Source organism: Fundidesulfovibrio putealis DSM 16056 (assembly GCF_000429325.1).
In the GTDB taxonomy this organism is placed as follows: domain Bacteria; phylum Desulfobacterota; class Desulfovibrionia; order Desulfovibrionales; family Desulfovibrionaceae; genus Fundidesulfovibrio; species Fundidesulfovibrio putealis.
Genome location: NZ_AUBQ01000003.1, coordinates 569,034 through 625,536, shown reverse-complemented (window position 1 = coordinate 625,536; position 56,503 = coordinate 569,034). Strand labels below are relative to the sequence as shown.

Below are 56,503 nucleotides of genomic sequence, written 5' to 3'. Positions count from 1 at the left end.
ATGCGGGCTATTGCAGCGAAAACAACCTGGAATACATGGCCCGGCCCGGCGCTCCTGACCCCTATGTGGCCGTGAAGAAGGACCATAAACAGCGCGGGGACGACGAATCCGCGCCCAGAGGGCGGATGCCGAAGAACCTGACCCAGCGGCAACGGATGGAGCGCAAGCTCAGGACCAAGGCAGGGAAAGCCCTCTACAAACTGCGCGGTCAGATCGTGGAGGCGGTGTTCGGCCAGATCAAGGACTGCCGGAAGCTTACCCGCTTCCTGCTACGCGGCCTGGACAAGGTGAAAGGCGAGTTTGAACTCTGGAGTCTGACGCATAATCTGCTCAAACTCTACCGGCATGGTGCGACAAGTGGGTAAGATGGCCAACTGACAGGCATATCAGCGCAGTTTCAGGGCAATGAGTAGCTCAAATCGCCTCGACGGGCTGCGCAGAGACGTTTTGTGGCGATTTCGACGGGCGAAAAGCGGCAATCAAGGCCGTGCCGCCCCGCACGGGGAAAATGTTTGGGGGACAGGCTCGATAAGCACGCGCATGCCCATCTCCGGTTTTTGGCTGGCAATTTCAGGCGGATGCAGAACCCCTAGCGTCTGAGTCCCTGGCCTGTCAAGGCTTGGCGAACGGAACCATGTTCATGGCATTGCCCGCGCAGTGGCAATTCGAGTCGTAGCGCGCCACGTATTCCAGGCGCGAGCGCAGGCAGCTGGCCTGCCCGTCCTCGAAAACCACCCAGACCCGCCCGTACCCCAGGCACAGATAGCGCCCTGCCTGCACCGAGGCGGCGGCGCCGCGCGGCTCTCCCAGAAGTTCCTGGACCTCGGCCACGCCCATGCCGGGGCGGACGTAGCGGCGCGCTAACTCTTCGTCGTCCTTGAGCTTCGTCTCCAGTTCGCGGCCCTTCTCCTCGGCCTTGGCCTTGCGGTCGTTCAGGGAGGGAGGCTGCGGCGCGCCCGGCGTGGTGGGCCAGACATCGCCCGATGCTGGCGGAGCCTGTGGTTGCGTCTGGGGGAAACACGGCCCGGCAGCCGCGACAAGGGCCAGAACGGCGAGCAGTGTGATGCGGAACATGGTCACGCTCCTTGCAAGTGTGGCGTGCTCAAATCTCTACAGACCGTCAAGAACGCCGACTCTTGCAGCCTGTTCAAAAAACTCGCTGGCAAGGCGCAGGGAAAAGCCAAGCCCGATGCGTATTCGACATACGTGAGGGTTTGGCTTTCTCCATGCAACTTAAGCCAGCGGGGACTTTTCAACAGGCTGCTACGGATGCCGGAAATCGCTCACCAGCAGGGCCTCGGCCTCCTCGCTGGGCACGGGCCTGGAGAACAGGAAGCCCTGGCCGTACTGGCAGGCCAGCCCCCTCAGCTCGCTCAACTGCCCGGTCTCCTCCACGCCTTCGGCCACCACGTCCAAACCCAGGTTGCGGGCCAGGTTGACGATGGCCCCCACGATCTCGGAGTTTTCGTGGCCTTCGCCCATCTTGCCCACGAAGCTGCGGTCGATCTTCAGGGTGTCCAGGGGGAAGCTGTGCAGGTAGGCCAGGGAGGAATAGCCGGTGCCGAAATCGTCGATGCTGATCTTGACGCCCAGGTCCTTCAGGTGGGCCAGCATGCGCGAGGCGAACTCGGCGTTCTCCATGACCTTGCTCTCGGTGATCTCCAGCTTCAGCGATTCCGGAGAGATGCCGGTCTGCTCGATCACGCCCCGTATCTCGCCCACCAGATCCAGGTTCATGAACTGCTTGGCGGAGAGGTTCACGCTCATGGTCAGGGGCGGCCCCTCGGGGCGCAGTCTCTGCCATTTGGCCAGCTGTTCGCAGGCCTTTTTCAGCACCCAGCTGCCGATGGACAGGATGAGCCCGGTCTCCTCGGCCACGGGGATGAACTCGCCCGGCGCGATGAGTCCGCGCCTGGGGTGGTTCCAGCGGGCCAGGGCCTCGAACCCCCTGATCTCGCCGGTGGCGATGCTCACGATGGGCTGATAGTGCAGCGCCAGTTCGCCCCGCTCCACGGCCAGGCGCAGGTCGGTCTCCAGCTGGAGCAGCGAGGTGGCCGCCTGGTGCATGGAGGCGTCGAAGATCTCGTAGCGCGCCTTGCCCAGGGCCTTGGCCCGGTACATGGCGATGTCCGCGTCGCGCACCAGATGCTCGGGGCGCTCGTAGGTCCAGGTCTTGAGCACCACGCCGATGCTGGCCGAGGTGAACACCGGGCGTCCCTGGATGATGAAGGGCCGGGCCAGCTCGTCCTGCAGTCGGGCCAGCACGTGGGTGGCGTCCAGGGTGCCGGAGATGTCGTCCACCAGGATGGCGAACTCGTCGCCGCCGAAGCGGGCCACGGTGTCCATGGGCCGAAGCGCCCGCTGAAGCCGTGCGGAGGCCTCCACCAGCAGGGCGTCCCCTGCCTGATGGCCCAGGCTGTCGTTGACCACCTTGAAGCGGTCCAGGTCCAGGAAGAACACGGCGAAGCGGTAGCCGTGCTTGCGTTGGGAGCGGTGCAGCGCCCACTCCAGCCGGTCCATGAACAGGATGCGGTTAGGCAGGCCGGTGAGGGCGTCGTGGAAGGCCTGATGGCGCAGCTGCTCCTCGGCGTTCTTGCGCGCGGTGATGTCGCGCAGGAGCCCCTCGTAATACTGGATGGCCCCGTCCTCCCCGCGCACTTCCCAGGCGCTCTCGGAGAGCCACACGGTCAGGCCGTCCTGGCGGCGCACCTCGGACTCGAAGTCCATCACCTGGCCCTGCGCGGCCAGAGCGGACAGGAAATCCTCACGGCGCTTGCCGTCCAGGAAGAGGCGCGCGCCGAAATCCGTCAGGTCGGCCATGAGGAAGTCAGTCGAGTCGTACCCCAGGATGCGGGCCATGGCCGGGTTGGCCGCGATATAGCGCCCGTCCGGGGAGAGCTGGAAGATGCCGTCCAGGGAGTTCTCGAAGATGGAGCGGAATTTCTCCTCGGCGCGCCTGAGCTTCTCCTCGGCGCGCTTGCGCTTGCTGATCTCGATCATCGAGCCTTCGTAGAAGAGCAGCTGCCCGTCGTCCGAGTACACCGCCCTGGCGTGCTCGCTGATCCAGATGATCTTGCCGTCCTTGCGGTACACCTGGGACTCGAAGGCGGCGACGCTGCCGCCCCGCTGGATGGAAGTGCAGAACAGGTCGCGCCGGTCGGACTGCACGTAGAGCATGCCGCCGATGTCCAGGAGCTGCTCCATGAGCTCCTTGGGGGAGTCGTACCCGCAGATGCGGGCCAGGGCCGGGTTGGCGGAGATGAAGCGCCCTTCCGGCGTGGTCTGGTAGATGCCTTCCTGGGCGTGCTCGAAGATGGTGCGGTATTTTTCCTCGGCAAGGCGCAGGCGCTCCTCGGCCAGCTTGCGCGCGGTGACGTTCTCCACCGTGCCTTCCAGGAAGCGCTGGTCGCCTGCCGAGCCAGTTCCGGATGGCCCGCCCTGCACCAGCCTGGCGCTGAGCGCCAGCCAGATGGGCTGGCCGTCCAGGCGTTTTGTCAGCACCTCGAAGCCCGAGACCTCGCCGTTTTCCTCCAGCTGGCTCCACAGCTCCACGGACCGCTCGGGGTCGTTCAGGAACAGCTCGCACAGCTCCGGGCGCTCCAGCAACTCGCGCGTGGAGGAGCAGCCCAGGATGTTCGCCAGCGCCGGGTTGACCATGGTCAGGTTCAGGTCCAGCGAGGCCTGGAAGATGCCCATGACCGCGTTCTGGACCACGCTGCGGTACTGGCGCTCCGCCCGGCGCAGGGCCTCCTCGGCCTTTTTGCGGGCGCTTATGTCCGTGTAGATCCAGAACACGCCGACCCGCACCCCGCCCACCGTGATGGGGCAGGCCACCACAAGCGTGTGAACCGGAACGCCGTCTTTTCGCCTGCGCACGGTCTCGCGCTGGATGATGCCGGTCAGGGAGGCCCTGCGGCGCAGGTCCCTGGATTCCTCGGCCAGCTCCTCCGGCACAACCAGTTCAGGCAGGAAGCGCCCCTTGGCCTCGGAGGGCGTGTACCCGAAGAGCGATTCGAACCCCCTGTTGACCTCCACGACCTGGTCGCAGTCATCGACGATCACGATGGCCTGGGGGGAATTCTCGAAGAGCTGCTCGAAATAGGCCCGGTGCAACTGGAGCTGCTCGCCTTCGCAGTGGGCCGTGGCGATGTCCACCTGCGCGCGCACCAGCCCTCCGGCCAGCACCCGCAGCACCACGAGGCGCAGGCGGTCCGGGTCGGCCAGGGACACGGCGTTGATGCCCTGGCAGGAGCGCACGGCCTGCCCCTCGCCCGGACTCGCGCCTCCGTCCACCAGGAGCACGGGAGTGTCGGGGCGGCGCAGACGGATAAGCTGCAACGCCTCCGTGAGGGTCATGCCCGGCAGGCTGGAGGCCACCAGGATGAGGTTCCAGCCATAGGAGGAGAGGCGTGCGTCGAGCGCTGAAAGGGTATCGACGCGGACGTAGGCGGGGCTCAGCCCGGCCTTGCCCAGCTCAAGAATCAGCGTTTCCGAAGCATCCTCGCTGGGATGCACGATAAGGACCCGGAAGGCGTTGCTCACGGTATTCTCGATGCGAAAAGGGGCTGCATAAGCCCGTTGGAGGAACAGGGGACCCTGCCGGGAGGCCATGGCGAACGCCACAAGCCGGACGCGCTCACGCCGAGCCGCCGATGCGCGCGGCCTCGGTGCGCGCCTGGACGGTAAACCTCTCCAGAGCCTGGGAGAAGGCCTGCAGGGAAGCTTCGCGCCTGGAATCGTCCTCTTCGTGCAGGCACTCTTCCAGGCTCCGCGCAGCCTCGGCCAGCTGCTCGCCACCAAGGTTCGCCGCCAGCCCCTTCACGGAGTGGACGAGCATCACCGCGTCGCCGGTTCTGTGCTCGGCCAGGAGTCCTTCCAGGGTGGACGCGGTGTTCTCGTACTCGCGCACGAACCCGGCCAGCAGACGCGCGTAGAGCCCCTGGTTGCCCATGAGAAGCTCCAGCGCCTGGGCGGAGTCCAGCACGCGCAGGGAATCCGCGTCGCGGGAGGCGGCCCGGGGGCGGTGCTGCCGCAGGGCGGCAAACAGCGAGGAGGAGCCCAGGGGTTTGCCCAGGTGGTCGTGCATGCCCGCTTCCAGGGCGCGCAGGCGGTCCTCGCCGGTGGCGTGGCCGGTGAGGGCGATCACCGGCAGATCCCGGCAGGAGGGAATCTCGCGGATGGCCCTGAAGGTCGCGTAGCCGTCCATGCCGGGCATCTGGATATCCAGCAGCACCACGTCGAAGGGTTCTTCGGACAGCATGGCCAGCGCGGCTGGGCCGCTGGCGGCTCCGGCGGCGTCGATGCGCGCCTGGCGCAGCATCTCGAGCGCCGTGTGGCGGCCAAGCTCGTTGTCGTCCACCACCAGCACGCGCATGCCCTCGAGCCCCTTGGCCAGTTCGTCCATGTTTTCCAGGATGGCGCACCCGCCGTCCCGATCCGTCTCGTCGGCCAGGGGGAGGTCCACCGTAAAATGGAAGGAGCTGCCCCGTCCCGGCTCGCTCTCGGCCTCAAGCCTGCCCCCCATGGCCTCCACCAGCCGACGCGCGATGGACAGCCCCAGCCCGGTTCCGCCCACGGCCCGGCTCAGTTCCGCATCCGCCTGGGCGAACGGCTGGAACAGCTTCTCCAGGCTTTCGCGGGCCATGCCGATGCCAGTGTCCGTCACGCGCAACTCGTACGCGATCCGGTCGGCCTCGCCCGGCTGGCGGGCCTCCACCGAAAGCTCCACCTGCCCGGCGGAGGTGAAGGCCAGGGCGTTCTCCAGAAGGTTCCCCAGCACCTGCTCCAAGCGCAGCGCGTCGCCAGACACCAGGCAGGACATGTCGGCTCCGCCGCGAAACCTAAACGAAAGGCCCTTTTCGACCGCCCTGGGTTCGAAACGCTCCCGCAGGCGCTCCGTCAGGTCGCGCATGAGAAACGGCAGGGGCACCAGCTTCATGCGACCCGCATCAAGCCCGGCATAATCCAGTATGGACTCGATGACCTTGAGCAGCGCCCGGCTGGCGGTCAGGGCCTTTTCCAGGTTGTCGCGCTGGCGGGGCTCCAGGGGGGTGCGCAGGGTGAGCTCGGTAAGCCCCATGATGGCGTTCATGGGGGAGCGGATCTCGTGGCTGACGTTGGCCAGGAAGCGGCTCTTGGTCTTGTTGGCCTCTTCGGCGGCGCGCTTGGCCTCCAGGAGCTCGGTCACGTCGGTGATCACCGACACTGCGCCGGTCAGCTCCCCCTTGGCTCCGCGCAGAGGTCCCACACTGACGTTGGCCCAGAACGCCGACCCGTCCGAGCGCAGGTGCCGGGCCTGGATGCAGAACCGGCCCACCGAGGCCTCGGCCACTTTCCGGCTCAGCTTAGCGGCGGCCTCGTGCTCGTCCGGATGCAGGAAGTCGAGGTAGGGCTTGCCCAGGAAGTCCTCGGCGTTCAGGCCGAAGAGCGGCCCCATGGATTGGTTGACGAAGAGCACCCTGCCCTCGCCGTCCAGTTCCGCGATGCCCCAGTTGGCGCTGTTGACGATGGCCTCCAGGCGTTCCTGATTCCGGTGCAGCTCCCGGCGGGACTCCTCCCGCCCGGTCACGTCCTGGACTACCACCTGGAGCATCACCCTGCCGCCGTGGTGCACCGGCCCGGAATAGATCTCCACCTCGCGCACCTTGCCTGATGCCAGCCTGTGGACTGCGGCAATCGGCTGGGAGTCGCCCCCCATGGCCTGAGCCACCGTGGCGGCGATGCGTTCTCGCGGCGCTTCGTCGAAGCGCGCGAGGGGCATGCCCGTCATGTCCGCGCGCGGCCAGCCGTAAAAACGCGACGCGGCGGGGTTGGCGTCCACGAGACACAGGCTGTCCGGGTCCACCAGAAGTTTCACTGCGGAAGAGTTCTCGAACAGGCTGCGGCTGAGCTCCAGGGACGTCTCCAGATCCCAGGCGGCCTGCCTGCCCCGGCGGAGCTCACCGGCCAGACGCTTGTTGACCAGGCGCAGCTTGCCGGTGCGCTCGGCCACCAGCTGGCGCAGCCGCATCGGCGAGCGCAGGAACGCGTGCAACAGCCCCGAGGCCACCAGGGCCATGAGCAGGGACGCGCCGTATCCGGCCCAGTAGGTCTCCAGGGTCGGCCAGGGCTGCGTTGAGCCCACGTGCAGGAACAGCGTCACGCCAGGGACCTTCACGGGCAGGGACACCACCGGGGTGTCGTTCGAACCGAGCGGGGAGAGGTCGCGCCGGGCGGCGTCATCGTAGAGCGTCTGCCCGGCGGTCGAGTCCAGGCGGCACACCATCCCGAGGCGGCCCAGGTCCTCCAGGCCGCTTACGCGCAGCAGGCGCTCCAGGCTGGTCACGGCGGTGATGAACCCCCAGAAACGCTCTTCTCCCGCCTGCCCCAGGAATACAGGGATACGGCTCGCGAAGCCTTGGCGTCCGCTGGCCATGGTGAACGGCCCCGTGACGAACACGGTGCTGGCCGCCGAGCTGGTCGTGTCGGCAGCCCATTCTGACGCGTTCAGGAGGTCTTTGCCGATGACCGGTGAATGCCCGCGCTTGGGATACACGGAGGAGATGACCCCGTCCGGGGCCAGGCCCATCGCCTCCACCACGGGGAAGGCTTTCTCCACGGCGTCAGCGGTAGACTCGAAGCTCGAAGCGTCAAGCGCCTGGGACCGGACCAGGGCTGCCAGGATGCTCGGGGCGGTGCCGAGATGGGCCAGGGCGTCTTCCATGCTCCGCACGCGGTGCGCGCAAAGGCTCTCGAGCCCGGCCTGCATCGCCTGGCGTTTTTCCTTGAGATGTGCCGAGAAATGAACGTGCGCCAGCCCCAGGACCAGGGCTGCCAGGAATACCGGGGGGAGAAGGGAACGCAATGTCGTCATGGCCGCCTTCAACGGTTGCGGAAACGAAAACAACCAGCCACGCGGCAGCATCCTTACCGCGCGTGGCGGTGCTTGTAAATGCTTGCAAACAAAGAAGCCCCGCCCTTTCGGGCGGGGCTTCTGCCAAGTGCGTGCGGGTGTTCGGGGCCTAGTAGACGCCGAACAGGTTCAGGGCCAGCAGCAAAAGGGCCACCACGGCGATGCGCTTGACGCTCAGGGGGCTGATGCGCTTGGCGATCTGGGGAGCGATGAAGCCGCCCAGGATGGCCGCCGGGAACATGATGAGGAAGAAGGTCAGGTCGAAGTTGCCGAACTGATAGTGGCGCATGGAGCTCATGGCGGTGTTGAAGAAGATGGCCAGGAGCGAGCTGCCGACCACCAGGTACATGGGCAGGCCCAGCACCACGGACATGAGCGGCATCATGAAGGGGCCGCCGCCGAATCCCATCATGGAGGCCACGATGGCCAGCAGGAAGGAGCCGATCAGGCCGATGATCATGTTGACCTTGAAGGTCTGTCCCCAGAATTCAACTTCCATATACATATTCGTCTCTCCCTTGGGTGCTTGTTAGCTCTTGACCGTTTTTTCGGCGCGGGCCTTGAATTCCTTGAGGATGGCCTGTTCCTTCTTGTTCTTGGAGATGTAGCCGGGCGTGGTCTGCCAGAACAGGAGGGCGGCCAGGACCAGCAGGATCCAGCCGAAGACGAACTTGTACTGCTCGATGGAGATGAGCTCCGTCAGCTTGGGACCGATGAAGCCGCCGGCGGCCATGGCCAGGCCCAGGCTTACGCCCAGCTTCCAGCTGATGAACTTGATCTTGGAGTAGTTGTACACGCCCGAGCCCTGGGAGAAGAGCACGGTGGGGGTGACGGTGCCGGCCACGATGGTGTGGGGCAGGGTCGGGAACAGGGCCAGGAGCACCGGGTTCATGATGAAGCCGCCGCCCGCGCCGATGAGCACGCCGAACACGGCGATGACCAGGGTGAGCAGGAAGGGCCAGAACACGTTCAGGCTGGTTCCTGCGTTCTCCAGGTACATGACCGGGAAGGCGATCTTGTTCTCGATGGTTGCCGGGGCGGACTTGTCCTTACCGGCGTAGGCCACGATGGTGTACTTGCCGGGGGCCGATCCGGAGGGGATCTTCACCGTGGCGGTAAAGGCGCCGTCGGCGGCGGTTTCCACCGCGGGCACCAGCAGCTTGCCCTTGTTGCGGAAGCGGGCCTTGGTGAGCTGCATGGAGCGGCGCTTGTTTTCGGGGGCGTCCAGCTTGGGCATCAGGTCGCCGCGCGAACCGATGATGGAGGCCATGATCGAGGCCTTGAAGGCGTCGATTTCGATTTTGGCGGGAACGTTGTAGGCCACGTCCGCGCCAAGGTCCTTCAGCACCTGGGAATACTGGAACTTCGGGCCGGATCCGGGCACCTTGGACAGGGCCTCGGCCTTATCCTTGGGGATGCAGATCTGGTAGAAGGCGGGCATGTCGTGGGTGAGATACAGCTTGTAGGGCGGCGGAGTGTTCTCGTCGGGCTTGCGGTCGTCGAAGTAAACGGCGCGCACCTTGTTGTCGTTGTAGACTTCCAGGTACACCTGGGAGCCGGGGGCGGCCTTGCCGCTCACCTTGACGTCGCCACCGTTGTCCATGGCCTGCTTGTCCACGGTCAGGGTGATGGTTCCACCAGCCTGGGGGGCCGGGGCGGCAGCGGCGGGCGCACCAGGGGCGGCCGGAGCGGCCACTGCGGGGGCGGCCGGTTTGTCCTGTGCCGTCCCCATGGGCACGTAGTACGATGCCAGCACCAGGCAGAGCATCACCGTGGAAATGATCGCGCGTTTTCTCGACATGCCTACAACTCCTTTCTCGTATCGGATTGAAGAGCGACCTCCCCGTTGCCAGGGCGGTTAGAGTCCCGGTTCTTCCAACTGGTGCTTCAGAAGCTTTTCGCCCCAGGAGGCGCGGACGTTCCTGGAGGCGACGTTTGGCCGCACGAACTCCAGCGCGTGGGCGGTGCAGCCGGTGACGCAGGCGGGGTTCTTGCCGTCGTCGATGCGGTCGCGGCAGAAATCGCACTTGATGGCTTTTCCGGCGCTTTCATCCCACTGGGGCACGTTCCAGGGGCAGGCCACGATGCAGGCCTTGCAGCCGACGCACAGCTTGGCCTGCACGAACACGATGCCGTCCTTCTCGCGCCGCGTCATTGCTCCGGTGGGGCAGGCGGACACGCACCAGGGTTCCTCGCAATGGAAGCAGGGCATGAACAGGCTCATGATCTTGGGCTTGCCGCCCTTGTTCACCGGGCCGACGCTGACCAGCTGGCCGAGCCTCGCTCCCAAAGGCACCCTGTTCTTGGATTTGCAGTGGACCTCGCAGGCCTTGCAGCTGATGCAGCGTTTCGCGTCCGTCTTGATGTAGTAGAGGCTCATGCTTACCCCCGCGGCCCTTGCGGCCGCCTTGCTGGTTTTACGGCTTCACGCGTTGCCCGGGCCGACGCGCTTGTGTTCTATCAAAAAATCAAATCAAAGCGCTTGAGAAGTTCGCAAAAAAACGATAGGCCATTTTCATTACACGCTTGTAAGAAAATCCGCAAGCCGAAGTACCATCTGGGAGCGATACCGGCCCTCGTTCAGCGCCAGCCGGTTCCCCATGGGGCTCCACGGCGCGCCGTCCATCAAGCGCAGCAGGTAAGACCGGCGAGAACCCTCGTCGGACATGGCGCAACGGCCTGCAAGATGGTCGTACAGGTTGGCCTCGGCGTAACGCTGATGGTACTCAATGCTTAACGATTCCCTGAACATGCCCCCCGAGGCGTGTTCCAATTCGATGACGCGGGCGTGCGCGAGTTGCGCCATGCGCTTGAGCCGCTGTGCCGGTTCCAGGCGACTCCAATCCGAAGCGCCGTGGTAGGATATGGCTGTTGCCTGACTCATGCAGATTCCATAGGTGCAATCGAAAACAGTGGCAACCCTTGTTATTATTATCCCAATCTCCGCGCCGCCTTGTCATGAGTTTTCGGAACTGTTACGAGGGGCGGCAAAGAATCCAGGGTTGCGTCCGCGCGGGATGCGCCGTCCGTCCAGAGTCGATAGCTAAAGCCGTCAGGAGGCCAATATGTCCAAGAAGGAAGTCTTCAGCGTCTGCGGCATGTGCACCGTGCGCTGCCCGATCATGGTGGACGTGGAAGACGGGGAAATCCGTTTTATCCAGGGTAATCCTCATTCTCCGCTCAAAGGAGCCTTGTGCGCACGCGGCGCAGCCGGTCCGGCTCTGGAAGCCGACGCAGAGAGGCCCCAGTATCCCATGATACGCCAGGGAGCGCGCGGCGAGGGCAAATGGGCGCGCGTGAGCTGGGAGGAAGCCTTCGACTACGTGGGCGCGAAGCTTCAGGAGCTCATGGACAAGCACGGCCCCCGCACGGTGCTCTTCTCCGACCGGGGCGGTCCCTTCGTGGACCTGCACCAGGGCTTCATGCGCGCCCTGGGCTCGCCCAACTACTGCAACCACGACGTGTCCTGCGCGCGAAACGTCATGCACGGCTGCCGTTCCGTCACCGGGCGACCCCGCACGGAGTTCGTCTACGACTACGCCAACGCCAAGCACATCGTCCTGCAGACCCGCAACATCTTCGAGGCCATCAACGTGGCCGAGGTCAACGGCGTCCTGGACGGCATCGACAAGGGGTGCGAGCTGACCTGCATCGACATCCGCGCCAACGTGTCCGCCAGCAAGGCCGACAACTTCTTCATGATACGCCCCGGCACGGACTATGCCTTCAACCTCGCCGTGATCCACGAGCTGCTGCACAAGGGCCTCTACGACAAGGCCTACGCCGAAATGTGGATCAAGGACCTGGACCGCCTGCGCACCTTCGTGGAGCCCTACTCCCCGGAGTGGGCCGCCAAGGAGTGCGGCGTGGAGGCCAAGTCCATCTCCAAGCTGGCCAAGGACCTCTCCAAGGCCGCGCCCCACGTCATCTGGCACCCCGGCTGGATGGTGGCCCGCTACACCGACTCCTTCTACGTGTGCCGCAGCGCCTACATCATTAACGCCCTGCTGGGCTCCATCGGCGCCAAGGGCGGGCTGCCCATCGCCAGTACCCCCAAGGACGTCGGACGCCAGGGCATCAAGAAGCTGGTAGACCTCTTCCCCAAGCCGGAAGAAAAGCGCGCCGACGGCGTAGGCTGGAAGCTGACCGCACATGACGCAGGCCCCGGCCTTCTTCACAAGGCCTTCGAGGCCATAGACTCAGGCGACCCTTACGACGTGAAGGCCTACATCGCCTTCCGCCACGACCCCCTCATGGCCATGCCCGACCCCGACGCCATCCGCCGCATCTGGGACAAGCTGGACCTGCTGGTGAGCGTCACCTTCACCTGGTCCGACACGGCCTGGTACTCCGACGTGGTGCTGCCCCTGTCGCCCTACCTCTCGCGCGAGTCCATCGTGGCCCAGAAGGGCGGCCTGAAGCCGCAGCTCTTCTGCCGCCAGCGCGCCGTCACCCCCCGCTTCGAGACCAAGGCCGACTGGGAGATCCTGTGCGGACTGGCCGAGAAGATGGGCATCGAGAAATTCGCCTTCAAGTCCATCGAGGACATCTGGGCCTACCAGTTGGAAGGAACGGGCGTCACTCCCGGGGATCTGGCCAAGAAGGGCTTCGTCGGCCTGGCCAGCGAGCCCCGCTACCTGAAGGTGGACGAGCTCAAGTTCGCCACGCCCTCGGGCAAGCTTGAGATGGTCAGCGAGAAGTGGGAAAAGGCCGGATACGAATCCCTGGCCCCCTACAAGTCACCCGCCAGACCCGAAGGCGAAAACCAGTTCCGCATCGCCTTCGGCCGCGTTGGCACCCACACCCAAGGCCACACCGTCAACAACCCGCTCCTGAATGAGCAGTTCCCCGAGAACGTCCTGTGGCTGAACTCAGCGCGTGCGAAAGCCCTGGGCATAAAGGACGGCGATCTGGTCACGGTGTCCTCGGGCGGGTTCAGCGGAAGCCTCAAGGCTTTCGTCACCGAGTTCATCCACCCTGAGGCCGCCTTCATGGTGCACGGCTTCGGACACACCCTGCCCGTGGAGACCCGCGCCTTCGGCAAGGGCGTCTCCGACAACGAGCTCATGCGCGGCGGTCTGGCCCTGGAGTCCGCACCCGGCGGCGGACTGGCCATGCAGGAGTTCTTCGTGACCGTCGCCAAGGCGTAAGTGTCGGCGAAGAGAAGAACCTGATGTGAGAGGGCCGATGGGAGGATATCCCGTCGGCCCTTTTTCTGTTGGGAGGGGAGGCGGCGGTGGACATATTACGTGAGTTTTGGAGAGAAGACAGCCTCCGGCGGCCAAAGGGCTCCGCCCTCTGGACACCCTGATAAGCGGCCCAAAGGCAGGTGGACGCGCGGGCGCGTTCGCCTGGAGAAATTGCGTTCGACGGGGACTGCCCTGGAGCGCCATGCCGCGTCTCTTTCCCTTTGCCCACCAAGGCGAACCCGGCTAAACGGGATTCATGAAACGTTCGCTTGCCGCCTGCACATCCGGCCCCGGCTTCGCCTGCCTTCTGGCGATGTTCACCATGTTGGTTCTGTCGCCCGGAGGCGGTTTCGCCCAGTCGCAGAGCCAGAATTTGGGGCCGGTACAAGAGTATCCCCTGCCGCGCCCCCTGGCTGCGACCATCACGGACCTGCCCGGAAAACTGAAGACCCTGGCCGCGCGCCCACAGACGCCCCGCAGCGCCCTGGGCCAGGGCATCATGCAGGTCCACTCCAAGCAGTATCAGCAGGCTGCGGCCACGCTGGCTCCCGTAGCGGCGCAGCTTCCCGAAATGGCGGGCTGGGCGAGGTTCTACCTCGGCTTCGCGCGCTTCAGGCTGGGCGAATATCAGGCCGCCCTGGCCGAGTTGGACGCCACCCTGCCCTCGGACCCGGTGCTGGGAGCCGAGGCGCTTCTTCTGTCCGCCTATTGTCTTGAGGGACTTGGTACGGCGCAGCCTCAGGCCCTGGAACGCTATCGGCGTTTCCTGGAGCTGGACGGCCAGCCGCTTCGCCCCGTGGCCCTGTGGCGCGCCGCCGCGCTGGCCGCAGCCGGGGGAGACTATCCCGCAGCCGAGGGTTACCTGCGCGAGCTTATCCTGGCCTCGCCCTGGACGTCCTCCGCCGACAAGGCCGAGCCCCTGGCCCTGGAGCTGTCGCGCGCCGGGCGCATCGCCTTCGCGCCGGACTCCGCCGACTCCCTGCGCAGACGCATCGAGGTCCTGCTGGACAAATCCATGACCGCCAAGGCCGCGCCGCTGATCGACCAGATGGGGCGCGCCCCCGGCGCGGACCCGGCCCGCGTGCTGTACCTGAAGGCCAAGGCCCTCTACGCCAAGCGCGACACACAGACAGCGGTGCAATACTTCGAGGACGCCGCGCGCATGGCCACGGACCCGGTACTGGCGGCCTGGGCCGTCTACCATCAGGGGCGCTGCTACTGGCGCTTCTCCGGGCCGGAGGACGCCATCCGCATGGACGAACTCCTGAGGGACGCCCTGCGCCGCGCCGGGACGCTCCCCGACGGGGCGGAACTGGCCGAAGCCTGCCGTCGCCTGCTCCTGCTTTCGCGCATGGAGCGCGGGCGCTTCCTGGAAGCGCTGCCCATGGCCGTGGAGCTTTCGCAGTCCGGCCCCGAGGCCACCGAATCGCGCGAGCAGGCCGCGTGGCTGGCCGGGCTCCTGCGCTTCGCGCTGGGTGACTACGCCGGAGCCGAGGCCGCGCTGGCCGCCTTCGCACAGAAGTATCCCAATTCCGAGTACGCCCCCGCGATGCACTACTGGACCGCCCGCGCCAAGGAGGCCGCCGGTGATCTCGCGTCCGCCAGGACGAGCCTGGGGCGGGTGCTCGCGCGCTGGCCCAACGGGTATTACGGTATGCTGGCAGCCCGGAAGCTGGCCGCATTGGGAGCCGGGCCGATGGAAAGCGTGGACGCGCGGGAGGTCCTGGCTCCGCCCGCCTGCCCTCCTGCCGCAGGGCTGCCGCCTTCACCGGAAGCCTCACAGGGCGTCGCGCGCGCGGAGCTGTTGCAGGATTTGCTGCTGCCGGAGCTGGCCGAGCGCGAGCTGGCCGCCCTGGCCGCGCAGCATCCCAGGGATGCGAGCGTGGCCCTTCGCCAGGCCCGCCTGGCCACGGACATGGGCAACCATCTGGCGGCGGTGCGCGCCGTATCGCGCGCGTACTGGCCCTGCCTGACGCGCGGTTCGCGCCAGGACCTGCAACCCCTGCGCGACATCGTGTACCCCAACCGCTTCGAGGAGCTGGTCACGCGAAATCTGGTGGGAACCGACGTGGACCCCAACGTCATCCGGGGCCTGATCCGCCAGGAGAGCTTCTTCGAGCCCGACGCCGTGAGCGGGGCCGGAGCCGTGGGGCTGATGCAGGTGATGCCCGCCACGGCCCGCACCTTGCTGGAAAAGCTTGGTGAGAAAGGCTTCCGGCCGGAGAGCCTCAAAGACCCGGCCGTGAACGTGCGCATCGGTGTGCGCTTCTTCCTGGAGCGCTACGAGGAGTACGGCGGCAACTTGGCGCTGACCCTGGCCAGCTACAACGCCGGGCAGGTGAAAGTGAGGGTCTGGAAGGAGTTCCTGGGAGGAATCGACCCGGAACTGTTCGTGGAGTTCATCCCGTATACGGAGACGCGCGACTACGTGAAGCGGATTCTGGGGAATCAGGCCATGTATGCGATACTGTACGGGCGTTGATTTCAGGACCCGCCGTCGAACAGCCGCCCGCGTTTCAGGGCCGCTTTGCCGTGCTTGCCCCGGATGGCGTCCAGGGCTTTGTCCAGCTTGCTCAGGCGCTCTTTCTCCGGGTCCGGCAGCAGGCTCTCCTGGCGCATGCCTTTGGCGAAATTGGACACCCCCACACCGATAAGCCGCACCTTCTGGCTTAAGGTCACCTCGTCCAGCAGGGCGCAGGCCGTCTGGAAAATGATCCCGTCGGAGTCCGTGGGCTCCTTGAGCGTCAGGCTCCGGGTTATCTGCTTGAAATCCGAGAACTTCAGCTTGAGCGTCACGGTGCGGCCCTGCCAGCCGTGCCTGCGCAGGTCGTGCCCTACCCGCTCAGACTGGCGCAGCAACCAGCGGCGCAGCTCCTCCACGTCGGACAAGTCCTTCTCGAAGGTGTTCTCCGCGCTTGAGGATTTGGCCTCGCCGTGGGTGACGATCTCCGTGGAGCCGCGCCCCATGGCGCGCGCGTGCAGCACCCTCCCCCACTCGCCCAGGTGGCGCTCCCAGAACTCGCCCGAGTAGCGCAGCACGTCGCCGCAGGTCTTCACCCCCAGGCCCGCAAGCTTGGGCAGGGTCTTGCCGCCAACGCCGGGAATCTTGCCCACAGGCAGGTCCTTGAGGAACGCTTCAACGTCCTCCGGCTCCACGATGGTCACGCCGCCGGGTTTGCGGAAATCAGAGGCTATCTTGGCCAGGAACTTCACCGGGGCCACCCCCACCGAGCAGGACAACCCCGTGACCTCTTTGACTCTGGCCTGGAGCGAGCGGGCAAGCTCGCTTGGCGGACCGAACAGGTTCCGGGTGCCGGTGATGTCCATGTAGGCCTCGTCCACCGAGGCCTGCTCCACCAGGGGCGAGAAGTCCCCCAGCACGGCCATCACCTGGCGCGACACCTCGGCGTAGCGGCTCATGCGCCCGCCCACGAACACCCCCTGCGGGCACAGCTTGCGGGCCTGCACCACCGGCATGGCCGAGCGCACGCCGTACACGCGCGCCTCGTAGGAGGCCGCCGACACCACGCCCCGGTCGCCCTTGCCCACGATCACGGGCCTTCCGCGCAGCGACGGGTCGTCCAGTTGCTCCACCGACGCGAAGAAGGCGTCCATGTCCAGGTGCAGAATGCGGATTGCGTGGTCCATGAACCTTGACATCCAGGCCGTATTGGTATGCCTACGGCTTATGTGGTGTATCCAGTCTCCACTTCCAGCCCGGGGGGAAATCGCATGAAACCCAGGATCGGATTCGCCGGAATGGGCATCATGGGCAAGCCCATGGCCCAGAACATCGTCAAGGCAGGCTTCGACGTGGCCGTCTACAACCGCACCCGCCCGCAGCCCGGCGACGTGCCCGGCGCAGCAGTGGCCCTGACGCCTGCTGATCTGGCCAGGGAGCGCGACGTGCTGATCGTCATGGTGACCGGCCCCGAGGCCGTCGACGCCATCCTCTGGGGAGAGGACGGCATGGCTCCCCATCTAGGACAAGGCAAGACAGTGGTCAACATGAGCACCGTCTCGCCGCAGTACTCCCTGCAACTGGCGCAAAAAGTCGAGGCCACCGGAGCCGACTTCGTGGACGCGCCGGTCTCCGGCTCCAAGGTCCCGGCCCAGCAGGGCGCGCTGGTCATCCTGGCTGGCGGCTCCGAGTCGGTCGTCGCCTCACTGGAGCCGGTCTTTTCGGCCATGGGCAAGAAGACCGTGCACTGCGGCCCAGCCCCGCAGGGCACCATGATGAAGATGGCCGTCAATCTGCTGCTGGCCAACATGATGTCCGGCCTCTCCGAGATGCTCACCTTCGGCAAGGCCGGGGGCCTCTCGGACAAGACCATGCTGGACGTGGTGCTGGGCGGCCCCATGGGGTGCGACCTGTTCCGCGTCAAGGAGCCGCTCATCCGGCAGCGGACCTTCCTGGCCCAGTTCCCGCTCAAGCACATGGCCAAGGACCTCAAATTCGTCACGGACACGGCCTGCACCCTGCGCTGCCCGGCCCCAAGCGCCTTCCAGAACCTGCAACTCTACAACCAGGGCATGTCCAAGGGTATGGGGGAGCTGGACTTCAGCGCCGTGATGCAGGTGCTCGAGGGCATGATCTGACGCAGCCGCGTGATAGGAGCTTACATTTCCGACCGTTTCTGGACGCGACGCCCGGCACGGCGTATCAGGTCCTATCCGACGTCATTCAGGAGTTTCCCGTGGACGCACTCGACTGCCTCATGACCCGCCGTTCCATCAGAAAATACACGGACCAGCCCGTGGACGCCGCGCTTGTCGACGCGGCGCTCCAGGCTGCAATGTCCGCACCCAGCGCAGGCAACTCCCAGCCCTGGCATTTCGTGCTCGTAACCGACCGCGAAACGCTCGACGCCATCCCCGGCTTCCACCCCTACTCGGCCATGTGCCGCCAGGCCCAGGCGGGCATCCTGGTCTGCGCCGAACCCGCCCTGGAAAAGTATCCGGATTTCTGGCCCATCGACTGCTCCGCAGCCGTGCAGAACATCCTCCTGGCGCTGCACGCCCAGAACCTTGGCGCGGTGTGGGTGAGCGTCTACCCCATCCAGGACCGCGTGGAGAATTTCCGCAAGCTCCTGGGCATCCCCGAATCGGTCATCCCCCACAGCTTCATCCCCATCGGCCACCCGGACCAGCCTTCCGGCCGGGCCGACCGGTTCAAACCCGAACGCATCCACCGCAACCGCTGGTAGAGCACCCAAAGGATCAATCCATGAAGACATCGCTCGGCGCAAAGACCCTGGCCTCCCCCACGCCCACCTGGATCGTGGGCGCATACGACCCCACCGGGAAAGCCACCGGCGCGACCATCGCCTGGGGCGGCATCTGCTCCTCCAAGCCGCCCAGCATCGCCATCTCGCTGCGCTCGGCCACCTACACCCACGGCTGCGTCAAGGCCACCAAGGCCTTCAGCGTGAACATCCCCGCACAGAACCAGGCCGCCCTGGCCGACTACTTCGGCATCGCCTCCGGGCGCGACGTGGATAAGTTCGCCGCCGCAGGCCTGACCGCCGAGAAATGCGAACTGGTCAACGCGCCCTCCATCAAGGAATTTCCGCTGGTGATCGAATGCGAGCTGATTCACGTGATCGAACTGGGGCTGCACACCCAGTTCGTCGGCGAGATCAAAGACGTGAAGGCCGCTCCGGGCATCCTGGATGCGGAAGGAAAGATCGACATCGAAAAGATGGGGACAGTGATCTACGCGCCCGGCACGCGCCAGTACTACGGGCTGGGACCGTCGCTGGGAGCGGGATTTTCGATCGGCAACGCGTACGTGAAGAAGTAAGAGAAGAGAAAGGCGAAGATGCCTCCGGCGGCCAGAGAGGAAACTTTTTGGAAAAAAGTTGGACGAGGGTCATCCTGGCCCTCGCCCTTCGGGCGCTGCTTCGCAGCGTCCAATCCTTCTGTCCTGAAGGATTGTCCTCTCTGGACTCTCCTTCAAAAACTTCTAGTGGGCTTCGCATTCCAGCGCGATAGAACGTCGTTTGGTGACGGCGGGTGCTGGGTGCTGTCACGGTCGGGTTCTGGCGGGCGGGCGACGAATCGTCTTCAAATCGGTTCGAGCCCGCCCGCCAGGGCACGAACGGGACAGCACTCAGCAACCGCCCCGAGCAAAAGCCCCCGCACAAGACGCGAAGCGGAGAGGGTGTGCAGAGGGCGGAGCCCTTTGCCCGCCGGAGGCATATTATTCTTCATCCTCCCACCCCCGCACTAACAACACGTCGACCCGCCATCGCCGCCGCAGTCGCAGGACGGCGGCCCACCCGTGAGCCAGCCGTGGATGATGGCGCGGGCGCACCCCACTCCCTGGCTGACGGTGATGGCCCCCTCGCGGCAGTTCAGCGCGCAGGCCCCGCACTCCATGCAGGCGTCCAGATCCTCGATGGCGGCGATGCCCGTGCCGTGCCCGAACACGCCGTGCGGGCAGACCTCGCGGCAGGTCCCGCAGCCTGTGCAGGCGTCGCGGTCCAGCTCAAGCGTGGCAACGCCGTCGATATAGCGCATCTCTTTCATCACATGCCTCCAATGCCCAAACGCCAGAGCACCACGGAGAGAATAAGTCCGGCCACCTGGAACGGAATGGCCCGGCGCATCTCTTTCTCAACGCCCGACGGCGAGGTGTAGGTGGACGACCCGGTAAAGTTCATGCCGTACCAAGACGCGCTCACCACCGCGCCGATCCACAGGCCGGTTGAGGCCAGTGCGGGCAGCCCGAAGGCGAACGCGCCAAGCCCGGCGACAATGCCCGTCTCGGCTCCCTTGCGGGCGAAGGAACGGCCCGGCAGCCAGGGCAGCGCCAGGGGCGTGAGGATATTGCCCGCGAAGAAGCCCAGGAAGTAGGCCGCCATGCCGGACCACAGCCCGGTCCAGGCGCGCGTGAGCGAGAACACGTCCAGCCCCAGCCCGGCCAGCAGGAACAGCGCGCAGGCCAGTTGCGCCATGAGCTTCAAGTCGTTGGCGAATTCAACCAGCCCCACCACCACGCGCTCGCGCGCCGTGAAGCTTACGCGGCGCATGGCGGGATCGGCCTTCATCCCGGCGTTCAGGTAAGCGGTGACGTCCGAGGCGCGCACCGGCCCGAAAACCACACGGAAGCCGCACAGGGTTTTGACCTCGTGCCCGGCCACGCCCGGCGCGCCAAGCTGCGGCACGATCACCTTGCGGTGGCTGACCACCTTGTCCAGATTGGTCGAGCGGATGCGCCCGGCCAGCTCCTGCGTGCCGAAGGTCTTTTTTCCGGCGGCGCACCAGACGTTCACGCCCTTGGTGTCCAGCACGAGTATCCAGAGATGCAGCCCCGCGAGCTCCTTGCGCAGCGCGTCGAAGGTGAGCTTGTAGTTGGCCGTCACCAGCACCGGGCTCTCGGGCGTGGGGCTGCCCACGGCGTAGAGCCCCGGCGCGACGCGGTAGCGCCCGCGCCCGATGCCCAGGCGCACCAGGGCCGCGCCGACATGATCCGGGCGCTCAAGAGTAGTCTTCACCTGGGGCACGCGTCCGGCAGGGGTGTCGATGAAGCCTTCCACGAAGTGCCAGCGCCTGAAGCCGGGCAGCTCCAGGGCGGCGGGCGCGGAACCGGAGCAGCACGAAGACGCCGGAACGGAGGGCGGAGCACAACAGGAGTCCGTGGAAATCGGGGAAGCCGGGGGCGTCAGCGCGGCAAGAGGCTCCAGCGGCGGCGCGCAGCAGGAGGGCTGGGCGTTCAAGGGCTCCGGGCCATCCGAAGGACGGCAGTTCGAGACCGGCTGGACCGCCGGTTTCCTGGGCGGTCAGCAAGCCTGTTTGGCGGTGGGGATGCGGCGTTTCATGCAATGGGGCTTGCCTGTGTTCCCGGCATTTTGCAAGATAGGGCATGTCCGAAACAAGCCCCGTCCAGACGTCCTTGGATCTCGTCACCATTCCCCCCGCCGGGTACGCCGCCTACTGGCTGTCCGTGAAGCGGCTCATGGACAAGAAGCGCGGCCCGGAGGCCCTGGCCGACGAGCTTCAGTTCGCCACCGAACCCTACACCAAGCTCTTGCTCCAGGCGGCTTCTTCCACGCTTGAAGAGGACACCGTACGGCGCATGGCCCGCAACAAGGCCCTCACCCTTTCGCGCGATTTCCGGCGCAAGTTCCGCCTGATACGCCAGACCGCCTGCGCCATGGCCATCGGGGAGAATCCTGCCAAGACGCTCATCACTCTGTCCGGGGCCTTCGGCATGCCCGTGCTGGACGAAGCCAGGACCATGGAGCAGGCCCAGGGCCTCATCGAGACCATGCGCGCCGGTGACCTGGACCCGGCGGTGTTCCCGGACATCTCCCACCTGACGCGCCCCGAGGAGCTTATCCTGAAGCTCCTCTTCTTCGTGCTCTGGGCGCGACGCCAGGGAAAGACGGGCTTGCAGGCCTTCCTGCCCGGAGTCTCCTTCCCGTACCTGGGCGACGCCCTGCGCCTGTGCATCGACGGTCTGGAAGAGCCGTTCATCCGCCGCCGCCTGGACGCCCAGGCCAGCGAGCTGCTCGTCGAGGCCAGCCACAAGATGCGCATGGGCCTGGAGCTGGCCATGGCCGTCAAGAACCGCAAGCCCTACGACGACCTGCTGGCCATGGCCCGCTCCTTCCTGCTGGACATGTAGCGCCGGGCCTGGGCTGCCTGCGACGGCAGCCGAGCTTTGCGTTGACAAATCGCGCCCCAGACAGGATGAACTCGTACGGGAGCCTTTGCAAAGGCAGGGGTTCACCCGCTGGCAGGGGAATCTGCGCCGTTTTTCTCAGAACCGCCACGCCAGGACGCCGATCCGGCATTGGACCACCCCAGACATGAAATCCATTCACATGACGTTGCACGGCACGAAATCTCCTGTGCGCCTGGCGTTCGTACTCTGTGTGTCGGCCCTTGCCGCCTTTTTCGTATCGGCAGGCGTCTCCAGGGCGCAAAGCACGAAGTGGGACTCCCTGCTGTCGAACACAAGCTGGTACGTCCCTGTTCCCGGTCTGGTGGCGCAGGTTGCCGTCAATTCCAACAGCTTCACCACCCCTCCCCCGGTCACGGCTGGCGACCAGACGCTCTGGTCCCTGGGACCGGTCGTCAACGGCACGCTCTCCGGCACGAGCACGGCGGCCCTGTTCATCGATCCGCAACACGTCACCAAGGCCCCTTCTGCGGTGATTGCCAGCAGGACGCTGATGTCTGGCGCCGTGGCGGACGACGGCACCGTCAGGATCGTCTTCACGGATCCCTCCGGCGGGGGGACGACGCTTGGCGTGGGGAACATGCGCTTCATAAACGGCGTGCCCCTGATGGAAATGCAGATGATCACGGGAACGGGCCTGCTGCTGACCCACTGGGCCTACATGACGCCCTACAACCCCGCGACCTTTACCCCGCCCCCCCCGTCGCAGGTCTCCACCGCCGTGAACACATCCCCCCAGTGGGCCTGGACCGCAGGCACCCCGTGGCGGATTTCCAGCGCGTCGCTGTTTGGTTCCAACAGGCCAGGCAACATCATCATCACCAGATACGGCAACGGGTATTTCCTGGGCCAGGGCGTCGGGCCAGCCGGAAGCCCCGGACAATACTTCACGATCCTGGGTTCCATCACTCCGCAGGGGGCGGTCCTGTTCAACACCATCAACACCGGGACGCTGAATTCCCTGCTGGGGCAGATTACCGGGAACCCCTTCGGCGCTTCCATGACCCTGGCGGGCTACGGCTTCTCCGGGAACGATTTCTCCAACGCCGCCACGCTGAGCCTCGTCGCCCCGTACCGCAACGCGCTGCTGGCCAGCGGCAATCCGGCGGCGCTGAGCGCTGCCGCCAGCCTCTACGCCCTGGCCGGGACCGAGGCGGGACTGCTTGGGCCGATGGCCCCTGTCGTCAGCGCCCTGAACGGCCTTGAAGGAGCGGCCCTCTCCAGCGCCGTCAGCCAGACCCTGCCGGTGCTAAGCGGCGCGGCGTCCCAGGCCACCGCCACCACCCAACGCCATTTCCACCAGATGGTGCGGGGGCGCCAGAACGTGCTGGCAGGCCTTGGCGGCGGAGAAGAAATCGTCGGGAACAAGAGCGTCTGGGGAACGGCTTTCGGCAGGTGGTCCACCCAAGGCAATGTGGACAACGTGGCGGGATACAACGCGAACACCTACGGCATCGCCGGTGGCGCGGATTACGCCGTGTCGGGCCGCTCGACCCTTGGGGCGGCGTTCGCTGTGGGCAACAGCCTGATCACCGGCACGGACTCCGCGGCCCCCAGCAACCTGAACATCACCAGCTATCAATTGGGAGCTTACGGCGAAAACGCCGTCACGGACAGCTTCAGCCTGAATTTCCAGGGCGACCTGGGGCTCAACGCCAACACGGGGTCTCGCTCAATCAACTTCATGGGGACCACCGCCAAGTCGAACTACTACAGTTTCTCCTGGCATGCGGGCACGGGCCTGAAGCGCGGCTGCTCCCTGGACGACAAGACTCTGTTCACGCCCTCGGTCCGCCTGGACTATCTGGGCGTTCAGTCTCCGTCATACCAGGAGACGGGCGCGGGGGTCCTGAACCTCAAGGTCAACGACCAGAACTACCAGGAGCTTTTCGCGTCACTGGACCTGCGGTTGGACCGGGAGATCACCCCGGCCATGAAGGTATCGGCCAATGCCGGAGCCGGGTACAACATGATCCCCAACCAGGCCAAGATCACCGCATCGTATGCTGGCGGGGGCGATGCGTTCGTCACCAACGGACTCACGGTTTCCCCGTGGCTGTATCATGCAGGCCTGGGAGTATCCGGGATGCTGCGCAAGGACCTGGAGCTGCTGGTGCGGTACGACCTCCAGGCAAGCCCCACCAGCTATTTCAGCCAGTCCGCCAGCGCCAGGCTGAAGTTCACTTTCTGAGGGAGCGCCCGGCGAGGCCGGGAGTTCTCTTGTCCGGCACACCTATGCCCATTGACAACACCCTCACGGAGTAAGATACTTTTGTCGATGCGGGCGTTCAAAAACAAATGGTTCAACAAATGGGCCCGGGATGAAGATATCCGGGACGACACACTCTGGAAGGCAGCAGAGGAAATCGTTGCCGGAAGGGTTGAAGCCGACTTGGGAAAATGCCTCTACAAGAAACGGGGCGCCAGGAAAGGACAGGGAAAGAGCGGCGGCTACAGGCTGATTGTCGCGTACAAGAGGCCTAACTTAGACAGATTGTTCTTCATCAGCGCCTTCGGAAAAACGAAAAGCCGAGCCTGAAGCCCGTTGAGCAGGAAGCCCTCGGAATTGTGGCGTCCAAGTACATCGAGGCCACGGACACAACGATTGAGACGCTTAAAAGCATCAATGAATTATTCGAGCTGGAGAAACATCACCATGAGCAAGCACCTTGATATCGCCTATGACATGGCGAAAGCCCTGGAGAAAGCGGGCGGGATGGACCCCATAACCATGCGCGAAATCAAGGCTCTTTGCCTGCCGCCCAAAAGAACCTTCACAGCTGAGCAGATCAGGAAAATCCGAGAGGCCACACACTCCAGCCGGGCCGTTTTCGCGGCCTGCCTGAACGTTGGTCTCTCCACCGTAGAGCAGTGGGAAATGGGGCTGAAAAAACCAAGCGGCCCGGCTGCGAAGCTGCTCGATGTCGTCGACCGCAAGGGCCTTGACGCCCTGTGCTAGGCTTGCGTCACCTGCCCGTGCCTTGAGCGCCCCTGAATAGCTGAAGGTGATTTTCAAAGCCCCTTCAGCTTTGCATCCTCGGTCACAGACTCCGAGGTTGCACCGCTACACGTCCCCCAGCAGCGCGGCCCGCTCGGCCATGCCGGTCAGTTCCACGGCGACTTCGCGCATATTGTAGTAATAGCTGAAGAAACGCATCACCACTTCCAGATCCTGTCCGGGCAGCACGTGCTGTCGCCTGATTCGCGTCAGGGCCTCCTCGGCCGTGTGGACCGCGCGGCCCAGGTCGTCCATGGGGCCGGGGTCGCGCTCGTTCCCGATTGCCAGCGACAGCCGGATCATGGCGGTGATGGTTGTCTGGGCCAGGAGGTCCATCTCCTTGGAGACCATGCCGTGCAACGACTCCAGGTCGTCGTGGTGCACGGCGTGCTCCATGGACAGGAGGTGCTCCGCGATACGCTCGGTGAAGTTGAACAGCGACACGATGATGTGCTCCGAGCGCGTAAGCCCCGAGGGCTCGCGCTTGGCCTCCTCCAGCAGGGCGTGGTTCTTCTCGCGCGTGGCCTCGAGCTGGCCGCGCGTCACGGATTCGTCGTGCATGTCGCAGTCCGGGGAGATGCGGCAGGACAGCAGCACCGAGTAGTAGGCCGCCTCGTCGTTCAGGGCGCGCACCACGCCGTCCTTCAGGAAGCGCCCCGCGCGCGACGGCCAGATGAGCGCCGAGAAAGCCAGGGCCACGGCCACGCCCAGGCCGATCTCCAGAAACCGGAACAGCACGAAGTGCATGTACGAATCCGACTGGTTGCCCAGCATGATGATGATCGTGGCGGTCATCCCGGCCATGCGGAAGGACTCGTGCATGTGCACGAAGTAGGCGCAGACCACGATGGTAAGCCCCACGCCAAGCCCCAGGGCCACGGCCCCGGAGCCCAGAAAGGTCAGGCAGAGCGCGCCGAGCACGGCTCCGACGGCGGTGCCTATGATGCGGTTCACGCCCGCCTGGAACGAACCGCCCAGGTTGGTCTGCATCACCAGCACAACGCTGATGACCGCCCAGTAGCCCTGCGGCAGATCCAGGATGAGGGTCAGGATGTAGGCGGTCATGGCCGCGAGCGCGGTCTTGACCGCGTGTTTCACGTGCAAGGGGGAAAGATGTGGAAGAGTCATGATGTGCCTGGAGTTTCACCGCGTCAGCCGCAATGCGGGGGCGCGGGCGTAGAGGTAGAGTGAATGCGAAACACACGCCGAGCGACTCTATCAGTCGCAAGGCGGGCGCGCGGGCGTGTAGGTAGGCCAAACTGTCGGAGAACGCCACCCCTTCCAGGCGGCTGCGCCGCTAAAATGCAGCGACATCCGGGCTCATACAACAAGAGCTTATGCGTCTACTCGCCGGGAATTTCTTGAAATTTGACTATAACAGTTGTCGCTCCAGGCTCCGAGCAATCCAGAATGATATCACCCTTCTGAGCTTTGGCCATGAGCATTGCTGAGTATGTCCCTATCCCAGTCCCTCTTTTTTTCCCATGCGAAACGAATTTATTAAAAAATACGTCTCTTATGTGTTCAGGAACTTCCCCGGAATTGCGTATTCTTATTGCATAGTGTTCTTTTTTCTCAAAAGAAACTGTAACATCGGAATCGATGTCAGAAGCCTCAACTGCATTTACTATCAAATTGTTTAATATATTGAAAGTAAGAAGATCATTTCCATACACAAAAAATGCAGAATCTCCATTCTCAAGGTCACTTACCACAGGTACAAATGTAATATTCTTGCGGTTTATTAGCCTTTTGTTCTGCATTATGATTTTCTTGACGACCTCAAGAGCATCAATGGCTACAGGCTCAAGCTCAAACTCTCCATTTTCAATTTTATAAAGCGACAAGTTAAAATCGACCAGGCTGATCATCCTGGCTCCGGACATTTTGCCCTCTTCAAGCAATTCCCTGCTCTTTGGCGACAAGTCACCGTCATCAAGCAGTAAATCCGCTACATACACCCAATCAACCAGTGCGCTCCTGATATCGTGATGTATTATATGATCCACTTCCTCTTTGGTGTTCAATTTTTCCTGAATCAGGGAGAGTTCGCTTGACAGTCTGTCAACCTCCCTAATCAGATCCGCCTCACGATCTCGGTATGTAGCAATATCAGACTCAGTTTTATGCAAAGTAAAATCTTTTACAGTGGATTCGAATGCCAGCTTTTTGAAACCTGCCTCATGCACAGCACTCTTTGTAAGTGCAGCGTGCAACTCTTCTTTCAGAGATGCAATTCGCTGCTTGGACAGATCCAATTCCGAATGGAGCTCCTTGACAATATGTTCCTTAAAGTCGCCTGTATTTATAATCATATACTACCTTCCATAAATAGTTGAACTCCACAGACACGCGATCGACCATCGTCCCTCAATGCTGAACGTTGTCTTCCCGTTCGTACATTATAAGCCGATGCGACGTGGTGTTGAGAGTGAATATCGCCAAGACATCGAGAGCACACTTCGTCCAGGGGACGAATGCCGCCCGTGGCATGAGGCGCGAACGCTGACGCTGGCCGGACAGTGTCCTGGCGCTGACCGGGATGTCGCGGCGCGCGTTCACCCGTTGAAACACGGAAAATCAACCATACCAAATCCACGTCTCCGTGCAATAGTTATCGCTCTGGCCTGACGGACAATGACCATGCAGGCGAGGCATACTATAAGCCAGTTGAGCTCCCAGGCCGGCATCGGAAACAAGGGCCACCCTCCATGGCGCCCCAGTCCGCCGCCAGAAGATCGTGAACCGCCCCTCCCCACTTAGCCTTCAAGAGACGCCCCGGCCTGACCACCCGTTGAGCGGTCAGTCCATGAACAATCGGCCGGATGGAGCAGGAGCCCTGGCCCTCCCGGTTTTCTGCTTGCGCTTTTTATTGCTGCACAACTATGGTTTCCCATGAAAATGTGTGACAGCATTCCCTACCACCTGCCTCAGGAAAACCTGTAGGGTTTCCACTTCACCTCTCCTGGACAAAACAGAAGGATTGCCCATGGAACGCAACAGCGCCGCAGCGCGTTTTCCTATCGTCTGCGTAGGCGGTTCAGCCGGAGGCCTCGACGCCTATACCCGGCTCCTGCGCCATTTGCCGGCTGACTTGGGTGTGGCAATCGTCATTGTCAACCACCTGAGAACCGTGGCCACCTACCTCCACGAGATTCTCCCCAACGTCACAGACATGCCGGTCGAACTCATTACGGACAAGCTCGACATCCAGCCAAACCACGTCTTCATCATCCCGCCAAAGCGGGACTTGCACGTGTTTGAGGGGGAATTCCTCCTCAAGCCGATCTCAAAGCCCAGGGGATGGCCGGACGTGATTACCGTCTTTCTGCGCTCCCTGACCGCGAACTGGGATGGCAAACTCATCGCCATCATTGTCTCCGGCTACGACGGAGACGGAGCGGAAGCGCTGTGCGGAATAAGAGAGGCGGGAGGCATCACCATCGCGCAGAAGCTCGAAACAGCCCAGCATCCGGATATGCCCGAAAGCGCAATAGCAAGCGGATGCATTGATTACATACTCTCACCTGAGGATATCGCCAAGAAAATCGTCCAAATCATGCATGAGCTGCCAAACCAAGAATCAAGGGGAATTCCGCCATCTGACAGCGGCATGGCATAAGGGATGAATCCGGACGCCGGAGGAATATCAGTGCCTGAACGGGGGGTTGGGTTCCTTCACTCCTATTTTCATACCATTTTAGTATGAATTCGAGACACAGGTCACATTTTCGACACATTCTTGCCCGCCCCCGGTCGCAACCCTTGACCTATCCCCTTGCAGCCAGTACCGTATCTCCGGAAATGACGTTTTGGTTATTTCTTCCTCCGCCCCCACCCGCAACGCTTTTAAGGAGCTGATTCCATGGCTTGGCGTATCCTTGCGGCCTTGATGCTCGTGGTGTCTTCGGTTTCCCCCGGCCTGGCGGCTGACACCGTCAAAATCGGCGCGGTACTCTCCGTAACCGGCCCCGCCTCCTTCCTGGGCGAGCCGGAAAAGAACACGCTCCTCCTGCTTCAGGACCAGCTGAACGCCCAGGGCGGCATCGGCGGCAAGAAGGTCGAGGTCATCATCTACGATGACGAGACCGACGTGAACAAGGCCGTGCTGGCCACCGAGAAGCTCCTCAAGAAGGACCAGGTGGCCGCCGTGGTCGGCCCCACCACCTCCGGCAACACCCTGGCCATCATGGGCAAGGTGGCCGACGCCAAGGCTCCGCTGGTGTCCATGTCCGCCGCCGAGAAGATAGTGAACCCGGTCAACCCCTGGGTCTTCAAGACTCCCCAGTCCGACCGCCTGGCCGTGGGCAAGATACTCTCCCACGCCAAGGCCCAGGGTTACAAGAAGATCGCCATCCTCACCGTGTCCGACGGCTTCGGCCAGGCCGGACGCGAGGTGCTCAAGGAAATGATCCCCACGGCGGGCATGGAACTCTCCGCCGACGAGGTCTTCGGCCCCAAGGACACCGACATGACCGCCCAGCTGACCAAGATCGCGGGCAGCGGCCCCCAGGCGGTCATCTGCTGGGGCACCAACCCCGGCCCGGCCGTGGTTGCCATGAACCGCATGCAGCTCGGCATGAGGACCCCCCTGTACATGAGCCACGGCGTGGCCTCCGACAAGTTCATCGACCTGGCCAAGCAGGCCGCCGAAGGCATCATCCTGCCCGCCAGCTGGCTCATCGTGGCCGACCAGATGCCCGACGGCCCCTTCAAGAATCTGCTTACCACCTACCGGGCGGAATACACCAAGAAGTTCGGCACGCCCCCCTCGGCTTTCGGCGGCTACGCCTGGGACGCCCTGATGCTTTTGAACGAAGCTGCGAAAATATCGGGGAATTCCACCCCTCAGGGCTTGCGCGACGGCCTGGAGAAGGTCAAAGGTTTCCAGAGCGCCACCGGTGTGTTCACCTTCACCGAGAAGGACCACAACGGCCTGGACGAATCCAGCTTCGCCATGGTCAAGATCGAGGGCGGCAAATTCGTCCTGATGAAATAGCCTGCAAAGAAGGGGTAAGCTCATGATGCTTCGTCTGCTGAGCGTCTTCGCCGCGTTGGTCCTGTGGGCCGGACAGTCCCTGGCCGCCGAGCCGGTCAAGATCGGCGCGGTGGTGTCCGTCACCGGTCCCGCCTCCTTTCTGGGCGAGCCTGAAAAGAACACCCTGGAGATGATCCGGGATGAACTGAACGCCAAGGGCGGCCTGTTGGGACGCCCCGTGGAACTCGTCATCTACGACGACGAGTCCGACGTGAACAAGGCCGTGTTGGCCGCCGAGAAGCTCCTCAAGAAGGACCAGGTCGCCGCCGTCATCGGCGCAACCACCTCCGGCTCCACCCTGGCCATCATGAACAAGTTCCCGGCGGCCCAGGTGCCGCTGGTGTCCATGTCCGCCGCCGAGAAGATCGTGAACCCGGTGAACCCCTGGGTCTTCAAGGTGGCCCCCTCCGACCGCCACGCCGTGGGCCGCATCCTGAAGCACGCCCAGGCCAAGGGCTACAAGAAGATCGCCATCCTCACCGTGTCCGACGGCTTCGGCCAGGCCGGACGCGAGGTGCTGAAAGAACTGGTCCCGGCCATGGGCTTCACCCTGACCGCCGACGAGGTCTACGGTCCCAAGGACACGGACATGACCGCCCAGCTCACCAAGCTGAAAGACGCCGCGCCCGACGCCATCATCTGCTGGGGCACCAACCCCGGCCCCGCCGTGGTGGCCCGCAACCGCGCGCAGCTTGGCATGAAGACGCCCCTGTACATGAGCCACGGCGTGGCCTCGCGCAAGTTCATCGAGCTGGCCGGCGAGTCCGCAGAGGGCCTGATGCTGCCCGCCGGGCACCTGATCGTGGCCTCGCAGCTGCCTGACTCCCAGCCCCAGAAGGCCTTGCTCCTGGCCTACACCAGCCAGTACAAGGACAAGTTCAAGGGCGACGTGTCGCCGTTCGGCGGCCACGGCTGGGACGGCCTGAAGCTGGTGGCCAAGGCCGTGGAGACCGCCGGTTCCGACAAGCCCGCCGCCATCCGCGACGCGCTGGAGAAGATCACCGCGTTCCCCGGTATCGGCGGCGTGTTCTCCTTCACCGAGAAGGACCACAACGGTCTGGACGCAAACGCCTTCGAGATGGTCGTCATTCAGGGCGGAGACTGGAAAATACTGAAGTAATGGGAGGCCGGGGCCAACCCCCCGGCCATTTTTTTATGTTCGCAGGCGCGCCTCAATACCTCATCTCCGGCCTCACGGTGGGAGCCACCTACGGCCTTACGGCCCTCGGCTTCACCATGATCTTCAACACCACCGGCATCATCAACTTCGCCCAGGGCGAGTTCGTGATGCTCGGCGGCATGCTCGCCGTGGTCCTGCAGAAGGCCGGAGCGCCGCTGCCCGTGGCCATCATGCTGGCCGTGGCCGTCACCGCCCTGGTGGGCTGCCTCATCGAGCGCGGCGTGATCCGCCCGGTGGGCCGCACCGCCCCGGTGAACCTGGTCATCATCACCATCGGCATCTCCATCCTGCTGCGCGGCGCGGTGATGCTCATCTGGGGCAAGGACACCTTCGCCCTGCCGCCCTTCTCGGGCTCGGCCCCGCTGGCCATCCTGGGCGCGGCAGTGCAGCCCCAAAGCCTGTGGGTGCTTTTCATCACCCTGCTGCTCCTGGCGGCGCTCAAGCTCTTCTTCAGCCGGACCATCCACGGCAAGGCCATGCTGGCCTGCGCCTGCGAGCAGAAGGCCGCCGCCCTCATGGGCATCTCGGTGGACCGCATGGCCATGCTGTCGTTTGGCCTGTCGGGCTTCCTGGGCGCGGTCGGCGGCGCGATCCTCACGCCCATCACCCTGACCTCCTACGACGTGGGCGTGATGCTCGGCCTGAAGGGCTTCGCGGCCTGCATCCTGGGCGGGCTGGGCAACCCCTTCGGCGCGGCTGCCGGGGGCTTGATCCTGGGCGTGCTGGAGTCCTTCGGCGCGGGGTTCGTCTCGTCGGCCTACAAGGACGCCTTCGCCTTCATCGTGCTGCTGGCGCTGCTGTTCGTCAAACCCACCGGCCTGTTCGGCGGCCCCAAGTCCGACCGGGTGTAGCCGTGGGCTTCGTCAAAAAGAATTTCGGCCTGCTGGCCTTTGCCGCCGCCCTTGGGCTGGCCCCTCTGGCGCTGCCCAACGACTATTACATCAACGTGCTCATCCTGTGCTGTTTCAACGCCCTGATCGTCATGGGGCTGAACCTGCTGATGGGCTATGCCGGGCAGGTGTCGCTCGGACACGCGGCCTTCTTCGGGCTGGCCGCCTACACCACGGCGATAAGCACCGCGACGCTCGGCCTGCCCATCCCCGTGGGCATGCTGGCGGGCGTGGCCGTGTCGGCGGCCATCGCCTGGCTGCTGGCCGTGCCCACGCTGAAGCTCCACGGCCACTATCTGGCCATGGCGACGCTTGGTTTCGGCATCATCGTGTCCATCGTGTTCAACGAGGCCGTGGGGCTTACCGGCGGCCCCTCCGGGTTCGTGGGCATCCCGCGCCTGAAGATAGCGGGGTTCACGTTCACCTCGGACAAGGCCTACTATTTCCTGTCCGCCGCCGTACTTTGGGTGGCCACGCTGGTGTCGCACAGGGTGATCGGCTCGCGCACGGGCCGGGCGCTGCGCGCCATCCACGTCAGCGAGTCCGCGGCCCAGGCCATGGGCATCGACATCGCCCGGCACAAGCGCTTCGTGTTCGTGCTCTCCGCCGTGTACGCGGGCGTGGCCGGGACGCTCTACGCCCACCACCTGACCTTCGTGGCCCCCTCCTCCTTCGGCTTCCACTTCTCGGTGCAGCTTCTGACCATGGTGGTGCTTGGCGGCATGGCCAGCATCTGGGGCGCGGTGGCCGGGGCCTTCTTTCTGACCTCGCTGCCGGAGTTTCTGCGCATGTTCGAGGAAGTGGACATCCTGATCTACGGCGGCCTCCTGATCGCCTGCATGATGTTCATGCCGAGCGGCCTGGCTGGCGGCGCGCGCGCACTGGCGCGAAAACTCAAGGCGGGCGTTCGTCGTGGCTGATCTTCTGGAAGTCCGTGGTGTGTCCGTGCGTTTCGGCGGCGTGCAGGCTTTGTCCGAGGCTGCGCTCACCGTGCGCCAGGGAGACATCACCTCGCTCATCGGCCCCAACGGCGCGGGCAAGACCACGCTGCTGGGCGTGGTCAGCGGTGCGGTGACGCCCACGGGCGGCACGGTGCGTCTGGCAGGGCAGGACCTTTCGGGCATGCCCATCCACCTGCGGGCGCAGGCCGGTGTGGTGCGCACCTTCCAGAACCTGGAAATCTTCTCCAACATGACTGCCCTGGAAAACGTCATGACCGGCGCGCACCTGAAGGCCGGATACTCCATGCTGGACAGCCTGCTGCACACCCCGCGCTTTGCGCGCGAGGAAAAGCGCCTGCGCGATCTGGCCATGGAGAAGCTCGAGTTCGTGGGGCTGGCCGAGCGCCGCGACGCCTTGGCCTCCGATCTGCCCTACGGCGAGCAGCGCCTGCTGGAACTGGCCCGGGCCATGGCCTCCGGCCCCAAACTTCTGCTCCTTGACGAGCCCGCCGCAGGCATGAACAACAAGGAGACCGCCGGGCTCGGGACCATCATCCGCCGCATCCGCGACGAACTGCACATCGGGGTGGCCCTGGTGGAGCACGACATGGAACTGGTCATGGACATCTCCGACCGCATCACCGTGCTGCACTTCGGCAGCGTCCTGGCCGAGGGGACGCCCAAAGAGATCCAGGACAACTCCGACGTGGTGGCGGCCTACCTGGGCGAGGACTGATCCCCGCGCGCACCCTCGACACCTCCCGGCGTATGCGGTAGCTGGAACCGGGAAACACGAATCCGATGCTCACGCTCACCAATCTGGACATATCCTACGGCAAGATTCAGGCCGTGCGCCGCGCCTCGCTCCATGTGGACGCGGGCGAGATCGTCGCCCTCATCGGGGCCAACGGCGCAGGCAAGACCACGTTGCTCACCGCCATCTCCGGCCTGCTGCGCCCAAGCGGCGGCACAGTCTCGTTCGACGGGCAGGACATCACCAAGGCCGCGCCGGACAAGATCGTGCGCCTCGGCCTGTCGCACGTCCCCGAACGCAGGCTGGTTTTCAAGCCCCTGAGCGTAACCGACAACCTGCTCCTGGGGTCTTACACCCGCAGGGGTCGGGTTCCGCGAGCCGAGCTGGACCGCGACCTGGAGTCGGTCTACGCCATGTTCCCGGTGCTCAAGGAGCGCTCCGGCCAGCCAGCCGGAACGCTCTCCGGCGGCGAACAGCAGATGCTGGCCATCGGGCGCGCCCTCATGGCCGGACCCAAGATGCTGCTCCTGGACGAGCCGGGCATGGGTCTGGCCCCCACTGTCTGCCGCGACATCTTCAAGCGCGTGACCGAACTGCGCGACGAGCGCGGCCTGACCGTGCTGCTGGTTGAGCAGAACGCCAAGAGCGCCCTGGCCGTGGCCGACCGTGGCTACGTGCTGGAAACCGGGCGGGTCATCCTGCAGGGCCAGTCCTCGGAGCTCCTGGCCAACCGCGACGTGCAACGGGCCTATCTGGGCCGCGACAAATCCCAAGAGGAATCCTGATCATGAAACGCATCATATTGTGCCTTGCCCTCTTCATCCTGGCCGCGCCCTCGCTGGCCCTGGCCCAGGGCAAGTTCATCGCCGACTACAAGGGAATGGTCTTCGGCAAGGACCTCTCCGACTTCCAGCACATGAAGCAGGTCCGCAAGCAGGGCGAGCTGGAGTTCTACAATCGCTACGGTGACGACCGCACCTTCCAGGGAGTGCCCCTCAAAGAGCAGCTTTACGGGTTCTACAAGGGCAAGCTGTGCCTCGTCATGTTCATGGCGTCCGGTCCCACCGCCTACAACACCCTCAAGGCCTACTTCGACGCCAACTACGGCCCCGCCAGCCAGCCCAAGGTGAACATCAAGCAGTTCACCTACACCGCAGGCGAGGTGACCATCGAGATGGAATACGACGATGCCAACAAGGTCATGTCCGTGAGCTACGTGTTCAAGCCGATCATGCGGATGATGATGCCCGCAGGCAAATAGCAACGCACAACGCATACGGGGAGCACGCGCATTGCAAGTCCGCGCGCTCCCCTCTCTCAAGAAGCCGAAGCCGGAGGCCGCGCCATGATGTGGGAACCCAAGTACGAATCCATGGACCGCGCCCAGCTGGCGCAGTTGCAGCTTGAGCGCCTTCAATCCACGCTGACCCGCGTGGCCCGCAACGTCCCCTACTACCGCAAGACCTTCGGCCAATTGGGCATCGACCCGGACGATTTCCGCTCCCTTGACGATCTGGCCCGCCTGCCCTTCACCACCAAGTCCGTGCTGCGCGACGCCTACCCCTACGGCTTCTTCGCCGTGCCGCTGCGCGAGGTGGTGCGCCTGCACGCCTCCTCCGGCACCACGGGCAAGGCCACGGTGGTGGGCTACACGGCGGGCGACCTCAAGAAATGGGGGGCGCTCACGGCGCGCGTGCTCACGGCGGGCGGCGTCACCCGCGAGGACGTGGTGCAGATCGCCTTCAACTTCGGCCTGTTCACCGGCGGCTTCGGCTTCCTGCAAGGGGCCGAGGCCCTGGGCGCGGCCCTGGTCCCGGCCTCCAGCGGCAACACCCGCCGCCAGGTGGCCATCATGCAGGACTTCAAGACCTCCGTGCTGGTCTGCACCCCCAGCTACGCCCTGTACCTGGCCCAGACCATGGAAGAGATGGACGTGAACGCCAACGCGCTCAGCCTGCGCCACGGGCTGTTCGGCGCCGAGTGCTGGTCAGAGACGGCCAGGGCGCAGATCGAGGACCGCCTGAAGCTGACAGCCACGGACAATTACGGCATCAGCGAAGTGATGGGGCCGGGCGTGGCGGGCGAATGCCTGGAGAAGAATGGCCTGCATCTGAACGAGGACCACTTCCTGGCCGAGGTGATCGACCCGGCCACCGGCGAGCCCGTGCCCGACGGCGAGGTGGGCGAGCTGGTCATCACCACCCTGACCAAGGAAGCCTTCCCGCTGATCCGCTTCCGCACCGGCGACCTGACCCGGATTCTGCCCGGACCCTGCCCCTGCGGCCGGACGCTCAAGCGCATGGAGCGTGTGCGCGGCCGCGTGGACGACATGCTCATCATCCGGGGCGTGAACGTGTTCCCCAGCCAGATCGAGGCCGTGCTGCTGGCCATCGAGGGCACCACCCCCCAGTGGCGCGTGGTGCTGGAGCGCGAGCGCGGCCTGGACAAAGCCACTGTGGAGTTGGAAGTGGCCGAGAAGTTCGTGTTCGACCGCATCGCGGACCAGCAGAAGTTCCTGGAAAGCGCCAGAAAGCGCCTGGCAAGCGAGCTCGGCGTGGGCTTCGAGGTGCGCATGACCGAACCGGGCGCGCTTGCTCCCAGTGAGGACGGCAAGACCAAGCGCGTGCTGGACAAGCGCGGAGAGACTTAGGCCCTCCTGCGCCGGAAGGCGGGTCAGGACGTTTGGACATGTCTGGACGCCGCACATGCCTTGTGTTTTCGCAATCAAGCCCGGCCCGCTCGCAGAGAGGGCCGGGCTTTCAAATGTCGCGCGATATGCGCGAAAGAGAAAGAGATGACACTCCGCTTGGCTTTAATCTTGTCCGCAGTGGCCGTATTACTGCTTCAGAGCGTCTGTGATGCTGCGACGCATCCTGATGCGTCATCCCTCTTCGGTTCCAGGCAGGTCCTTCTGGTCACGTCTGAGTCCTGGGATGCGACAACGGGACAGTTGCAGCTGTTCGAGCGGGAGTCCCTGTCCTCAGCCTGGATCCCTGTCGGCAAATCAATCCCGGTAAGCCTGGGGCGCACAGGCATGGCCTGGGGGATCGGCCTGCATGCCGTCCCGCGCAACGCAACCCTGGAAAAGCGCGAAGGAGACGGCAAGGCGCCCGCTGGCATCTTCAGCATCTCCACTGCCTTCGGCTACGCGGACAACGACTCCATTCGGGCATTCCCGTACCTCAAGATCGCATCCGGTCTTGAATGCGTGGATGACCCGCTATCCAGCAGCTACAACAGAATCCTGGACGCTTCTGCCCACCCCAAGGACTGGAACAGCTCCGAAACCATGCTCAGGCCGGACGGCCTCTACGCGGCGGGAGCCGTGGTGGAGCATAACAGTGATCCTGTATCGACTGAAAAGGGGTCGTGTATCTTCCTGCACATCTGGCGCGGCCCGGACAAGCCGACGGCAGGGTGTACGGCCATGGAGGAAGGCGCGTTGCGGTCGCTGCTCTCCAGGCTGGATGCTGGCCGCAAGCCGCTGTTGGTGCAGCTTCCCCGCGCAGAGTATCAGAAGCTGAAGAAGGAATGGGTGTTGCCGTGACGGGGGCGCTTTCGCGCTTCATCATTGACCACAGTTCGCACATGTTATATGCAATGCAAAGTGCCGACTGCAAGGACTTAATGTGAGCAGCGTACAAGGCGATATCTGGACAATCCTGGGATTGGTGCTCATCGGCACAGTGCCGCTGGCGTTGGTCCTGGGATATATGTTCCTGCGCCCCAAGCCCTTCAAACCGAATGTCGGGGAGCCGTCCGACGCCTACCAAGAGGCGCTGTACGACGAAGAGAAACATCCGACTCCGCCTATTCCCGACATATGCATTCCAGGGGACGGACCGTTGTCGTGGCCGCAAAGGATAGCGTACGAGATTGCCGGATTGGTGGGAGCAGCCCTGTTGTCTTTGATTCTTCTCCTTCTATTAAGGTTGAGCCTTTTTATTTTCCGTTAGAATATCACATTGCAAGCCAACCATACATCACGCGCGAGGACGACTTAGCATGTTTCACAGGCCCACAAGGAAGACATGGAGATTGACACTCCTGTGCGATATTTTTACTCGGTGTGCCCTTACTACAGGTATATTGATATATTATTCAGGGAAATTCATTCTTTGCTCAAATTAGGAGTTTCACCATGAACCAGAGTGACGCACGGGATCGACTCAAAAGCAAAGTATATGAGTGTGCAGGGGCGTGCATAGTTTTTCATCTAATTATGTTCTTCCTCCACATCGACTATTATATGACGATTTGCCAATAGGGTCGTTGCACCCTTTGAGGCTGCAACGACCCTATCGTATTAGTCGTATCTTCCGCTCGCTGCTCGGTCTAACTGTCCTGTCCAGACTGTTCCGGGATGCTCTTGAAGTGGCTGATTCATCCTATTCAGAGCAATGCCAGGAAGAGCCCCGATAACACCGCTATTGACAATGTTGCCCCATGTTGCAAGGCGAGAAGCTAGCCACGCGCCATCTTTGAGGAGCCCGGCTGCACCTCCCACAGGAAGACTAGCCCCTAAACCAAGCAATTGTTCCACCCCAGAATCAATCCTTTCTCTAAACTTCTCCTGCGCTTCCGGGGTAAGTGAATCCCATGCTTCTTTCGGTATCCCACTGATGTAGCTGGTCTCCGGGTCCACGATCTTACTTCTCACGAGCCAATCCCGTACGGGTTTCGCCCGTTGAGCAATTTCAGGATCATCCTGCCCATCATCCCGGTTCTCCCCGTGGAGAGGGGAATTTCCCGGCGAATACATCCCCCCGCTGGGCATCCTGAACCCTCTGTACTCCGGCACGCCAAACGCATTCTTGCGCAGGTCGTTATTCGGATCGAAGCTCGTCCCGAAGGTCATGTTCCGCTGCGTTCCATACGACTCGGGGGACTTCCCGAAACTGAGTGAATTTGCCTTATTGTCCGGCATGCTGAAGCCCCTGTAGTCCGGCACACCGAAGGCGTTCCTGGGAAGGTCTGCCGCCGGGCCGAAGCCCGTTGTAAACCCCATGTGTTCCTGCACGGTGCTGAATTGATGGCCTTCGTCCTCGCTGGCGCTCTCATGACCATATCCGTTCTGGTCTTCGTCATTGCCGGAGTTGGAGAATCCTGAATCGTCGTGTCCGTAGCCCGATTCCTGGCCGTTATCTCCACCCTGGTACCCGCCGTGCTCGCCGGTATCCCCGGTGTCGCCGCTGTCATGATTTACTTCGGTACTCATGTGTTTCCCCGTGAATTGTTGTTTTTGTGTTGAGTTATTCTCCCGGTGCCCGCTTCATGGCATACCGGACGATCTGTGCGCTAAGGGCCGGACGACATGCCCGGCCCGTACTTTCCGCTCCGGCTACAGACCGGACAGTTCCAGGTATTTGAGCAGGTCGCCCTCCCTGGCTCCGCCCGCCTTGACGCGCTTGACCAGGGCGGCGCGTTCGGCAGCGCGGGTCGCGCCGGGCGAACGCTCATCGATCATGCCCGCGCTCTCCAACTGGGGGGCTCCCTGACGGACAAGACGGCCTGGACCATGCCCATCACCTATCCTGCCGCCCGCCTGCTGGGACCGCCTGCCGCCGATGCGCATTGTCGCCGTCACCATGTCGCGCATCTCCTTGTAGAGGTCGATGTACGCTCCCGGAGTCTCGTCCACGGCGCGCAGGACAGGGCGTTGCAGCTTAAGGGGAAGGGCCTTCACGTAAGCCTCGACCTTTGCATGGACGACCCCGAACAGCGGATCGTGCGTCCGCAGATACGCCAGCAGCATCTCGTTGTTGACGGCCTTGCGCTGGGCGCGGCGCGCCTGTCGTGCCTGCTGATGGTTTTGCAGCATGGCCTGCCACTGCATGCGCCCCATGGGGTGGGCCATCATCTGGGGCGACGGCTGCGGGGGGATGTCCGGGATGCCGTCGCCGTCCAGGTCGATGCCTTCCAGGTGCTCGACCATGCCGGGTTGGGCCTTCAGGTGCGCCAGGAGCGTGTCGAAGGGAATGTCGTTGACGCCTCGTTGGGCGAACTGGGCGGACGGCTGTTGCCGGGAGAATCCGGCTGACACGCCGGACTGCTGCCGCGCGGCGCGGCGGGCCATGATCTGTTCGTCGCTGAGTTGGGACTCGCCGGGCTCGAATCCGGCGAAGCGGTCCAAGGCGTCTTCGTACAGTTGGCGCTTGCGAGCCTGTTCCTCGGCGAAACCTGTTTCTGTCGAACCTGCCTGAGTGGGATAAGGCATACGGGGGTACCTCCGTAAGGGTATTTACCCTGGCTTCCCTTGCCGGGGCCTCCGTATGACTAGTCAGATTCGAAAATATTTCACCCCACATAGCGCTATGTGGGAAAAAGATGAAAATACTTTTGAGACGATCACGCAGGAAAGCCGACGGGTTGCCCCGTCGGCTTGAAAGATCGTGGATACGCTCACCCGGCTCTGCGCGCCCGGCGCGAGCCTGCCGCCCGCTACACCGTCACGTTCATGGAGGCCTCGCGCCGCACGGACGCAGCGGTCCTTCTGTTGCGGCTGTATGTGGTCACCTGGCGGTCGCTGGCCTTGAGCGACGCGATCACCGTGGAGAACTCGCCCTTGGAGAGGGTGCCGTCTTCCATGGCCTTGTCCATGAGCGTGAGGCTCTTCTCCAGCACCGCGTCCAGCTTGGTCTTCTCGTCCTCGGTGATCTTGCCGGACTTCACCCCGGCCTCGATGGCCTTGCCGATGTTGGTGAAGTTCTTCTGGAGCATGGCCAGGGCCATGTCCTGGTCCTGCATGGGCGTGGCGTCGCCCATGGATTCCTTCTTCAGCGTCGCCTTGTCCTTGGACTTCATGAGCTTGTCCAGCACGGCGTTCTGAGTGTTGAGAGCCTTCGTGATGCGGTCGTACTCGTCGCGGGTGACCTTGCCGTCCTTCAGGGCGGCGGCGATCAGAGCGTCGTTCTTGGCGTCGGACTTGGCCAGCAGCTCCTTGTTCTTCGCGGATATGGCTCCGGAGGCCACGCCTTCTGCAGTGCGCTCGTCCTGGCGCTGCTGGCGGTCCTGGATGATGTCCTTGAAGTAGGAGGCCACGTTCAAACTGCTGCTGGTGGTGACGGTGCTCATTCTTCGCCCTTTGCCCGGAGGCTTTTCGAGAGTCGCTTCATCTGGGATGCGCCCGGCGTCCGTACCGGGCCGTCCGGTCTTTGCCGGAATGCTCGCGCCGTTTATACAGTGACGCTCAGAGGCTTGTAGTTGGCCGGAGGGGCCGACGCGGCCACCGTGGGAGCGGAGACCCCGGCCTGCCCGTAGCGCGAGGAGGCCACCTGCCTGCTGGCCACGTCCAGCGAGCCCATCACCTGACCGAACTCGCCACGGGTGAGCACGTTGTCGGCCATGACCTTGTCGATCAGGCTCTGGGCTTCGGCCTGGGCCTTTTCAACCGCCGACTTCTCGTCGGAGGTGATCTTGCCGGATTCGACGCCCTTCTGCAGGCGCGCGTCGATGCTCTCCTGGCGCTTCTGGAAGGCTTCCAGGGCCACTGTCTGCGCTTGCGCGTCCAGCGGCTTGGCGGCGTTGTCGGCGTCGCTCTTGAGCTTGGCGATGCGGGCGCTCTCGACGTTCTGGGCCTGCATGATGCGCGCAAATTCCCCGGCGTCCATGGTCCCGTCGGCCATGGCCTGGTTTATGCGCGCGTCGTTTCGGGAGTCGGCCCTGGCGAGCCTGGCCTGCTCGGCCGGCGACAGCTGCCCGGATTGCGTCCCCTGCGCCAGTCGCTCGTCCTGATTCTGCTGGCGGTGCTTGGTGATCCCCGAAAATACCGAAGAAGCCAGGGAGGTTCCGGCGGAGATGGCTGTGGAGAGTCCGATCATGATTCGCTCCTGGCCGATGCGTCTTTGCGGCAAGATTTTCCCGCTTTGTGTCGGCCCACCCGGGAAGTGCCAGGGATGTGCCAGCGGCAACATCTTCCCTGGCGCGAAAGACTCTGGTAGATTCCGGAATCGACAACGACAGGAGCTTTTCATGACGTGCGACTTCACTCTGGGCCAGGGCGTGGCCTTCCATAAGATGCAGGGCTGCGGAAACGATTTCGTGATCATCGACAACCGCGAGCTGGCGGTTCCCGTGGAACGCATGCCCGAATGGGCCAGGCTGGTCTGCCGCAAATGCTTCGGCGTGGGCGCGGACGGCCTGATCTTCCTGGAAACCGCGCCCCAGGGCTCGGGCCTTGATTTTCGCTGGCACTTCTACAACGCCGACGGCTCGCGCGCCGAGATGTGCGGCAATGGCGCGCGCTGCGCCAGCAAACTCGGTAATCTGCTGGGCTTCGCATCCAAAAAGCATGTTCTGGGCACCGACGCAGGCGGCGTCAGGTCCGAGGTGCTGGACAACGGGCAGGTGAAGGTGCGCCTGACGCCCCCCCAGGATCTGCGCCCCGGACAGGTGCTGGACGTGGACGGCGAAAAGCTCACGGTGCACTTCGTGAACACCGGCGTTCCCCATGCCGTGGTCTTCCTGGACGACGTGTCCCTGGCCGACGTCAAACGCCTGGGCAAGGCCATCCGGTTCCACGAGGCCTTCGCGCCCAAGGGCACCAACGCCAACTTCGTCACCGTGAAGGATTCCGGCAGCCTGCTGCTTCGCACCTACGAGCGCGGCGTGGAAGACGAGACCTACGCCTGCGGCACCGGCGCGTGCGCCTCCGCCGTGATCGCCCATTCGCTTGGGCTTTCCGGCCCCGAGGTGAACGTGACCACCACCGGCGGCGAAGTGCTCGGGGTGAGCCTGGAAGAGGGCCACGTGGTCCTGCGCGGTGCGGCCGAGGTGTGTTTCAGCGGCGTGCTTTATCCCAAGGCCCTCGGCCTGAGCCTGGGCTAGCCTCGGGGCTGGTCCAGAACGAGGAGGCCCCATGATCCGCTTCACCGGCATCAACCACCTGGCCATGGCCACGGGCGACATGGAAGCCACCATCCGCTTCTGGCGGGACCTGCTGGGCATGCGCCTGGTGGCGGGCATCGGCCATCCCGGATATCGCCACTACTTCCTGGAGATATCCGAGACGGACATGATCGCCTTCTTCGAATGGCCCAACGTCAAGCCGCTTGAGCCCAAGGACCACGGCGTTCCGGTGGAGGTCCCCTTCGCCTTCGACCATATCTCCTTCGGCGTGGCGGAGCGGGCCGACCTGTGGGAACTCAAAGCCAAGCTGGAAGCCGCCGGGTTCTGGGCCTCGGAGATCATAGACCACGGGTTCATCCTGTCGCTCTACAGCTTCGACCCCAACAACATCGCCATCGAGTTCAGCTGGAACCAGCCGGGCATGGACCTGCGCAAGCAGCCCCGACTGGTGGACAAGAACCCTCCTCAGGTGCGCCTGGAGGGCTCCGAACCGCAGCCCGGACACTGGCCCGCGCCCGTGCCCATCGCCCGGGAGGACATGAAGATCTATCCCGGCGAGGGGCGCGAGATACTCGGCAGAAGCTGACGCGCCCTGGCAAACTGACAATAACGCCCCCGGAAGGTCCATGGATCGTCCGGGGGCGTTTCTACTTCTTCACTCTGTCCTGTATGTGAGCGTCGCGGGACGTGGATAACCGCGCATGGGCCGGAGCGGGGCCGGGCGTGTTCAGGGAATGCGCATCTCCTGGTGGCTCACGCGGTTACGCCCTGCACGCTTGGAGGCGTAGAGGGCCGAATCCGCCGCGCGCAGGAACTCGTCGCAGCTGGGGGCGTCGCCGGAGTGATGCGCTTCCAGGCAGGCCAGACCGAAGCTGATGGTGATCGGGATGGGCTGGTCCCCGTGGATGCAGATGTTCTCGGCTATGGCCAGGCGCAGACGGTCGGCCATGCGGAAGGCTCCTGACCGCCCGGTCTCAGGGAGAAGCAGCGCGAACTCCTCGCCGCCCACCCGCGCGGCCATGTCGCTCGCCCGCAGGGTCTTGCGAATGAGCTGCGCCACATGGCGCAGCACGGCGTCCCCGGCCTGATGCCCGAACGTGTCGTTGACTTCCTTGAAATGGTCGATGTCGGCCAGCATGATGGACACAGGGCGAAGGTGGCGCGACGACAGCGCAAGGACCTGCTCCATGCCCGCAAAAAACGCCCGGCGGTTGGAGAGTCCGGTGAGCGAATCCGTGGAGGCCTGCTGCTGGAGTTGCCCCTGGAGCTGCTTCTGGTCGGTGATGTCCACCAGGGTGATGATGTTCATGCCGTGGTGGCAGGCGAGATGTGCGCGGATGCTGCAAACGCGGCCGTCCGCGCAAGTGACCATGGATTCCAGGGGTTCGACGTCGCATTGATGGTTCCAGGCGGAGTTCGCCCGTCTGCGCCACGCCTGCTCGATGCGCTCGCGGTAGCGGGCATCCGGATAGGCAAGCGGGAACCAGTCACGCTCGTTGGTTATCTGCGCTTCCGTATACCCGGACAGCTGGACGAATTTATGATTGAGCATCAGCACATCCCGAGAGCGGGCATCCACAACTGCCAACGCAATCGGCAAGTGATCCAGAATCGCGAAAGAGTCTACATGGCCGTCAAGACAAAGCATGAGCCATTTATAGAACAAAAAAAGGCCGCCCGGAAGGGCGGCCTAGTCTTTTTCCTGAAACCCGTAGTCGGATTACTTGCCGGGCTCGCCTTCCACTTCGGCCCGCACTTCCAGGGCGATCTTCCACAGGATGGTCAGCACGAAGCCGCCCACCGCGTAGATCATCAGAGCGATCATCAGTTCCGGCCCGGTGGGCAGGTACTCGGTGACCTTCTCGAAGGGGTTGGGGGTGAAGCCTGCGGCGATCAGGCCCATGCCCTTGTCGATCCAGGTGCCGATGACCAGCATGATCAGGGCGGGGACCAGGATGTCCCTGTTTTCACGCCACTTGGGCGGGATGAGCAGGAACAGGGAGGTCAGGCCAAGCGCGGCGGCGGTCCACATGAACGGGGTCATGTAGGTGTGGCCCTCGAAGCCGGAGAACAGGAACAGGATGGGGTCCATGTGTCCGGGCATGTTCGAGTAGAACGCGGTGAACACTTCCAGCAGGAAGAAGAACACGTTCACGCACATGGCATAGGTGATGGTGGTGGACAGGCTCTTGATGGCCTCGTTGCCCGGATCGAACTTGGTGAGCTTCTTGGCCAGAAGCATCAGCAGCAAGAGGATCGAGGGACCGGAGCAGAACGCCGAGGACAGGAAGCGGGCGGCCAGGATGGCGGTGAGCCAATAGTGGCGGCCGGGCAGGCCCGCGTACAGGAACGCCGTGACCGTGTGGATGGAGAAGGCCCAGATGATGGAGGTGTACACCAGGGGCTTGACCCACGTGGGCGGCGAAACGCGCTTCCAGTACGCCATGAGGCTGGTCCAGCCGATGACCGCGTTCAGGATCAGGTAGCCGTTCAGGACCACCATGTCCCAGAAGAGCACGGAACCGGGCGTGGAGTTGATCAGCACGTTCAGCATGCGCTGCGGCTGGCCGATGTCGATGACGATGAAGCCCAGACACATGATGACCGCCGCGATGGCGAGGAACTCGCCCATGATGATCATCTTGGAGTAGGCTTTGTAGTGGTGGAAGTAATAGGGCAGCACCAGCATGACGGCGGACGCGGCCACGCCGACCATGTAGGTGAACTGGGCGATGTAGAATCCCCAGGAGACGTCGCGGGACAAGCCCGTGATCATCAGGCCTTGGTTGAGCTGCACCAGGTAGAACCCGCCGCCGATGCCCATGATGGCCAGAAAGACCATCAGCGCTCCGAAGTAGCGAGGGCTTCCCTTGAGGGCTTTTTCGATCATGGCCTCACTCCTAGAGGATGTAGAAGACGCCGGGCTCGGTGCCGGCGCTGGGGTTGCGTCTGATGGCGAACTTCTCTTTCAGGATCTTGCGCACGGGCGAATTGGGATCCTGGAGGTCGCCGAATACCATGGCCCCGCCGGAAGCCTGCACGCAGTTGGGCATGAGCCCCTGGGCCAGCTTCTCCACGCAGAACGTGCACTTCTCCACCACGCCGCGCGTGCGGTGGGGATAGAGGAGGTTCATGTTCTTCACGAACTTCTCGGGGTCCTGGAAGTTGAAGCTACGCGCGCCGTAGGGGCAGCCTGCCATGCAGTAGCGGCAGCCGATGCAGCGGTGGTAGTCCATGATGACCAGGCCTTCCTTGTTCTTGAAGGTGGCCTTTGTGGGGCACACGCGAACACAGGGAGGATTCTCGCAGTGGTTGCACAAGAGCAGGTACTTGCGGTGCTCCTGGGCATCGGCGAGGTGCACGGGGCGCTCGGAGGTGAACGTTCCGTGGAACTCCTCGGTCCAGATCCACTTGATCTCCTGCTTGCCGGGGATGGTGGGGACGTTGTGCGCGGTGTGGCACGAGTCGATCACCTTGGCAATCAGGGCGTCATCGAACTTGGCGGTATCGATGACCATGGCCCAGCGCTTGGCGGTAATGGGTTTGGCGAAGTTCGTGGCATTGGGGAGGGCATCGGCGGCCTGAGCTCCTTCTCCGAGGAATCCCAGGGTCCCTGCCGAGAGCCCCAGGGCCGAGACGCCAGCCAGCTTCAAGAAGTCGCGTCTGGAGCTTTGCATGTTATTTCCCCCCCTCTTTCTTCACGGGCGAGATATTGTGGCAGGTCCAGCAGTAAGGATTCACGCCGACGGTGACGTGGCACTTGTCGCAGAACTTGTCCTTGTTCTCGTGGCAGCCCATGCAGGTGTTGGTCAGGCTCATGTTGAATTCCTTGCCGGCCTCGTTCTTCCACACCCGGTTGCCGTTGCGGATGACGTCGTCGCGCCATTCGTTCAGGAGCACCATGTGCACGTCACGCATCTTCTCGGTCTTCATGATGCATTCTTTGACGTCCTTGGGCTTCTCGGTCTCCACCTTGAGCTCGGGCTGTCCCACTCCCTTGATGAAGGGGAACAGCACCAGGGCCAGGAATATGATCAGGCCTGGGATGATGTATTTTGCGTTGTACATTATTCCTCCTCCTCAGACCCTTCGATGCCGGGCAGGTCTTCCTGGCGCAGGTTCATGGTGCGCGGCTCCTCGCCTTCGAAGACCAGGGCGTTGCCCACCAGCTCGTGCAGGCCGGTGACCTTCACGCCCGGGGCCCAGTAGTCGGCCAGGCCCGGCAGGGTGGCGCGGTCGATGGCGCAGATGCAGCTCATGGTGTTCACGTCGAACTTCTCCTGCACGTAGCGCAGGGCGTTGCCGCGGGGCAGGCCGCCGCGCAGGCGCATCTCGGTGAACTCGCCGTTGTTCAGGCCCGCGCCGCCGCCGCAGCAGTAGGTCTGCTCGCGGATGGTCTGTGCGGGCATGTCCACGAACTTCTCCACCACGTTTTCCAGTACGTAGCGGGGCTCTTCGAAGAAGCCCATGCCGCGCGAGGTGTTACAGGAGTCGTGCCAGGTGGCGGTGATGCCCGCGTTGCGGCTCTTGTCGAGGTTCAGCTTGCCGTTCTTGATGAGGTCGGCGGTGAACTCGACCAGGTGGATCATCTTGGTGGACTTGGCGTTGTCGAACACCGTGCCCGTGATGGGGCTCTTGGGGACTTCCAGGAAGTCGGCCGGGCCGTTCATGGTGTCCATGTACTGGTTCAGCACGCGCCACATGTGGCCGCACTCGCCGCCGATGATGTACTTGACGCCGAGGCGCTTGGCTTCGTGGTACATCTTGGCGTTCAGCTTCTTCATCCACTTGTCGTTCATGAACGAGCCGAAGTTGCCGCCTTCCGACGCGTAGGTGGACCAGGTGACGTCCAGGTCCAGGTAGTCGAACAGCAGCAGGTAGCCCATGAAGGTGTAGATGCCGGGCTCGGCGAAGATGTCGCCGGAGGGCGTGATGAACAGGATCTCCGCGCCCTTGCGCTGGAAGCTGGGTTCGACGCGGCGACCGGTGATGGTCTCGATGTCGTCCACCAGGAATTCCATCATGTCCTTGAAGGCGTGGGGCTGGATGCCCAGGTGGTTGCCGGTGCGGTTGCAGTTGGCCGCAGGCTCCAGGATCCAGTTGATGTTCACGCCGATGCGGTTCATCAGGTCACGCGCCAGGAAGGTGATCTCGGCGGTGTCGATGCCGTAGGGGCAGTACAGCGAGCAGCGGCGGCACTGGGTGCACTGGTAGAAGTACATGAACCATTCTTTGACCACGTCTTCTTCCAGCTTGCGCGAGCCGGAGAGCTTGCCCAGGATCTTGGCGGCCACGGTGAACTCGCCGCGATAGATGGAGCGCAACAGTTCCGCACGCAGCACCGGCATGTTCTTGGGGTCGCCGGAGCCGATGTAGAAGTGGCACTTGTCGGCGCACGCGCCGCAGCGCACGCACACATCCATGAAGACCTTCAACGAGCGATACTTTCCGAGCAGCTCACGGAAGCCGTCCCGGATGATGTCACGCCAGTCGGGCGGAAGCTTCCAGTCCTCGTCGGTGGGGCTCCAGTCTCTGGGGTTGGGCAGGCCGAGGTACTTAAGCACATCCGGCTTGCCGGGATACGAATAATTGCCAAGTTTAAACTCAGGCTTAACGTCCATCCACGCCTCGGCGGGCGTGGCATAGTTGACGTTCATGAGTTCTTCAGGCGGCGCCATCTTCGACATACTATCTCCCTTGTGGAAATACGCCCAGCCCGGGGCGGTTTAGGCTTCCTTGTCCACCGGCAGGCCGGCCTCGATCATCTTCTCGCGGAAGTCGTCCTCGTATTCCTCATAGGTGTGAGGCTTGATGGAGGGGTCGTTCCAGGGGTTGATGTAGCGTTCCATGCGGGTGTTGTTGGGCAGGTTCCGGGTGGGGCTCAGGAAGACGCCGCCGAGGTGCATGAGCTTCGAGAACGGGAAGTAGGCCCAAAGCACGCACACCAGGAAGAAGTGCATGTAGAACGACCAGTCGATGTTGGGCGGAATGTAAGGCTTGAAGCTCACCAGCCCGATGGCCAGCTGCTTGATGGCGATGACGTCCACCTTGGCCACGTAGCGCATGTAGATGCCAGACAGCGCGATGGCCAGAATCAGGAACAGGGGGAAGTAGTCGTTGGCCAGCGAGATGTAGCTCAGCTTGGGGTCCCACAGGCGCCTGGCCAGCAGGAAGGTTACGCCGACCACCAGGAACACGTCGGTGAGATACAGCGTGGGCACGCCGATCTGCAGGATGGAGTCGACGAACTCCACGCCGGTGATCACGAAGGGCACGGGCTCCAGGAAGAAGCGGAAGTGCCTGATGAACACGATCAGGAAGCAGTAGTGGAACATCAGCGCGAACAGCCACAGGGACTTGTCCGAGCCGTAGGCCACGCGGCCCTCGGCGACGCGGTTGTCCAGCTTGGTGTTGCGGAACAGGCTCCTGAAGCAGAGCACTTCCAGCGCCATGCGGACGAACGTCTGGCCAGGGGTGGAAGGGTTGTCGAATTTCGCCTGCTTCACCCAGGGAAGCGAGTACTGCTGCCCGCCCGTGGTCGCGATTGAAAAGGGCTGAGGCGTGGATGCCCAGCCGACCACTTTTTTGATGAATCCCGCCACGAATATCGCGACGGCCACGTACGGGACAGCTATCCCGAACACCCCCGACATTCCCGCCCCGGCCCCCAGGGCCGCCACCGCGGCCAATGCCACGACAGCTAGTAATGCGGTCATGAGTCCAGCCATGTACCCTCCACCTCGCGTTGAACCTTTTCGCCCGGTCGACCGCTAAGCCGACTCGCCCTCGCCGATGCCCACGATGAGCTGGGCACGTTTCAGAAGTTGAACCTGCGAGCGCTCCAGATCATTGTATTTGATCTCGTGGAGCTTCTCGCGGCATTTCGCGTAGAGATCGAGGCTGGCCAGCGCCAGCCCGTCGATGCGCGATTCCATGGCCGCGAACTGCTCCCAGATGTCCAGGCGCTTAAGCTCGCTCCACAGTTTCTCCCGCATGGCCTTCTTGAGCAGAAAAATGAAACCCGCAGCCTGGGATGGGGTGAAATTCTGCACCGCGCGCACCCGGATCATCTCGTCCAGGAAGTCCAGCACGGCTTCCAGGGCTTTGGGGTCTTCCGCCATTGTCAGATAACGCACCACCGCCTCCGCGCCCTGGCGGGAGCGGACAGCGACGGGATTTGCGAAGGGATCGCCGCCCTTCTTCCAGAGTTTGGCCGTTTCAGCCGGGTAGGTGTCCAGGATATGGTGATACCAATCCTGAACGATGGCCTCCCGGTTTGCGGCCAGAAGTTCCTCGATTGTGTTCATTGATGCCCTGCTGCGGCAAGAGTGTGATGCCTTGTTCGCCCCGTCACAAACGCCACCCCCAATACCCCGTGAGCCGCATTCTGTAAAGGTTGAATCCGGTTGGATGGCCGCTTGACCACGGAAAAAGCAGAGGAATTTACACTCTTGTGGTTTACAGCAATTGAGACAGGAAATATGTATCCGGGGAGCTCCGGCCAGCCTGGTCGGCAACGCCAAACATCCCAGCGAGACGCTCAATGCCCCCCACCGCAAGCCAGCACGCCATCCTGAAAGCCGCAGCGCAGTTCAGGGACATCCTCAAGTATCACGGCGTGATGCCGAGAAAGCACGCCCTGGCTTTTCCGGAGTCCGACCTTTCCGCGCTGGTGGACCGGGGGCTCCTGGAGTGGGCCGAATTCACCTACGGCTGCGGCAAGGAGCTCCGGGGGGTGCGCATCACGCCCGAGGGGACGCACCTGTTGGACGAGTCCGCCGCGCCCTCCGAAGAGGCCGAGGCCAGCGAGCTGGCCTACGAACACATGCTGATCCTCCAGGACATCTTCCATTTCAGCAGGATGCCGCGCTACCGGCGCATGATGCCCGCCAAGAAAGCCCAGGCCTACGTCTCCAGCGATCTCGAGGATCTTTTGAACCGGGGCTACGTGCTGAAGATGAAGCTCAAGGTCGAGGGCGAGCGGACCCTCAAGGGGTTCGTGATCTCTCCCAAGGGGGAACGCGCGCTGAAGAAGGCCGGGATGGACTCATGAAAACGGGCTCCCTGGGGAGCCCGTCGTGTCGCCTTGTCGCTTCGCTTTGAAAAGGGCCATGATCTTCAGGAGTTGAGAAATCGCCCTCCTCCGGATGACCCGGGCCAGCGCGCTCAGGCCGCCTCGTCCGGCCCGCCTATGCGCACCACGGCCTCGTCCACGCGTCGCCATTCAACCTCCAGCGCGAACTTCTCCTTGTCCTTTTTCTGCGACACCTTGAGAGAGACGTCCATCACGCCACGGGGCTTGAGCGTCAGGCAGTCCTCGCCCACGGTCATGCACACGGAACCGGCCTTGAACCCGGCCACCACGTCCTCCAGGTAGTCGATGACTTCCCTGATATCCATGACTCCCTCAACCTTGACCTTGTCCTTGCCCATCTTGTTCTCCTTTTCACAATCAGGCGTCGAATTCGCCTGTTCAGTTCTTTTCACGTGTGCGCTTTCCGGCGGCAGGCTCATCCAAGGGCCGTCACGGCCAGCTCGGCGTACAGCTCCGAGGTGGCGAACCGCACCGCCGCCGCCTTGCAGCGCGCCAGCTCCAGGAGCGGCGCGGCCCTGCGGGCTTCGGCCAACGAGCCGTCCAGGGGGAAGAACCGCCTGGGTCCGGCAATGCGCAGGAAGGCCCGGCCCCTGGCGTCCAGCCCCGTGTACAGGGTCAGCGCCGCCGTGCCGCGCCTGCCGGGCCAGCAAAACCCCTCCAGCGTGGCCTGGAGCACCCGGCTCAGGGTGAAGGCCTTGTTCAGGGGGATCATCGCGGCGCTGCCGTCGGACACGACGCCCAGGTCGAAGCGCTCCCAATGGTCCGAGACGTCGCGCAGGAAGGCGGCGAAATCCACGCCTTCGCCCTGGGGCGTGACCGAATAGGCTGCCATGAGGCGCATGAACAGGAAGGAGTCGCCCTCCCCGGCCTGACCGCTCCAGGCCCAGGCCCCGGCGGTGGCAGCCATGCGGCTCAGGCTCTCCATGGCTTCGGAGAATTTCCCGGCCACCTCGCGGTAAATTTCGCTGGCGTCCGGCCCAGGTCCGGACGCTTTCGGCGGGGAAGGCAGGCACTCCGCCGCCTTCAGGTCCGGAGGACCGTCAGCCGGACTGACGGATGGAGCCTGTCCAAGATCCAGGATGTGGCGCAGGGCTTGGCCTCCCGAGGCGGACTGGGACGCCCCGGCGGACGCGGTGCGCGACAGGGGGTCCTTTCCCAGGCGCGATCCCGCGCGCGCATTGGGGCGGGAGCCGGAGCTCATGCGAACCCCCTGGCGTCCACCTCGCGGCTTAAGCCCATAAAGTCGAGCGCCCCCGCGCTCCTGGGAGAGTAGGCGAAGATGCTCTGGCCGAAGCCGGGAGCCTCGGCCAGGGCCACGCTCTCGCGGATGCGGGTCTCGAAGATCAGTTCGGGGAAATGGGAGCGGATGGCCCCGGCCACCTCGCGGCACAGGCGTTTGCGGTGGTTGTAGCGGGTCAGCACGATGCCCAGCACCGTAAGGCCCGCGTTGATGGACCGCGCGGCCTCCACGGTGTCCATCAGCGCGCCGAGACCAGCCAGAGCCAGATACTCGGCCTGCACCGGGATGACGATGGAATCCGAGGCGGCCAGGGCGTTGACCGTGAGCAGGCCCAGGTTCGGCGGGCAGTCCAGGATGCAGGCGTCGGCGTCCGGGATATCGGCCATGGCGCGGGCCACCAGCCGCTCCTTGCCGGGCTGCGCGGCGAATTCGGTGTCCACGCCCGAGAGTTCCATGGACGCGGGAGCCAGGCGGACCCCTTCCACTTCCAGGAGGGTTTCGGTCAGGGTTCGCTGGCCCTTCATGAGCTCATAGAGCGTGGCCGCTTCCGGCTCCACGCCGAAGCTACGGGTCATGTGGCCCTGGGGGTCCAGGTCCGCCGCGACCACGCGCCGCCCAAGCCGCGTGAGCCCCACGGCCACGTTGACGGCGACGGTGGTCTTGCCCACCCCTCCCTTCTGATTGAGGAATGCTATGGTTCGCATGTGCGGCCCGGTGTTCCTGTCCTTGCGGTTTCAGACGTTCACCGAGCCGTTTAGCCCCCCAATGTGACGAACGCGTCTCAGCCAGCGCGCGCAGCCATGCCGCGTACGGCAGCCAGGGCGGTCTGGCGCTTCACGGCCAGCCGGTCGCCGCTGAAGTGGTGCAGTTCGGCCTCGGCCACGCCGTTCACGGCCCAGCCGATCCACACCGTGCCCACGGGCTTCTCCGGGCTGCCCCCGGTCGGACCGGCCACGCCGGACACGCTCAGGGCGCATTGCGCCCCAAGCCTGCGCGCCGCGCCCAGAGCCATGGCCAGCACCACCTCGCGGCTCACCGCGCCGTGAGCCGCCAGGGTTTCGGCGGGCACGTCCAGAAGCTCCTGCTTCACGCTGTTGGCGTAGGTCACCACGCCGCCCACATACCAGCCGGAGCTGCCCGACACGTTGGTCAGCTCGCAGGCGATGAGCCCGCCCGTGCAGGACTCGGCCGTGGCCAGCATCCAGCCGCGCGCCGTGAGCTTCCCGGCCAGCTGGCCGACGTATTCTTCCATGCGTTCCCATTCCATGAGCATCTCCTTGCGGGTCCTGGGAGGTCTTGCCCGCTTGACCCGAAACTGGCCCCGGCGTAAGACCCCGGCCACCATACACAAGCTCCCCGGAGGCCGCCAATGCTCGATGTGCGCTTCGTTCGCAAGAACCTGGACCAGGTCCGTGAGGCCCTGGCCAACCGCCAGATGAAACTGGACCTGGACGAGTTCTCGCGCCTGGACGAAACCCGCCGCTCCCTGTTGACCGAGGTGGAAGCCCTCAAGACCGAACGCAACGCCTCATCCGGAGAGGTCGCCAAGCTCAAACGCGCCGGACAGGACGCCTCCCACCTGATGGAGCGCCTCTCCGCCATCTCCGAGCAGATAAAGGCCCTGGACGAGGGTGCGCGCAAGGCCGACGAGGAGTCCGAGGCCTTCCTGTACTCCATCCCCAACGTCCCCCACGCAACCACCCCCGTGGGCAAGGACGAAACCGACAACCCGGTGATCCGCACCGTGGGCGACAAGCCGGACTTCGGCTTCGCCCCCAAGGAGCACTGGGAGATCGGCCAGAATCTCGGCCTGGACTTCGATCGCGCCGCCAAGCTCACCGGCGCGCGCTTCGCCGTGCTGTGGGGCGACCTGGCCAAGCTGGAACGCGCCCTGGCCGCCTTCATGCTGGACATGCACACCGGCCAGCACGGCTACAAGGAAGTGTCCACGCCCTACATCGTCAACTCCGACAGCCTGCGCGGCACCGGCCAGCTGCCCAAGTTCGCCGAGGACCTCTTCAAGCTCGATTTCAAGGATTTCTACCTGATCCCCACCGCCGAAGTGCCGGTCACCAACCTGCACCGCGACGAGACCATGGAAGAGGCCGACCTGCCCCGGGCCTACTGCGCCTACACGCCCTGCTTCCGCTCCGAGGCCGGGTCCTACGGCAAGGACACCAAGGGGCTCATCCGCCAGCACCAGTTCGACAAGGTGGAGCTGGTGCGCTTCTGCCGCCCCGAAGACTCCTACGAGCAGCTGGAGCTTCTGACCAACCACGCAGAGGAAGTGCTCAAGCGCCTGAAGCTGCCCTATCGCGTGATCGCCCTGTGCACCGGCGACCTGGGTTTCTCCTCGGCCAAGACCTACGACATCGAGGTCTGGCTGCCCGGTCAGAATGCCTACCGCGAGATCTCGTCCTGCTCGAACTTCGAGGACTTCCAGGCCCGGCGCGCGGGCATCCGGTTCAAGCCCAAGGGCGGCAAGTCCCAGCTGGTGCATACGTTGAACGGCTCGGCCCTGGCCGTGGGCCGCACCATGGTGGCCATCCTGGAGAACTGCCAGCAGGCCGACGGCTCGGTGCTGATCCCCGAGGCGCTGGTGCCGTACATGGGCGGGCAGACCGTCCTGTCGCCCAAATGAAAGGAATGATGCGCGCAGTGATCGTCGCGGCCGGGGTGTTCGCCCTGGCCGCGCTCTTCTACATGGAGCTCAGGCAGGCCGTGTTGCTGGCCGGGCTGGCCGGGGCGACCGCCTGGAGGCTGGAGAAGGCCAGAGACTGATGTTACCGGGGCAATCGCCCCTCAGAAATCCCCGAAGCAACACACCCTGTTGCGCCCGGTTTCCTTGGCGTGGTACAGCGCGAGGTCGGCTCGTTTCATGAGCGACTCCATCGAGTCGTCCTCAACTTCAAACGCCGATAAGCCGATGCTTACCGTATAACAAATCGATCCGGTTTTCGTCAGAACGCATACGCTTTGCAGTGTCTTCAGCAACCGCTCCGCTATCACAAGCGCCTCGTCCGTTCCGGTCTGGATGAGGAGCACCCCGAACTCTTCGCCACCCAGACGCCCGACTATGTCCGTGGCGCGCATGGTGTGTTGCAGCGTCGAGGCCATGGACTTGAGGACGTCGTCACCCGTATCGTGTCCGTACGTGTCGTTTATGCTCTTGAAGTGGTCAATATCAACCATGAGAAACACCAAGGGAAGACTGTAGCGTTTGCTCCTGGCAAGCTCATCCTCGGCGCGTTCCAGGAAGTGGCGGCGATTTCCTATGCCGGTCAGCGGGTCCGTGGCGGCCAGGATGTCCAGTTCCCTGACCCGGCGCTCCAGTTCCAGCTGCGTGTATTTGAGTTCCGTGATGTCGGTGCCCAGTACGAAGAAGCCCTTTACCTCCATACCGTCCACGTCGGGGATGTAGCTGACCTGGATGTCACGCGTATTGCCGTCGGGCTTGGTCAGAACACGCTCGAAAACCTGCGGTTCTCCCTTCAAGGCAGCCATTATGTGAGGTTCGTTCTTTTGAAACAGAACCTCCCCCAGCACCTCCCTCAGGCTGATGCCGCGCATATCCTCCATCGACCTGCCGAACCACTCCTGGTACGCCATATTGCCGTACTTGCAGCGCAAATCCCGGTCCCAGTAGGCCACCATGCCCGGAATGTTGTCCGTGACCATGCGGATGAAGCGCTCGCTGTCCTCCAGATTCCGATGGGCCTCGGCCATTGCCTGCTCGTGCCTGCGCCGCTGCCGCTGATAAATGCCGAACCCGAAGACGCTGACCAGGACGGCAGCCACATACAGCCCTCCCTGCAAGAGCGCGTCCTTGCGCCATTGCCCGTATATCCGGGACGGGTCGCGGTCCACGGCCACCACCAGGGAATTGTCCATCTTCAGCGAGGCCGGGCGGATGGTCCGGATGGCCAGCATGCGCTCCTCCGCAGTGACGGGCGTCGTGCCCATGAACACGCTGGCTTCCTGGCCGCTCTCGCGATGCCTGGAGAAGAAGCTCCCTGGCAGGGCCAGATCAAGGCCGGCCATGCCTTCGCGCTCTGGTGCCATCAGGAAGAGGAGGCCCTCCCCGTGGGTCATGAAGGCGCGCATGTCCGGGGAAAACAGAACGGAATTCAACAGGGGGATAAAGAACTGCGGGTCCAGAGTGGCGACCACGAGCCCGGCAAATTGCCCTCCAGCACCCAAGACCACCTTGCCCAGGTTTATTGAGTAAACGCCCAGGAAGGTCTGGAAAGGCTGGGAAACGTGCAACGTCTCCGAAGCCGGGTTTGTTCTTGCCCGCTGGAAGTACTCGCGCTGGCTCAAATCCCGACCGAGCAGTTCCGGCCGGTTGCAGGCCCGGACTACGCCCTGCGCGTCCAGAACAGTCAGGGTACGAACTCCGGGCAGCGCGTCGGTGAGGGTGACGAGACGCTGGTTGATGTCCCGATCCACATCGCCTTGGACCTGATCCCGGATCAGGTCCGAAAGCACGGCGTCAAGCGCGACCAGGTTTTCTTCGGTGATCTTCTGGACGATCCCGGTCAGGAACAGCAGGCGTTCCTCTTCGCGCTTCGTGAGGTCGTCCCGTACTTGATACAGGTTTGCGCCGATGACCGCGCCAAGAGTCGCCAGTCCGAGGCAGAGAAACGTCCACCTGATGAACGCGTTGGAAGCTCGTCGGTACATGATTGTCGGCATTGCGGAGATTTCACATGTGGCGGGGTTATCGTCAAGCGGAGACCCTGGATACGGGT

52 protein-coding genes and 1 pseudogene (1 of these 53 running past the window's edge) are annotated in these 56,503 nt (G+C 63.8%); 26 read left to right on the top strand and 27 right to left on the bottom strand.

All coding sequences use genetic code 11. From position 1 onward, the window contains the following. A protein-coding gene (locus tag G453_RS0102915; RefSeq protein ID WP_027189837.1) for an IS1182 family transposase crosses the window boundary here: on the top strand, window positions 1-365 show its 3' portion. The gene continues 1,006 nt to the left of window position 1, outside the view; only the last 365 of its 1,371 coding nucleotides appear in the window; its start codon lies off the left edge, out of view; it ends in the stop codon at window positions 363-365. A gap of 247 nt (window positions 366-612) precedes the next feature. On the opposite strand, the gene G453_RS0102910 is transcribed toward G453_RS0102915, so the two are convergent. The 6 genes and pseudogenes from G453_RS0102910 to G453_RS0102880 form a co-directional block, all read right to left on the bottom strand. Next, a complete protein-coding gene (locus G453_RS0102910) occupies window positions 613-1,074 on the bottom strand; it encodes a hypothetical protein (RefSeq protein ID WP_027189836.1) in 462 nt (153 codons plus the stop codon). Between the two features lie 189 nt (window positions 1,075-1,263). Further along, window positions 1,264-4,542 carry a sensor domain-containing protein gene (locus G453_RS22015; RefSeq protein ID WP_169725279.1) on the bottom strand — a complete coding sequence of 1,093 codons (3,279 nt, stop codon included), beginning with the start codon at window positions 4,540-4,542 and terminating at the stop codon, window positions 1,264-1,266. Between the two features lie 94 nt (window positions 4,543-4,636). After that, on the bottom strand, window positions 4,637-7,852 hold the full coding sequence (locus tag G453_RS0102900; protein WP_043643987.1) for a PAS domain S-box protein: 3,216 nt from the start codon (window positions 7,850-7,852) through the stop codon (window positions 4,637-4,639). A 148-nt stretch (window positions 7,853-8,000) separates the two neighbouring features. Next, a pseudogene (locus tag G453_RS28690) lies at window positions 8,001-9,161 on the bottom strand (sulfite exporter TauE/SafE family protein). 588 nt (window positions 9,162-9,749) lie between these two features. Then, complete coding sequence (locus G453_RS0102885; protein ID WP_027189832.1) at window positions 9,750-10,271, bottom strand: 4Fe-4S dicluster domain-containing protein; 522 nt, start codon at window positions 10,269-10,271, stop codon at window positions 9,750-9,752. A gap of 138 nt (window positions 10,272-10,409) precedes the next feature. Further along, window positions 10,410-10,775 (bottom strand): hypothetical protein, encoded by a 366-nt coding sequence (locus G453_RS0102880; protein ID WP_027189831.1) that lies wholly within the window; start codon window positions 10,773-10,775, stop codon window positions 10,410-10,412. A gap of 181 nt (window positions 10,776-10,956) precedes the next feature. Between G453_RS0102880 and G453_RS0102875 the strand changes: the two genes are divergently transcribed. Both G453_RS0102875 and G453_RS22010 read left to right on the top strand, forming a co-directional pair. Further along, complete coding sequence (locus G453_RS0102875) at window positions 10,957-13,041, top strand: molybdopterin-dependent oxidoreductase (RefSeq protein WP_027189830.1); 2,085 nt, start codon at window positions 10,957-10,959, stop codon at window positions 13,039-13,041. Window positions 13,042-13,336: 295 nt separating this feature from the next. After that, window positions 13,337-15,562 (top strand): lytic transglycosylase domain-containing protein, encoded by a 2,226-nt coding sequence (locus tag G453_RS22010; protein WP_051271518.1) that lies wholly within the window; start codon window positions 13,337-13,339, stop codon window positions 15,560-15,562. Window positions 15,563-15,564: 2 nt separating this feature from the next. Here G453_RS22010 and G453_RS0102865 read toward each other — a convergent pair whose 3' ends face one another. Further along, window positions 15,565-16,728 (bottom strand): DNA polymerase IV, encoded by a 1,164-nt coding sequence (locus G453_RS0102865; RefSeq protein ID WP_043643983.1) that lies wholly within the window; start codon window positions 16,726-16,728, stop codon window positions 15,565-15,567. Between the two features lie 84 nt (window positions 16,729-16,812). Here G453_RS0102865 and G453_RS0102860 point away from each other — a divergent pair, with 84 nt between their 5' ends. The 3 genes from G453_RS0102860 to G453_RS0102850 all read left to right on the top strand — a co-directional run bounded on the left by G453_RS0102860 (window position 16,813) and on the right by G453_RS0102850 (window position 18,883). Further along, entirely contained in the window at window positions 16,813-17,679 is an 867-nt protein-coding gene (locus G453_RS0102860) for an NAD(P)-dependent oxidoreductase (protein WP_027189828.1), read from the top strand. Window positions 17,680-17,777: 98 nt separating this feature from the next. Continuing rightward, complete coding sequence (locus G453_RS0102855) at window positions 17,778-18,287, top strand: nitroreductase family protein (protein WP_027189827.1); 510 nt, start codon at window positions 17,778-17,780, stop codon at window positions 18,285-18,287. A gap of 20 nt (window positions 18,288-18,307) precedes the next feature. Further along, a complete protein-coding gene (locus G453_RS0102850; RefSeq protein ID WP_027189826.1) occupies window positions 18,308-18,883 on the top strand; it encodes a flavin reductase family protein in 576 nt (191 codons plus the stop codon). Between the two features lie 425 nt (window positions 18,884-19,308). Here the strand turns inward: G453_RS0102850 and hgcB are convergent, their stop codons facing one another. Next, window positions 19,309-19,611 carry a mercury methylation ferredoxin HgcB gene (gene hgcB / locus G453_RS0102845; protein ID WP_027189825.1) on the bottom strand — a complete coding sequence of 101 codons (303 nt, stop codon included), beginning with the start codon at window positions 19,609-19,611 and terminating at the stop codon, window positions 19,309-19,311. Continuing rightward, window positions 19,611-20,801 (bottom strand): mercury methylation corrinoid protein HgcA, encoded by a 1,191-nt coding sequence (gene hgcA, locus G453_RS22005; RefSeq protein ID WP_235731675.1) that lies wholly within the window; start codon window positions 20,799-20,801, stop codon window positions 19,611-19,613. The genes hgcB and hgcA overlap by 1 nt, the downstream gene beginning before the upstream one ends. 146 nt (window positions 20,802-20,947) lie before the next feature. On the opposite strand from hgcA, the gene G453_RS0102835 reads away from it, so the two are divergent. The 4 genes from G453_RS0102835 to G453_RS0102820 all read left to right on the top strand — a co-directional run bounded on the left by G453_RS0102835 (window position 20,948) and on the right by G453_RS0102820 (window position 24,728). After that, window positions 20,948-21,712: a hypothetical protein gene (locus G453_RS0102835; protein ID WP_027189824.1), complete on the top strand. Its 765-nt coding sequence runs from the start codon at window positions 20,948-20,950 to the stop codon at window positions 21,710-21,712. 184 nt (window positions 21,713-21,896) lie between these two features. Then, a complete protein-coding gene (locus G453_RS0102830) occupies window positions 21,897-23,960 on the top strand; it encodes an autotransporter family protein (protein ID WP_027189823.1) in 2,064 nt (687 codons plus the stop codon). An 87-nt stretch (window positions 23,961-24,047) separates the two neighbouring features. Further along, complete coding sequence (locus G453_RS22000) at window positions 24,048-24,308, top strand: type II toxin-antitoxin system RelE/ParE family toxin (RefSeq protein WP_051271515.1); 261 nt, start codon at window positions 24,048-24,050, stop codon at window positions 24,306-24,308. Between the two features lie 117 nt (window positions 24,309-24,425). Continuing rightward, window positions 24,426-24,728 (top strand): helix-turn-helix domain-containing protein, encoded by a 303-nt coding sequence (locus G453_RS0102820; RefSeq protein ID WP_027189822.1) that lies wholly within the window; start codon window positions 24,426-24,428, stop codon window positions 24,726-24,728. 105 nt (window positions 24,729-24,833) lie between these two features. Here G453_RS0102820 and G453_RS0102815 read toward each other — a convergent pair whose 3' ends face one another. Then, window positions 24,834-25,895 carry an FUSC family protein gene (locus tag G453_RS0102815; RefSeq protein WP_084502056.1) on the bottom strand — a complete coding sequence of 354 codons (1,062 nt, stop codon included), beginning with the start codon at window positions 25,893-25,895 and terminating at the stop codon, window positions 24,834-24,836. A gap of 215 nt (window positions 25,896-26,110) precedes the next feature. Further along, on the bottom strand, window positions 26,111-27,082 hold the full coding sequence (locus tag G453_RS0102810; RefSeq protein ID WP_027189820.1) for a sensor histidine kinase: 972 nt from the start codon (window positions 27,080-27,082) through the stop codon (window positions 26,111-26,113). 674 nt (window positions 27,083-27,756) lie between these two features. Here G453_RS0102810 and G453_RS21995 point away from each other — a divergent pair. From G453_RS21995 to G453_RS0102750, 11 genes are all read left to right on the top strand, one after another. Beyond that, complete coding sequence (locus G453_RS21995; protein ID WP_051271513.1) at window positions 27,757-28,389, top strand: chemotaxis protein CheB; 633 nt, start codon at window positions 27,757-27,759, stop codon at window positions 28,387-28,389. Window positions 28,390-28,632: 243 nt separating this feature from the next. Beyond that, entirely contained in the window at window positions 28,633-29,766 is a 1,134-nt protein-coding gene (locus G453_RS0102800) for an ABC transporter substrate-binding protein (RefSeq protein ID WP_027189819.1), read from the top strand. Window positions 29,767-29,788: 22 nt separating this feature from the next. Continuing rightward, a complete protein-coding gene (locus tag G453_RS0102795) occupies window positions 29,789-30,925 on the top strand; it encodes an ABC transporter substrate-binding protein (RefSeq protein ID WP_407635545.1) in 1,137 nt (378 codons plus the stop codon). Between the two features lie 35 nt (window positions 30,926-30,960). Then, window positions 30,961-31,836 (top strand): branched-chain amino acid ABC transporter permease, encoded by an 876-nt coding sequence (locus G453_RS0102790; RefSeq protein ID WP_027189817.1) that lies wholly within the window; start codon window positions 30,961-30,963, stop codon window positions 31,834-31,836. A gap of 2 nt (window positions 31,837-31,838) precedes the next feature. Continuing rightward, the gene (locus G453_RS0102785; RefSeq protein ID WP_043643981.1) at window positions 31,839-32,795 is read left to right on the top strand and encodes a branched-chain amino acid ABC transporter permease; all 957 of its coding nucleotides are present in this window, start codon (window positions 31,839-31,841) and stop codon (window positions 32,793-32,795) included. Then, window positions 32,788-33,552 carry an ABC transporter ATP-binding protein gene (locus G453_RS0102780; RefSeq protein WP_027189815.1) on the top strand — a complete coding sequence of 255 codons (765 nt, stop codon included), beginning with the start codon at window positions 32,788-32,790 and terminating at the stop codon, window positions 33,550-33,552. The genes G453_RS0102785 and G453_RS0102780 overlap by 8 nt, the downstream gene beginning before the upstream one ends. A gap of 65 nt (window positions 33,553-33,617) precedes the next feature. After that, window positions 33,618-34,355 (top strand): ABC transporter ATP-binding protein, encoded by a 738-nt coding sequence (locus tag G453_RS0102775; protein WP_027189814.1) that lies wholly within the window; start codon window positions 33,618-33,620, stop codon window positions 34,353-34,355. A gap of 2 nt (window positions 34,356-34,357) precedes the next feature. After that, window positions 34,358-34,831, top strand: coding sequence for a hypothetical protein (locus tag G453_RS0102770; RefSeq protein WP_027189813.1), 474 nt, complete (start codon window positions 34,358-34,360; stop codon window positions 34,829-34,831). A gap of 84 nt (window positions 34,832-34,915) precedes the next feature. Further along, window positions 34,916-36,220, top strand: a complete 1,305-nt coding sequence (locus G453_RS0102765; protein WP_027189812.1) for a phenylacetate--CoA ligase family protein — start codon at window positions 34,916-34,918, stop codon at window positions 36,218-36,220. Window positions 36,221-36,364: 144 nt separating this feature from the next. After that, window positions 36,365-37,117 (top strand): L,D-transpeptidase family protein, encoded by a 753-nt coding sequence (locus tag G453_RS21990; RefSeq protein ID WP_328285384.1) that lies wholly within the window; start codon window positions 36,365-36,367, stop codon window positions 37,115-37,117. A gap of 82 nt (window positions 37,118-37,199) precedes the next feature. Continuing rightward, window positions 37,200-37,526, top strand: a complete 327-nt coding sequence (locus G453_RS0102750) for a hypothetical protein (protein ID WP_027189811.1) — start codon at window positions 37,200-37,202, stop codon at window positions 37,524-37,526. 350 nt (window positions 37,527-37,876) lie between these two features. Here the strand turns inward: G453_RS0102750 and G453_RS0102745 are convergent, their stop codons facing one another. From G453_RS0102745 to G453_RS25930, 4 genes are all read right to left on the bottom strand, one after another. After that, window positions 37,877-38,788 carry a hypothetical protein gene (locus tag G453_RS0102745; RefSeq protein WP_027189810.1) on the bottom strand — a complete coding sequence of 304 codons (912 nt, stop codon included), beginning with the start codon at window positions 38,786-38,788 and terminating at the stop codon, window positions 37,877-37,879. A gap of 123 nt (window positions 38,789-38,911) precedes the next feature. After that, a complete protein-coding gene (locus G453_RS0102740) occupies window positions 38,912-39,787 on the bottom strand; it encodes a hypothetical protein (protein ID WP_027189809.1) in 876 nt (291 codons plus the stop codon). Window positions 39,788-40,011: 224 nt separating this feature from the next. Then, window positions 40,012-40,644, bottom strand: coding sequence for a hypothetical protein (locus tag G453_RS0102735; RefSeq protein ID WP_027189808.1), 633 nt, complete (start codon window positions 40,642-40,644; stop codon window positions 40,012-40,014). A gap of 101 nt (window positions 40,645-40,745) precedes the next feature. Beyond that, window positions 40,746-41,390: a hypothetical protein gene (locus G453_RS25930; RefSeq protein ID WP_051271504.1), complete on the bottom strand. Its 645-nt coding sequence runs from the start codon at window positions 41,388-41,390 to the stop codon at window positions 40,746-40,748. A 151-nt stretch (window positions 41,391-41,541) separates the two neighbouring features. Between G453_RS25930 and dapF the strand changes: the two genes are divergently transcribed. Together dapF and G453_RS0102715 are read left to right on the top strand one after the other, a co-directional pair. After that, window positions 41,542-42,396 (top strand): diaminopimelate epimerase, encoded by an 855-nt coding sequence (dapF, locus tag G453_RS0102720; RefSeq protein WP_027189807.1) that lies wholly within the window; start codon window positions 41,542-41,544, stop codon window positions 42,394-42,396. Window positions 42,397-42,427: 31 nt separating this feature from the next. Beyond that, window positions 42,428-43,003: a VOC family protein gene (locus tag G453_RS0102715; RefSeq protein WP_027189806.1), complete on the top strand. Its 576-nt coding sequence runs from the start codon at window positions 42,428-42,430 to the stop codon at window positions 43,001-43,003. A gap of 141 nt (window positions 43,004-43,144) precedes the next feature. Here G453_RS0102715 and G453_RS21980 read toward each other — a convergent pair whose 3' ends face one another. The 7 genes from G453_RS21980 to G453_RS0102680 form a co-directional block, all read right to left on the bottom strand. Then, window positions 43,145-44,065, bottom strand: coding sequence for a sensor domain-containing diguanylate cyclase (locus G453_RS21980; RefSeq protein ID WP_156920769.1), 921 nt, complete (start codon window positions 44,063-44,065; stop codon window positions 43,145-43,147). 72 nt (window positions 44,066-44,137) lie between these two features. Next, a complete protein-coding gene (dsrP, locus tag G453_RS0102705) occupies window positions 44,138-45,307 on the bottom strand; it encodes a sulfate reduction electron transfer complex DsrMKJOP subunit DsrP (protein WP_027189805.1) in 1,170 nt (389 codons plus the stop codon). A gap of 10 nt (window positions 45,308-45,317) precedes the next feature. Further along, window positions 45,318-46,094 carry a sulfate reduction electron transfer complex DsrMKJOP subunit DsrO gene (gene dsrO, locus G453_RS0102700; RefSeq protein WP_027189804.1) on the bottom strand — a complete coding sequence of 259 codons (777 nt, stop codon included), beginning with the start codon at window positions 46,092-46,094 and terminating at the stop codon, window positions 45,318-45,320. 1 nt (window position 46,095) lies between these two features. Next, on the bottom strand, window positions 46,096-46,485 hold the full coding sequence (gene dsrJ / locus G453_RS0102695; RefSeq protein WP_027189803.1) for a sulfate reduction electron transfer complex DsrMKJOP subunit DsrJ: 390 nt from the start codon (window positions 46,483-46,485) through the stop codon (window positions 46,096-46,098). Further along, a complete protein-coding gene (gene dsrK, locus G453_RS0102690; protein ID WP_027189802.1) occupies window positions 46,485-48,104 on the bottom strand; it encodes a sulfate reduction electron transfer complex DsrMKJOP subunit DsrK in 1,620 nt (539 codons plus the stop codon). Before dsrK ends, dsrJ begins: the two co-directional genes overlap by 1 nt. A 39-nt stretch (window positions 48,105-48,143) precedes the next feature. Continuing rightward, on the bottom strand, window positions 48,144-49,145 hold the full coding sequence (dsrM, locus tag G453_RS0102685; RefSeq protein ID WP_027189801.1) for a sulfate reduction electron transfer complex DsrMKJOP subunit DsrM: 1,002 nt from the start codon (window positions 49,143-49,145) through the stop codon (window positions 48,144-48,146). 42 nt (window positions 49,146-49,187) lie between these two features. Continuing rightward, window positions 49,188-49,724, bottom strand: a complete 537-nt coding sequence (locus G453_RS0102680; RefSeq protein ID WP_027189800.1) for an RsbRD N-terminal domain-containing protein — start codon at window positions 49,722-49,724, stop codon at window positions 49,188-49,190. Between the two features lie 236 nt (window positions 49,725-49,960). On the opposite strand from G453_RS0102680, the gene G453_RS0102675 reads away from it, so the two are divergent. Then, window positions 49,961-50,470, top strand: coding sequence for a hypothetical protein (locus tag G453_RS0102675; RefSeq protein ID WP_027189799.1), 510 nt, complete (start codon window positions 49,961-49,963; stop codon window positions 50,468-50,470). A 113-nt stretch (window positions 50,471-50,583) separates the two neighbouring features. On the opposite strand, the gene G453_RS21975 is transcribed toward G453_RS0102675, so the two are convergent. The 4 genes from G453_RS21975 to G453_RS0102655 form a co-directional block, all read right to left on the bottom strand. Further along, on the bottom strand, window positions 50,584-50,850 hold the full coding sequence (locus G453_RS21975) for an amphi-Trp domain-containing protein (protein WP_051271500.1): 267 nt from the start codon (window positions 50,848-50,850) through the stop codon (window positions 50,584-50,586). A 77-nt stretch (window positions 50,851-50,927) separates the two neighbouring features. Next, window positions 50,928-51,713, bottom strand: a complete 786-nt coding sequence (locus G453_RS0102665; protein WP_027189798.1) for a hypothetical protein — start codon at window positions 51,711-51,713, stop codon at window positions 50,928-50,930. Continuing rightward, window positions 51,710-52,456, bottom strand: coding sequence for a ParA family protein (locus G453_RS0102660; protein ID WP_027189797.1), 747 nt, complete (start codon window positions 52,454-52,456; stop codon window positions 51,710-51,712). The genes G453_RS0102665 and G453_RS0102660 overlap by 4 nt, the downstream gene beginning before the upstream one ends. Window positions 52,457-52,533: 77 nt before the next feature. Next, window positions 52,534-53,019: a CinA family protein gene (locus G453_RS0102655; RefSeq protein ID WP_235731674.1), complete on the bottom strand. Its 486-nt coding sequence runs from the start codon at window positions 53,017-53,019 to the stop codon at window positions 52,534-52,536. A gap of 102 nt (window positions 53,020-53,121) precedes the next feature. Between G453_RS0102655 and serS the strand changes: the two genes are divergently transcribed. Together serS and G453_RS28980 are read left to right on the top strand one after the other, a co-directional pair. Beyond that, the gene (serS, locus tag G453_RS0102650; protein WP_027189795.1) at window positions 53,122-54,393 is read left to right on the top strand and encodes a serine--tRNA ligase; all 1,272 of its coding nucleotides are present in this window, start codon (window positions 53,122-53,124) and stop codon (window positions 54,391-54,393) included. 8 nt (window positions 54,394-54,401) lie between these two features. Further along, on the top strand, window positions 54,402-54,533 hold the full coding sequence (locus G453_RS28980) for a hypothetical protein (RefSeq protein ID WP_268870744.1): 132 nt from the start codon (window positions 54,402-54,404) through the stop codon (window positions 54,531-54,533). A gap of 21 nt (window positions 54,534-54,554) precedes the next feature. Here G453_RS28980 and G453_RS25925 read toward each other — a convergent pair whose 3' ends face one another. Then, complete coding sequence (locus G453_RS25925; RefSeq protein ID WP_169725277.1) at window positions 54,555-56,435, bottom strand: diguanylate cyclase; 1,881 nt, start codon at window positions 56,433-56,435, stop codon at window positions 54,555-54,557. Window positions 56,436-56,503: the final 68 nt, after the last annotated feature.

Excerpts from the sequence above, each read along its gene's own strand:
- G453_RS0102815 (WP_084502056.1), bottom strand. The coding sequence starts at position 25,895 with ATGACTCTTCCACATCTTTCCCCCTTGCACGTGAAACACGCGGTCAAG.
- G453_RS0102885 (WP_027189832.1), bottom strand. The coding sequence starts at position 10,271 with ATGAGCCTCTACTACATCAAGACGGACGCGAAACGCTGCATCAGCTGC.
- G453_RS0102740 (WP_027189809.1), bottom strand. The coding sequence starts at position 39,787 with ATGCCTTATCCCACTCAGGCAGGTTCGACAGAAACAGGTTTCGCCGAG.
- G453_RS0102735 (WP_027189808.1), bottom strand. The coding sequence starts at position 40,644 with ATGAGCACCGTCACCACCAGCAGCAGTTTGAACGTGGCCTCCTACTTC.
- G453_RS25925 (WP_169725277.1), bottom strand. The coding sequence starts at position 56,435 with ATGTACCGACGAGCTTCCAACGCGTTCATCAGGTGGACGTTTCTCTGC.
- G453_RS0102830 (WP_027189823.1), top strand. The coding sequence starts at position 21,897 with ATGAAATCCATTCACATGACGTTGCACGGCACGAAATCTCCTGTGCGC.
- G453_RS0102900 (WP_043643987.1), bottom strand. The coding sequence starts at position 7,852 with ATGACGACATTGCGTTCCCTTCTCCCCCCGGTATTCCTGGCAGCCCTG.
- G453_RS0102675 (WP_027189799.1), top strand. The coding sequence starts at position 49,961 with ATGCCCCCCACCGCAAGCCAGCACGCCATCCTGAAAGCCGCAGCGCAG.
- G453_RS0102810 (WP_027189820.1), bottom strand. The coding sequence starts at position 27,082 with ATGATTATAAATACAGGCGACTTTAAGGAACATATTGTCAAGGAGCTC.
- G453_RS0102745 (WP_027189810.1), bottom strand. The coding sequence starts at position 38,788 with ATGAGTACCGAAGTAAATCATGACAGCGGCGACACCGGGGATACCGGC.
- G453_RS0102850 (WP_027189826.1), top strand. The coding sequence starts at position 18,308 with ATGAAGACATCGCTCGGCGCAAAGACCCTGGCCTCCCCCACGCCCACC.
- G453_RS21980 (WP_156920769.1), bottom strand. The coding sequence starts at position 44,065 with ATGCTTTGTCTTGACGGCCATGTAGACTCTTTCGCGATTCTGGATCAC.
- dsrO (WP_027189804.1), bottom strand. The coding sequence starts at position 46,094 with ATGCAAAGCTCCAGACGCGACTTCTTGAAGCTGGCTGGCGTCTCGGCC.
- G453_RS0102880 (WP_027189831.1), bottom strand. The coding sequence starts at position 10,775 with ATGAGTCAGGCAACAGCCATATCCTACCACGGCGCTTCGGATTGGAGT.
- G453_RS0102770 (WP_027189813.1), top strand. The coding sequence starts at position 34,358 with ATGAAACGCATCATATTGTGCCTTGCCCTCTTCATCCTGGCCGCGCCC.
- G453_RS0102775 (WP_027189814.1), top strand. The coding sequence starts at position 33,618 with ATGCTCACGCTCACCAATCTGGACATATCCTACGGCAAGATTCAGGCC.
- G453_RS0102765 (WP_027189812.1), top strand. The coding sequence starts at position 34,916 with ATGATGTGGGAACCCAAGTACGAATCCATGGACCGCGCCCAGCTGGCG.
- G453_RS0102875 (WP_027189830.1), top strand. The coding sequence starts at position 10,957 with ATGTCCAAGAAGGAAGTCTTCAGCGTCTGCGGCATGTGCACCGTGCGC.
- dsrM (WP_027189801.1), bottom strand. The coding sequence starts at position 49,145 with ATGGCTGGACTCATGACCGCATTACTAGCTGTCGTGGCATTGGCCGCG.
- G453_RS0102865 (WP_043643983.1), bottom strand. The coding sequence starts at position 16,728 with ATGGACCACGCAATCCGCATTCTGCACCTGGACATGGACGCCTTCTTC.
- G453_RS0102660 (WP_027189797.1), bottom strand. The coding sequence starts at position 52,456 with ATGCGAACCATAGCATTCCTCAATCAGAAGGGAGGGGTGGGCAAGACC.
- G453_RS0102910 (WP_027189836.1), bottom strand. The coding sequence starts at position 1,074 with ATGTTCCGCATCACACTGCTCGCCGTTCTGGCCCTTGTCGCGGCTGCC.
- dsrK (WP_027189802.1), bottom strand. The coding sequence starts at position 48,104 with ATGTCGAAGATGGCGCCGCCTGAAGAACTCATGAACGTCAACTATGCC.
- G453_RS21990 (WP_328285384.1), top strand. The coding sequence starts at position 36,365 with ATGACACTCCGCTTGGCTTTAATCTTGTCCGCAGTGGCCGTATTACTG.
- G453_RS25930 (WP_051271504.1), bottom strand. The coding sequence starts at position 41,390 with ATGATCGGACTCTCCACAGCCATCTCCGCCGGAACCTCCCTGGCTTCT.
- G453_RS0102835 (WP_027189824.1), top strand. The coding sequence starts at position 20,948 with ATGTCCGAAACAAGCCCCGTCCAGACGTCCTTGGATCTCGTCACCATT.
- G453_RS0102680 (WP_027189800.1), bottom strand. The coding sequence starts at position 49,724 with ATGAACACAATCGAGGAACTTCTGGCCGCAAACCGGGAGGCCATCGTT.
- G453_RS0102790 (WP_027189817.1), top strand. The coding sequence starts at position 30,961 with ATGTTCGCAGGCGCGCCTCAATACCTCATCTCCGGCCTCACGGTGGGA.
- G453_RS21975 (WP_051271500.1), bottom strand. The coding sequence starts at position 50,850 with ATGGGCAAGGACAAGGTCAAGGTTGAGGGAGTCATGGATATCAGGGAA.
- serS (WP_027189795.1), top strand. The coding sequence starts at position 53,122 with ATGCTCGATGTGCGCTTCGTTCGCAAGAACCTGGACCAGGTCCGTGAG.
- G453_RS0102820 (WP_027189822.1), top strand. The coding sequence starts at position 24,426 with ATGAGCAAGCACCTTGATATCGCCTATGACATGGCGAAAGCCCTGGAG.
- G453_RS0102795 (WP_407635545.1), top strand. The coding sequence starts at position 29,789 with ATGATGCTTCGTCTGCTGAGCGTCTTCGCCGCGTTGGTCCTGTGGGCC.
- G453_RS0102715 (WP_027189806.1), top strand. The coding sequence starts at position 42,428 with ATGATCCGCTTCACCGGCATCAACCACCTGGCCATGGCCACGGGCGAC.
- dapF (WP_027189807.1), top strand. The coding sequence starts at position 41,542 with ATGACGTGCGACTTCACTCTGGGCCAGGGCGTGGCCTTCCATAAGATG.
- hgcB (WP_027189825.1), bottom strand. The coding sequence starts at position 19,611 with ATGAAAGAGATGCGCTATATCGACGGCGTTGCCACGCTTGAGCTGGAC.
- G453_RS0102800 (WP_027189819.1), top strand. The coding sequence starts at position 28,633 with ATGGCTTGGCGTATCCTTGCGGCCTTGATGCTCGTGGTGTCTTCGGTT.
- G453_RS28980 (WP_268870744.1), top strand. The coding sequence starts at position 54,402 with ATGCGCGCAGTGATCGTCGCGGCCGGGGTGTTCGCCCTGGCCGCGCTC.
- dsrJ (WP_027189803.1), bottom strand. The coding sequence starts at position 46,485 with ATGTACAACGCAAAATACATCATCCCAGGCCTGATCATATTCCTGGCC.
- G453_RS0102655 (WP_235731674.1), bottom strand. The coding sequence starts at position 53,019 with ATGGAATGGGAACGCATGGAAGAATACGTCGGCCAGCTGGCCGGGAAG.
- G453_RS0102860 (WP_027189828.1), top strand. The coding sequence starts at position 16,813 with ATGAAACCCAGGATCGGATTCGCCGGAATGGGCATCATGGGCAAGCCC.
- G453_RS21995 (WP_051271513.1), top strand. The coding sequence starts at position 27,757 with ATGGAACGCAACAGCGCCGCAGCGCGTTTTCCTATCGTCTGCGTAGGC.
- G453_RS22010 (WP_051271518.1), top strand. The coding sequence starts at position 13,337 with ATGAAACGTTCGCTTGCCGCCTGCACATCCGGCCCCGGCTTCGCCTGC.
- G453_RS0102665 (WP_027189798.1), bottom strand. The coding sequence starts at position 51,713 with ATGAGCTCCGGCTCCCGCCCCAATGCGCGCGCGGGATCGCGCCTGGGA.
- G453_RS22000 (WP_051271515.1), top strand. The coding sequence starts at position 24,048 with ATGCGGGCGTTCAAAAACAAATGGTTCAACAAATGGGCCCGGGATGAA.
- dsrP (WP_027189805.1), bottom strand. The coding sequence starts at position 45,307 with ATGATCGAAAAAGCCCTCAAGGGAAGCCCTCGCTACTTCGGAGCGCTG.